The sequence below is a fragment of the Paludisphaera rhizosphaerae genome (assembly GCF_011065895.1).
Lineage (GTDB): Bacteria > Planctomycetota > Planctomycetia > Isosphaerales > Isosphaeraceae > Paludisphaera > Paludisphaera rhizosphaerae.
Genome location: NZ_JAALCR010000008.1, coordinates 57,672 through 115,342, shown reverse-complemented (window position 1 = coordinate 115,342; position 57,671 = coordinate 57,672). Strand labels below are relative to the sequence as shown.

Sequence of the window (57,671 nt, the reverse complement as noted above, 5' to 3'; positions counted from 1 at the left end):
CATGGAGGATGGCCTCGATCTCCCCCGCCGGCAGTCCCGTCTCGCGGACCTCGTCGAACGCCGCGCGGAGGCGGGCGCGAACGTGGTCCTTTCGAGCCAGCCGGCAACGCTCAGTCGCCCCGACGGCGACCTGCAGGCCCGTCCCTCGCACCGGCTCCAACAACCCCTCTCCCTGGAGATCGCGGTACGCCCGCGCCACCGTGTTGGGGTTCACCACTAACTGCTTGGACAGCTCGCGGACTGATGGAGCCAACTCCCCGGGCCGCAAAACCTCTCCCGCTATCGCGAACTTGATCCGATCGGCGATCCGCCCGTAAATCGGCCGGCCGTCCGACTCGTTCAGGTCGATCAGCATTCTCGGCCTCCTAGTGTGTTAGCGAACTAATACAGTATTGGCGGGCGTCGGACGAATGTCAAGGGAGGGTGGAGTTCTTGGCGGCGGGATGCGATGACGAGCCGTTCGTCCCTCGAATGGAGGATCGAGGGCGAAGGATTTCACAGACCCGAGAGGTCAGGTTGAGACATGGGCAATGAGCTTGCGACCATCGCGATCATCGTCGATCGATGGTCGTGCTCATGTTGAGACGAGGGGGGAGTCTCTGGGAAACGGGGCGAATGGATCACCCAACGCGTGAAGACGCGAAAACCCACCTCATGATCGCCGGCCGATGCTCGGCGAGGAGCCAGTGCCGTTCCGTGAGATCGAAACTCGCCAGCTGCGGCTGGTTGTAGGCATAGGCCTTGTGGATGTCATCCATACTGTCGATGACCGTGCAGTCGTGCGTCGCTTCGAGGGCTTTCAGGACGTTGCGCGTCGATTCGATCTGGATGAAGTCGTGGGTTTCGACGAGGAAGTCGTGTTGGCTGAGCGCCTTCGCGAGGTTCGCATCGAGGAGCTGATTCTCGTAGCCCTCGCAATCGGAGATGATGAGAGCGCGCTTGCCGAGATCGAGGCTTTTCAGGACGGCCTGGTCGCAGAAGCCTCCGGTCGTGACTTCGACGCCATTCATGCGGGCCATCTCGACGCACTGCTGAACTGCGGCCGCGTTGGTGTCGTATGCGTAGATTCGCGCTTGCGGCATGCACCGACCGAGGCCGACGGCGTAGTAGCCTTCTGCGCAGCCGATGTCGACGATCGCGTCGTAGTTTCGGCTCATCATCGTTTCGAGGACGCCATGGAGCTCACCCTCGTAACTCCCCAGCAGCTTGGGATAAAGCGCGCTGCCGTGTGAACTCATCGACGGATAAGTCATTCCTCGAAACGGCCCGTTCAAGACCTTCAGATCGGAAAAGACGCTCCGGCACTTGCTGCGGAATCCCTCGACGCGGCCCTGTTCGTCGAGATTCCATCGGCGCACATGCTCAAGCCATGAGAACCAGCGGCCCGCCTTGCCGAGCGAGCTTTGAACGCCGAACCAAACGGCGGGATTCCGCAGTGTTGATGAGACGGCGCACTTGGTGGTCAATTTCAGTGAGTGCATGGCGACGACCTACTTGTTCCCAAGCCGACGATTCGTCGATGCGCGATGTGAGTTCAGGTTGTGATTCTATCAACCAGGAACGAGAGGAGGGAAACGGCATCCTTCCGTCCCGAACATTTTGTGGGGACAGTTCACGTCATGAGTCGGATCGTCGATGTTTGACATCATTTGTGAGATGAACGTTGGTTGGTGCTGTCTGAGATCGACGCGATCGTCGATTCGTCAGGCACGCTGTTCTCGCAACGCCGACCGGAGGATCGCCATCGCGCGGGCGACGGCATGGACGTTGGCGGGCTCGTTGAGCCATCGGCTGACGCCGGAGGGATGCGGGAGGGGGATGTAGAGGACGCCGTCGCGTTCGGTCGCTTCGCCGACCACGGCGGCCAGCGACTTGACCGGGCCCAGGAACGTGCGGACGGCGAGCAGGCCGACCAGGAGGACGATTCGGGGGCGGATGACGTCGATGAGGCCGTTGAGCCAGGGGTGGCAGAGAGCCTGTTCGGAGGGTGATGGAACGCGGTCCCCCTTTGCGCCGGGGAGTCGACCCGGGTAGCAGCGGGTGACGGCCGCGAAGTGGATCCTCCGCCAGAAGTCCTCGCGAGGAATCCCACCGGCCTCGAACCAATCGCGGAGCTTGTTTCCGGCGGCACCCGCGAACGGTCGGTCGGTGATGGTTGCGCGTAGACCCGGCGCCTGGCCAACGAGCAAGATCCGCGGCATGGGGGCGTCTGGCTCGGGATCGCGGGCGATGGGGACCGAATCGGCCTCGTTCAGATACCCCGCCGCGTGGCAGAGCCGACACTCGCGGATCTCCGCGTTCAATGTCACCAGCCGCCGCTTCGCCTTCTCCGAAGCGGCGACTTCGACCCGCGTGCTCATCCCCCGCCCTCCTGAAGCCGCTGGACGAACGCCGCATGCTCCGGCGAGGCAAGCCCCCGATTCAACGCGGCGATCACACGCGGCAGGTCGTCGGCGAGCATCGCCTCAGGGTCGAGCCAGAGGCCGGGGAAAGTCTGACTCTTCAGGAGGCCGTCGGCGTCGGGGACGAGGGGAACATAGCTTCCCTCGCGAAGAATAAACCAATCGAAGGCCCGGTCGCGGACCCGCCAGACCAGATACTCGAGGACCCCATTGCGACGATAAGCATTCAACTTAGACCCTAGGTCGATGCTGACCGTGCTCGAGGAGACCTCGGCGACCAGTTCCGGGGCGCCTTCAATATAGTCGTCTTGAGATAGTTTGGACTGCCCGCCACAGCGAGGGTCAATCGTAAGGGAAGCGTCTGGCTGGGGCTCATTGTCGAGGTCGAGGCGAACGCTTGAATCCGTGAAGAGCCGAACTCCCGAAGTCGCAATTTTGTAATTGAACAGCAGACCGATGAGGTGGGCATGGGGCTCGGCATGACGAGCGGCATGGACCGGCGAGGGCATGTGGACGGCTCCTTCGATCAACTCGGCGCGGACTCCGGCCATGGCCTCATACCGGCGTTCGAACTCGGCGCGAGTCAAACGGTCGCCGTTTTCCAGGGGCGGGATCGTGGACTGGGTCGGCTTGGCGACGGTCGACATGGCGGCGCTCCGGAGGGATCGAAGGGTCGGCCTTCCCAGTGAATTGTAGCGAATCTGCCTGGCCGGAAAATGCGGACGGCCCGCGCCGATCGGAGGATCGGGCGGGCCGTCGGGTTTTGTCGTGGATCGCAGGAAGGATTATTCCTTGCCGGCGCCGGCCGTGGCCGGGGTCTCGTCGCGGTACCGAGCGTAGGGGGAGCCCTTCTCGGCGAGCGCTTCCAGGGCGTCGGGGTGGATGCGGACCTCGGCGTCCAGGTGGGACTTGAAGCCCGTACCCGCCGGGACGAGGTGGCCGAGAATCACGTTCTCCTTCAGACCGACGAGGTAGTCGGACTTGCCGGCGAGCGCGGCCTCGGTGAGGACCTTGGTGGTTTCCTGGAAGCTGGCGGCCGAGATGAAGCTGTCGGACGAGACGGCCGCCTTGGTGATGCCCAGAAGCTGGGTGCTCGCGGCGGCGGGCTTGGTCCGGGTCCACTCGGCCTTCTTGCCGTTGGCGGCCTCGACGCGGAGGTTCTCCTGCTCGAAGGTGTCGCGGGGGACGATGTCGCCGACGCGGAAGTCGGTCTCGCCCGGATCCTTGACCTTCACGCAGCCCATCAGCTCGTTGTTGACCCGGCGGAACTCGAACTTGTCGATGACCGAGCCCGGCAGCAGGCCGGTGTCGCCCAGGCTGTCCACGCGGACCTTGCGAAGCATCTGGGCGATGATGATCTCCAGGTGCTTGTCGTCGATTTCGACGCGCTGGGACCGGTAGACGTTCTGGATCTCGCGGAGGAGGTAACGCTGGACGACCTCTTCGCCGGAGATGCGAAGGATGTCGTGCGGAACGAGCGGGCCTTCAACCAGCGGGTCGCCGGCGCGGACGCGGTCGGAACCGTGAACGCGGAGGAACTTGCCGTGGGGGACCTGGTGCTCGCGCTCGATGCCGCTCTCGTTGCGGACGACGATGGTCCGCTTGCCGCGGCGCTTCTCTTCAAGCAGCTCGACGCGGCCGTCGATCTCGGCGATGACCGCGGGCTCCTTGGGTCGCCGGGCCTCGAACAGCTCGGTGACGCGGGGCAGACCGCCGGTGATGTCCTGGGTGCCGCCCACTTCGCGAGGGGTCTTCGCCAGCAGCGTACCGGCGCTGATAGTCTGACCGTCCTCGACCTCGATGGTGGCACGTTCGGGGATGTACTTGTAGTCGAGCGTCTTGCCTTCGGCGTCGACGATGACGATCTGCGGGTGCAGGTCGCCCTTGTGCTCGATGATCGTACGACGGACGTGGCCTGAGGGGTCGGCCTCGACCTTCATCGTCTCGTTCTCGACGATGTCGTCGAAGCGGACCTTGCCGCCGACCTCGGAGAGGATCGGGATGTTGTGCGGGTCCCACTCGCAGAGCATCTGCCCGCGCTTGATCTCCTGCCCGTCCTCGACCGTCATCACGGCGCCGTCGGGAACGTCGTACTTCTCCAGCTCGCGCCCCTTGGCGTCGAGGACCTGGATTTCGCCGTTGCGCGACAGGGCGATCGCCTTGCCTTCATCGTTGACGACGATGTTCAGGCTCACGAACTTGACCTTACCGTCGCGCTTCGACTTGACGTCCTTGTCCTCGACCGCGCGGGTGGCCACGCCGCCGATGTGGAACGTTCGCATCGTGAGCTGCGTGCCCGGTTCGCCGATCGACTGGGCGGCGATGATGCCGACGGCCATGCCTCCCTCGACGAGCTGGCCGGTCGCCAGGTCCATGCCGTAGCACCGGCGGCAGACGCCCAGGGGCGCCTCGCAGGTCATCGGGCTGCGGACCTGGATCTTCTCGATCTGCATGTCCTCGAGCTTGAGCGCCGCTTTCAGCGTGATCATCTCGTTTTCGCGGACGATCACGTCGTCGGTGATCGGGTCGACGATGTTGACGCGGCTGACCCGGCCCCGGATCGACTGGGCCAGGCTGACCTCAACCTTCTCGCCCTTGTAGACGACGCCCTTGGTGATCCCCTGCGACGTGCCGCAGTCCTCGATCGTGATGACGACGTTCTGGGCGACGTCCGCCAGTTTACGGGTGAGGTAACCCGAGTCGGCCGTCTTGAGGGCCGTGTCGGCCAGGCCCTTACGGGCGCCGTGCGTGGAGGAGAAGTACTCCAGCACGCTCAGACCTTCGCGGAAGTTCGCCTTGATCGGCGTCTCGATGATCTTGCCCGACGGCTTGGCCATCAGGCCTCGCATGCCGGCCAGCTGGCGGATCTGTTCGACGCCGCCGCGGGCGCCGGACTCGGCCATCAGGAAGATCGGGTTGTGGTAGTTCTTCTGGCCCTCGTTTTCACGAGTGTCGTTCTTGAGGGCCTCCATCATCTCGGAGGTGATCCGCTCGCGGGCGTGGGTCCAGGCGTCGAGAACCTTGCCGTACCGCTCCTGGTCCGTGATGATGCCGCGGTTGTACAGCTTGTTATTGCGCTGCACTTCCTTCTCGGCCTCGGCGATGATCGCGTCCTTGCTCGCCGGGGTCCGGAGGTCGTCGGTGGCGAACGAGAGGCCCGACCGGGTCGACTCGCGGAAGCCGACGTCCTTCATCCGGTCCAGCAGCGCGATCGTCTCGCGACGGCCGAGGATCTGGTAGCAGTCGGCGATGATCCCCTGGAGCTGCTTCTGGCCGAGCGCCAGGTTGTAGAACGGCATCTTGGGGTGAAGGATGTCGTTGAAGACCACGCGGCCGGCCGTCGTGGTGACGACCATCCCCGGCGTGAACTCCTTCTCGCCTTCGCCCTTGAGCCGGCGGTGGGCCGGCAGCCGCAGCTTGATCGGCGCGTGCAGGCCGACCTTCCCCTGGCTGTGGGCCAGGAAGACCTCGTTGGGCGCCGAGAAGGTCATGCCGTCGCCCGGCTCGCCGGCCCGGAGGGCGGTGAGGTAGTACGAACCCATGACGATGTCCTGGGTCGGACTGATGATCGGGTTGCCGTTGGCCGGGCTGAAGATGTTGTTGGTCGCCATCATCAGCGTCATGGCCTCGACCTGCGCCTCGATCGAGAGCGGCAGGTGAACGGCCATCTGGTCGCCGTCGAAGTCGGCGTTGAAGCCCTTGCAGACTAGCGGGTGGATCCGGATGGCGTTCCCTTCCACGAGCACCGGCTCGAACGCCTGAATGCCCATTCGGTGGAGGGTCGGAGCGCGGTTGAGGAGCACCGGGTGGTTGCGGATGACCTCCTCAAGGATGTCCCACACCTCCTCGCTGCGCCTTTCGAGCATCTTCTTGGCCGACTTGATCGTGTCGGCGTGGCCCAGCTCCTTGAGCCGGCGGATGATGAACGGCTGGAACAGCTCCAGGGCGATCTTCTTGGGAAGGCCGCACTGGTGAAGCTTGAGGTCGGGGCCGACGACGATGACCGAGCGGGCCGAGTAGTCGACGCGCTTGCCCAGCAGGTTCTCGCGGAAGCGGCCCTGCTTGCCCTTGATCATGTCCGTCAGCGACTTGAGCGGGCGGTTCGAGCTGCCCAGCACTGGCCGCTTGCAGCGGTTGTTGTCGAAGAGGGCGTCGACAGCCTGCTGCAGCATCCGCTTCTCGTTGCGGATGATGACTTCGGGCGCGTTCAGGTCGACGAGCTTCTTGAGCCGGTTGTTCCGGTTGATGATCCGGCGGTAGAGGTCGTTGAGGTCGGACGTCGCGAAGTTGCCCGAATCCAGCAAGACGAGCGGCCGGAGGTCCGGCGGGATGACCGGAATCGCCTCCAGGACCATCCACTCGGGGCGGTTGTCGCTGTCGCGCAGGGCTTCGACGACCTTCAGCCGCTTGGTGAGGTCCTTGATCTTCTGCTTGCTGGTCGTCTCTTGCAGGTTCTCGCGGAGCGTCTTGGAGAGGCTGACCAGGTCGAGCCGCATCAGGAGCTTGCGGACAGCCTCGGCACCCATGTCGGCCTGGAAGGTGTCGCCATAGGCTTCGCGAGCCTTGCGGAAGTCTTCCTCGGTGAGGAGCTGGGTCTCCTTCAGGGGCGTGTCGCCGGGGTCGACGACGACGTAGTCCTGGAAGTAGATGATCCGTTCAAGGCTGGACGTCTTCATGTCCAGAAGCGTGCCCAGGCGGCTGGGCATGGCCTTGAAGAACCAGATGTGAACGACCGGCGCGGCCAACTCGATGTGGCCCATCCGCTTGCGGCGGACGCGGCTGTGGGTCACCTTGACGCCGCAGCGGTCGCAGATCATCCCCTTGTACTTCATGCCGCGGTACTTGCCGCAGGCGCATTCCCAGTCTTTTTCGGGGCCGAAGATCCGCTCGCAGAACAGGCCGTCCTTTTCAGGACGGTAGGTCCGATAGTTGATCGTCTCGGGCTTCTTGACCTCGCCGAACGACCAGCTCCGGATGTCGTAGGGGCTTGCCAGGCCGATCTTCACGGCCCCGTAGTCGTTGATGCGATCGTAGGCACTTTCGCCCATGCTCACGAGACACTCTCCTCCGCGGTTCCGGCGAATCCGAGGGCGGGCGGGTCGGCGGGTGAGGAGCGACGGTCGCCTTCGTCGCGTCCTCAGCCAGGGGCCGGCCCCCTCGGGCGAGATCAAACCAAGCCCATGCTCACGTCAGGGAGTGCGACCGGGAAGCGCCGGGGCGCGCGTCCCGACTCTCGTCGCCCCGAAACAAAAAAAGCCGCGGACGGGCCCCCCGACGGCGTCGGGGCTCCCCGCGGTGCTTATGATAGAGGTCGTCCTGGGACCCGGATCGCCAAGTTCGGCTCCTCCTTGACCGGGATCCGCAGGATCCCGTCGTCGACTCCGCGCAGGATCGATCGGCGCTTCCCCCGAGCGTCGACGATCGCAAGGCGCGGAAGATCGTCCCGCGACGAAGTCGCATCCGTTGATCCTAAGCAAACCCAGGGCCGATTCCAAGCGAAATTCCGAAAAAATCTCAAGGTCCGACCGCGCGCGGTCGGGGCCAAGGCGGCCCCGCTCTCCTGGCGTTGGAGGGCGGGGTCGCCGGCCTGGGGGAAAACCACCGACTCAGATCCGCTTCTTCTCGAGCTGCATGTTGAGCCCGAGGCCGCGGATCTCGTTGGTGAGCACGTCGAAGCTCGCCGGAGTGCCGGCCTCGAGGGTGTTTTCCCCCTTGACCATGCTCTCGTAGATCTTCGTCCGGCCCTCGACGTCGTCCGACTTGACGGTGAGGAGCTCCTGGAGAATGTAGGCTGCGCCGTAGGCTTCCAGGGCCCACACTTCCATTTCGCCGAACCGCTGGCCGCCGAACCGCGCTTTACCGCCCAGCGGCTGCTGGGTGATGAGCGAGTACGGGCCGGTGGCTCGGGCGTGGATCTTGTCGTCGACGAGGTGGTGGAGCTTCAGCATGTAGATGTAGCCCACCGTGGTGTTCTGCTCGAACTTCTGGCCGGTCCGGCCGTCGTAGAGCGACGCCTTGCCGTTCTCGGGGAGGCCGGCGTCCTTGAGGCACTGTCGGATGGTGGCCTCGTCGGCACCGTCGAAGACCGGGCAGACGGCCTGGAACCCGAGCTTGGCCGCGGCCCAGCCCAGGTGGGTCTCCAGAATCTGACCGACGTTCATACGGCTGGGGACGCCCAGGGGGTTCAGCAGGATCTCGACCGAGGTCCCGTCCTCCAGGAACGGCATGTCCTCTTCGGGCAGGATCTTGGAGATGACGCCCTTGTTGCCGTGGCGGCCGGCCATCTTGTCGCCGACGGAGATGACCCGCTTGGTGGCGATGTAGACCTTGACCATCTGGAGAACGCCCGAAGGCAGCTCATCGCCCCGCTTGAGGCTGTTGAGCCGACGTTCCTTCTCATCCTTCAGAGCCTCGATCCGGGGGGCGTACTCGCGGACGACCTCACGGGCCTTGCCGGCGGCCTCCGGGCTGCGGATGTCGAGGGCCTCGAGCTTGAAGCGGTCGGCTTCGTCGACGAGGTCCTTGGCGTCCTTGGCTCGCCCCAGGGGCTTGCCGCTGGTCGGGTCGGCGACGGGGCCGCCGACGGCCTGCTCCAGCGACTTGATCATCTGCTTGTATTCGTCGGCGATCCGGACGTTCTCGCCGGCCTCGGTGTCCTTCAACTCCTTCTCGAAGGCCTTGCGCTCGTCCTCGCTGAGGCTCATCCGGCGGCTGAACCGCTGGGTGTTGATGACGATGCCTTCGACGCCGGAGGGGACTTCCAGCGAGTCGTTCTTCACGTCCTCGCCGGCGCGGCCGAAGATCGCGTGGAGCAGCTTCTCTTCGGGGGTCAGCTCGCTCTTGCTCTTGGGAGCGACCTTGCCGACGAGCACGTCGCCCGGCTTGACGTAGGTGCCGATCCGGACCACGCCGCCGTCGTCCAGATTCCGCAGCGCCTTCTCGGAGACGTTGGGGATGTCCCGGGTGAACTCCTCGCGACCAAGCTTGGTCTCGCGGATTTCGATCTCGAATTCCTCGATGTGAATCGAGGTGTAGACGTCCTCACGCACCAGCTTCTCGCTGATGATGATGGCGTCCTCGAAGTTGTAGCCGTCCCACGCCTGGAAGGCGACGAGGACGTTGCGGCCCAGCGCCAGCTCGCCCTTGAAGGTGGACGCGCCGTCGGCCAGGATGGCACCCCGCTTGACCGCCTGGCCGACCTTCACGATCGGCTTTTGATTCAGGCAGGTCCGTTCGTTCAGGCCGACGTACTTCCGCAGCTTGTAAATGTGGTTGTGGTCGATGATGACCCGGGTCGCGTCGACGTAGGTGACCGTCCCGTCCTGCTGGGCCTTCACCACCATGCCCGAGTTGGTCGCCACGGCCGTCTCGAGGCCGGTGGCCACGATCGGCGGCTCGGCCACCAGCAAGGGCACCGCCTGGCGCTGCATGTTCGAACCCATCAGCGCGCGGTTGGCGTCGTCGTGCTCCAGGAACGGGATCAGACCCGCGGAGACGCCGACCATCTGCTTGGGCGAGATGTCCTGATACTGGATGCTGTCGACGGGAACGGCGACGAAGTCGGTCTGATACCGGGCGATCGTCGTCGGGCCCTTGAGCTTGCCGTGGTCGTCGACCGGGGCGTCTGCCGGCGCGAGGTGGTTTTCGCTCTCCTCGTCGGCCCGCATCCAGACGACCTCTTCGGTCGGCTTGCCGTGCTTGATCTCGCGATAGGGGGTGATGAGGAAGCCGTACTCGTCGACTCCCCCGTAGATCCCCAGCGAGCTGATGAGGCCGATGTTGGTCCCTTCCGGCGTCTCGATCGGGCAGATCCGGCCGTAGTGGGAGATGTGGACGTCGCGGACTTCGAAGCCCGCCCGCTTCCGGTTAAGACCGCCGGGGCCGAGGGCGGAGAGCCGCCGCTCGTGGGTGAGCTGGGCCAGCGGGTTGGTCTGGTCGACGACCTGCGACAGCTCGCCGCGGCCGAAGAAGTACTCGATCGCCGCGCTGATGCTCTTGGGGTTGATGAGCGACCGAGGCGTCATGTCCTCGGCGTCCTTGAGGCTCATCCGCTCCTGGACGGTGCGGCGAAGCTTCAGGAAGCCCTTGCGCAACTCGTCGGCGGCCAGTTCGTCGATGGTCCGGAGACGGCGGTTGCCCAGGTGGTCGATGTCGTCGATGTGAACCCGCGGGTCGGTCCCCTTGCGGAGGGACAGGATGTAGCGGATCGCGTTGACGTAGTCGAGCGGGTCCAGGGTCATCAGGTCGTCGGGGACGTCCTGGTTGAACTTGCGGTTGATCCGGAACCGGCCGACCTTGCCCAGGCGGTAGCGGTTGGTGTCGAAGAACTTCTCGTGGAAGAGTTCGCGGGCCTTCTCAAGCTGCGGCGGGTTGCCGGGCCGGAGCCGCTGGTAGATCCGCAGCAGGGCGCTTTCGTGGTCGGTGGTCGGATCCTCCTGGAGCGACTGGAGGATCAACGGGTCCTTGGCTTCCTTGAGGACGCGGATGGGCCCGAGGCCGCCGGCGTCGGCGAGGATCTGGGCGAGCGTCTTCGAGATGGTCGCGCCGCTGTCGACGAGAACCTCGCCCGTGTTGGGGTCGACCACGTCGCCGCAGGCGATCTTGTTCTCAAGCCGGGCGGCGGCCTTGGGGTCGGACGAGTCGACGTCCTCGGTCTCGTAGAAGGCTTCGAGGATGGCGTCGTCGGACGAGAAGGCGGGGCTCATGGCCCGCAGCAGCGTCATCGACGAGAACTTGCCCGACTGGTCGATGCGGACGCCCAGCGTATCCTTCTTGGTGACCTGCAGCTCGATCCAGCTTCCGCGCTCGGGGATGACGCGGCAGGCGTGCAGCTTCTTGTCGGTCGATTCGATCTCGACGACGAAGTCGACGCCCGGCGAGCGGTGGAGCTGGCTGACGACGACGCGCTCGGCACCGTTGATGATAAACTCGCCGCCGCCGATCATGACCGGCATGTCGCCCAGGTAGACCGACTCTTCGAGGGTGGTCTCGCCCTTGTTCAACCGCAGCCAGACGTGCAGCGGCCGGCCGAACGTGAGCCGAAGCTGGCGGCACTCGTCGGGGTCGTAGCGGGGCTTGCCCAGGTCGTAGCGGAGGTATTCGAGCTTAAGCGTCTTGTCGTAGCTCTCGATCGGGAAGATCTCGCGGAAGACCCCTTCGAGGCCCGAGTCGAGACGGCTCTCCACCGGGTCGTCGGCCTGGAGAAAGCGTTCGTAGCTGCGAGTCTGGATCTGCGTCAGATCGGGGACCGGGAACTCGTCGTGGATCCGTCCGAAATTCCGCCTCTGGGCGGGAACGATCCGCCGTACGGTCGTCGGGTTGGGCATAAGAGGGCGCGCTCCTCGAATTAGGAAAGGGGCACGGGCCGGGGTCGCGTCGGCGGTCGCGATCGCGTCGTCGTCCGTCCGGGCGGGTCGGTCTGGGCGGCGGCCGTCCCAAACGGCAACGGCCCGCGGATGGCCGCGGGCGACTCCTGGGGACGACGTTCAAGGGTCTCGATGCGGTGGAACGGCGACGACGGGGCCGAGGCTGCGGCTTCGCGAACGGGCTCGTCCTGGGAGCCCGTCGGGACGGTTTCGGCCTGTCCTGCGAGTCGGTGGAGCATCATCGTCCGGGCCGGGGGCCGCCGCAGCCGCATGGCGGTCGCGGGCCGAGCAGAGGACAGCAGAGGGAGGTTGCGGGGGCGGATCAGCCTGCGGCGATTACTCGCCGTCGCTTCCACCCCGGATTCAGCCGGCGCTCCCGGACCGCAGGGCGGTCCGGGAGGCGGCGAAAATCACTTGATCTTGACGGTGGCGCCGGCTTCCTCAAGCTCCTTCTTGAGCTTGGCGGCGTCGTCCTTCGAGAGGCCGGTCTTGACGTCCTTCGGGGCGGCCTCGACCAGGTCCTTGGCTTCCTTCAGGCCCAGGGCCGTGGCGGCGCGGACGACCTTGATGACGTTGATCTTGTTGGCCCCGATGGCTTCCAGGACGACGTCGAACTCGGTCTTCTCGGCGGCGGCTTCGGCCGGGGCGGCACCGCCGGTCGGGGCGGCGACGGCGACGGCGGCGGCGGCCGGCTTGATGCCGTGAACGACTTCGAGGTAGTCGCCCAGCGACTTGGCCTCGAGAACGGTCAGCTTGACGATGGAGTCGCCCAGGGTCTTGATGTTGTCGGCGAACGACGGGGCTTCGGCGGTGGCCATGGCGAGAGCGGTCCTTTCTTCACTCGATCGAAAGATCAGGCGGTTCGTTCGGCGTACGTCGTTGGACGTACCCGTGGAGAATCAGAAGTAGGTCTTACAGGCGGGCGGCCGTCGGGCCTCCGCCGGTTGTCTTCGGGGGTCAGGCGCCTTCCGGGGCGGCCTCGCCTTCGGCGGCCGGGGCCCCCTCGGCGATCGACTGAATCTGGCTGGCCAGGGCCGAGACCGGGGCGTTCGCCAGGCTGACGATCCGGGCCGCCGGGGCCAGGGCCAGCGAGACGATGCGACCGATCAATTCCTCGCGGCTGGGGAGCTTGGTGATGTCCTCGACCTGTTCCGGGCCGATGACGACGCCGTCGACGGCGCCCCCCTTGATCGCGGGCTTCTTCAGCTTCTTGACCTGGGCCGACAGCTCCTTGGCCAGCTCGGCCGGACCGTCCCCGCCCCAGACCAGGACCGAAGGCCCTTCCAGGTACTTCGACAGCCCGTCCACGCCGAGGTCCGCCAGGACCCGTCGCGCCAGGGTGTTCTTCAACGTCCGCACCTTGATCGACTTCTTGCGGAGGTCCATCCGGAACTGGTGTTCGCTGACGGCGTCCAGCCCCTTGAAGTCGACGACCAGCATCGACCGGGCGTCGCCCAGGTCGCTGCGGAGCTGGTCCATCATCATTTCTTTGACGTATTTGCTCATCTGTGGGTCCGCGGCTCCGGCCTCGACGTAATGGTTTGGTAGCGTCCCATGGTCACGCCGAGACCCGGACGCCGGGGCTCATGGTGGCGGAGATCGTGATCGTCTGGATGTACGTCCCCTTCGAGGCCGCCGGCTTGAGCGTCCTCAGGTAGTTCAGGAACGCCGTGACGTTCTCGACGATCTGATCCTCGGAGAAGTTGATCTTCCCCACGGGGACCGCCACGTTGCCGCCCTTGTCGTTGCGGAACTCGATCTTGCCCGCCTTGAACTCCTTGACCGCCGACGCAATGTCGGTCGTCACGGTGCCCGAGCGGGGTGACGGCATCAGGCCGCGAGGACCAAGCACGCGGCCCAAGGGACCGACGACGCCCATCATGTCGGGAGTCGCCAGCGCCACGTCGAAGTCCATGACGCCGGACTTGATCTGCTGAGCCAGGTCGTCGGCGCCGACGATGTCGGCCCCGGCCGCGCGGGCCTTCTCGGCGTTTTCGCCCTGGGCGAAGACGGCCACCCGGACGGCCTTGCCGATCCCGTGCGGCAGGGCCACGGACCCGCGGACGTTCTGGTCGCTCTGCCGAGGATCGATCCCCAGGTGGGTCGAGACCTCAACGGTCTGGTTGAACTTGGTGGTGTTGAACCCCTTGAGGATCTTCACCGCCTCGGCCAGCGGCAACGTGGCTTGCGCCTTGTTTTTCGCCGCCAGCGCGCGATAGCGTTTGGAGCGGTAGGCCAAGTGGACTCTCCTTTCGCCCCTTCGGGGGCTGCCGCCTTCGATGCTCGGGTCTCTGCTCCGGTCGACGGCGGGCGGTCGCGCCTGGTCTGACCGGCTTCCGTCCCGGGTTCCGGGACGGCGAAGGGAGGGGCGTCGGCCCGCTCCCCCCGTTACCGACGGTCGCCGCGAGGGGAACGCGCCCCCCGCGGCGGCCTTGACTTCTTATGATTTCTGGGGCCTCAGCCCTTGACCTCGACGCCCATGCTCCGCGCCGTGCCGGCGATCACGCGGCAGGCGTGGTCGAGGTCGCGGGCGTTCAGGTCCTGGAACTTGGTCTCGGCGATCTTGCGGACCTGCTCGGCGGTCACGGTCCCGACCTTGGTCTTGTTCGGCACCGCGGAGCCGGAGGCGATGCCGGCGGCCTGCTTCAGCAGGACGGCGGCCGGCGGGCTCTTGGTGATGAACTCGAACGTCCGGTCCGAGTAGATCGTGATCTCGACGGGGATCGTGGTCCCCCTCATGTCCTTGGTGCGTTCGTTGAACTGCATCACGAACTGGCCGATGTTCACGCCGTGCTGGCCGAGCGCGGGGCCGACCGGGGGCGCGGGGGTCGCCTGACCCCCCGGACACTGCAGCTTGACCTTCGCCGTCATCACCTTGGCCATCGCGGATTCTCGCTCCCCTTGGGGGTCTCTCGCTGTCGCTTCGCTTGTCTCGAATTCGTCTCAGTCCGGCGGACCGGCCCGCGCCCTTGAGGGCTCAGATCCGCTCCAACTGCCAGTATTCGAGGTCGACGGGGGTGGGGCGGTTGAAGATGATGAGCATCACCTTCACCAGGCCGCGGCCCTCGATGACCTCCTCGACGGTCCCCTCGAAGTTCTCGAACGGGCCGTCCTTGATCTTGACTCTGTCGCCCCGCTCGACGTCGATCCGAACGGTGGGAGACTTGGCGGTCGTCTGCTCTTCCTGCTGGTTGAGCATCTGGTTGACCTCGGTGTCGGTCATCTTCGTGGGCGTCCCATGCGCCCCGACGAAGTCCCCCACGCCCGGAGTCTCGCGGACCAGGAACCAGGTCTTCTCGTTCAGCTCCATCTGGACCATGATGTAGCCGGGGTACGTCTTGCGTTCGACGATCCGCTTCTTGTTGTTGCGGATCTCGGTGATCTTCTCGGTCGGGACGACGATCCGCGGCTTCCCCTCGGCGGTGACGCCGAAGAAACGCTCAAGGCCCTGGATCTTGACCCGCCTCTGAAGAGCCTCGGCGATCGTGTCCTCTCGCGAGCTCTGCACCTTCAGGACGTACCAGACCAGGTCCACCGGTGGGTCGGCGTCCTCGTCGACCGGCTCAGGCGCGTCCTCCGGTTCGTCGTCCGGCTCGTCAGCCTGAGGCTCGGGGGCCCGTTGCGGCTGGGCGTGCGCGACGCCGCCGTCCGGAGTTTCCTCCTCGACCTCGAAGTTCGGGGTCTCGGATTCGACCTCGTCGGGGGTCGGTTCGTCGTTCTCGTGGGTCGAGTGGCTCATGGAACGTACTACGGCGCGTCTTGGATTGAGGGAGGCGGGGAAGGTCGAGGCCCTCGGTCGCTGCGCGGGACCGGGCCTGTCCTGTCGCGGGCTGGTTCAGGAGGTCGAGCCGAAGCCGCCTCCGCCGCTGAACTGGAGGACCCCAAGCATCCGCAGCAGGAAGAGCCAGAACCAGTCGACCACGAACAGGTAGAGGGCCAGAAGGAGGACCGTGGCCAATACCACGATGGTCGAGCGGTAAAGGTCGTCCCGGCTCGTCCAGGAGACCTTGTTCATCTCGGCCTCGGTGGCGATCAGGAACTCGGCGAACTGCGGATAGTGGACGACCCGGAAGATGGCCCAGGCGAGGAGACCGGCGACAGCGCCCGGAATCGCGAAGCGGGCGGCGGCCTCAAGATCGAGGGACCGCTCGTAAATCTGCCAGACGGCCCCGGCGGCGATCATCCCCAGGCCGATCGCCGTGTAGAGGCGAGCGTGTCGGCCCTGCATCGGCTTGTAGAGGGTGGTCGAGAAGAAGTTGGCCACGAACTGGGCGAGAGCGCCGACGGATCCCCCGCCCGGCTTCCCCTTGACGGGCTTCGTCGGCTTCTGTCCCGAGACTTCGTCTTTCACTTTGCCCATGTGACCGTTCCATTCGGGAAGGAGAACCGCTGGCTCCGTCGTGAGACCGCCGCCGCTCCCCGGCGGGTGGCCTCCTCGGCGTCTCCGGGGCGGCCGTCGCGCGACTCGCGACGGCCGAAGCACGAGCGGAGGGAATCGAACCCCCAACCGCCGGTTTTGGAAACCGGTGCTCTGCCAATTGAGCTACGCTCGTGTGTGCCGGAGCTGTCGCCGAGGGACGAGACGCTCCGCCGGAGTTCATAGGACCGCCGCCCAGGGCGTTCTCGCGGTCCGCCGCGGGTCACTTCTTGCGGGATTCCTTATGCGGCGTGTGCTTCCGCTCACGGCTGCAGTACTTCTTCAGCTCCAGGCGGTTGGCCCCACGCGTCTCCTTCTGGACGCGGTAGTTCCGGTCGCCGCAGCCGGTGCATTCAAGCCAAACGTATTCACGCATCGTGATGAAACCTCGGACCCGACGGTCGGCCTCGGCCCCGCCGGACTCGTTCTAGCGAACTCTCGCGGCGTGGGGCCGGCCGGTCCAATCGAGACGGGCCGCAAACACCGCTTCTGGGATACGGATATCGGATTCTCTGGGACGTCGCGACGGCCCCCCCGATCCGAAAGCGGCGGAAGCCGCCGGCCGGGAAGGGCCGCCCGGGATTGGGCTCGACCCCGGGGCCTGATTCAACAGGCCCCGCGATCGGCCTGACTCACTCGAGGATCTTGGTGACGACGCCCGCGCCGACGGTCTTGCCGCCTTCGCGGATGGCGAACCGGAGGCTCTCCTCCATGGCGATCGAGGTGTGCAGCTCGACCGTCATCTTGATGTTGTCGCCCGGCATGCACATCTCGGCCTCGGTGCCGTCCTCGGACAGCAGGTTGAGGATCGAGCCCGTGACGTCGGTCGTCCGGATGTAGAACTGCGGGCGGTAGCCCTTGAAGAACGGGGTGTGGCGGCCGCCCTCTTCTTTGCTGAGGACGTACACCTCGGCCTCGAACTTCGTGTGCGGGGTGATCGAGCCCGGCTTGCAGAGGACCTGCCCGCGCTCCAGCTCGTTCTTTTCAACGCCGCGGAGCAGGACGCCGACGTTGTCGCCGGCGAGGCCCTCGTCGAGCGTCTTCTGGAACATTTCGACGCCGGTCACGGTCGTCGGCTTCTTGACGCCGAAACCGATGATCTCGACCGACTCGCCGACCTTGACCCGACCGCGCTCGACGCGTCCGGTGCCCACCGTGCCGCGGCCCTTGATCGAGAACACGTCTTCGATGGGCATCAGGAACGGCTTGTCCACTTCGTGGACCGGATCCGGGATGTAGTCGTCCATCGCCTGGACGAGATCCAGAATCGGCTTGGCGGCCGTTTCGTCACTCGGGTTCTCAAGGGCGGGCCGGCTGCTGCCGCGGACGATCGGGATCTCGTCGCCCGGGAACTTGTAGTGGGAGAGCAACTCGCGAAGCTCCATCTCCACCAGCTCCAGCAACTCCTCGTCGTCGACCAGGTCGATCTTGTTCAGGAAGACGACCAGGGCCGGCACGCCGACCTGGCGGGCCAGGAGGATGTGCTCGCGGGTCTGCGGCATCGGGCCGTCGGCCGCCGAAACCACCAGGATCGCCCCGTCCATCTGGGCGGCGCCGGTGATCATGTTCTTGATATAGTCGGCGTGGCCCGGGCAGTCGATATGAGCGTAGTGCCGCTTGTCGCTCTCGTACTCGACGTGCGAGACGGCGATCGTGACCGTCTTCGTCGCATCGCGGACAGTACCGCCCTTGGCGATGTCGGAATACGACTTGGTCTTCGCCTTGCCGCGCGCGGCCAGCACGGCCAGCAGGGCGGCCGTCAGCGTGGTCTTGCCGTGGTCGATGTGTCCGATCGTGCCCACGTTGACGTGAGGCTTGGTTCTGGTGAAGGTTTCCTTGGCCATGTGCTCAGCGCCTTTTCGGCATTCTCGAAGTCAAGTCTTTCGGCGGGGATCCGTCACCAAGCCCCACCCGCCGGCCTGGTCCGTTTCGGACGGCCTGCCCCGACGACCGGGGCTGGTCGCGGGGCGAACTCCTCAACGCCCGATCACGGGCGACCGACCCGAAAGCTGCCGCTGGGATTTGAACCCAGGACCTCGTCCTTACCAAGGACGCGCTCTACCAACTGAGCCACGGCAGCGTGTTCGCGTTGTACGTCTTCAGAAGCCTGAAGGATCGGTTCGTTTTCGACCGGACGGCCGCCTCGCGGGGCCGGCCCGATCCGCCGGGCCAGAGCGGGTGATGGGAATCGAACCCACACGACCTGCTTGGAAGGCAGGGACTCTACCATTGAGCTACACCCGCGTGCATCCCGCTTTCCCGGCGATTTCCGTCTCGTCCCCCTCCTGGCTGCAGTCCTCCGATTCAGTCACATGGGTGGAGCAGGATTCGAACCTGCGAAGGCAGAGCCACCAGATTTACAGTCTGGCCCCTTTGGCCGCTTGGGTATCCACCCGTCGTTTCACACCTTGGCCGACGGCCGCCGCCCGGGCTGTCAAGTAGAGGGGCGGCAAGTCCGGTAGGTTCGGCCTCGGCGAAGGCTCTTGTTCGGAAGAGCTGGCGGTGAGAGTCGAACTCACAACCTACGGTTTACAAAACCGTTGCTCTGCCGGTTGAGCTACGCCAGCGGCGTTTGGGCCGTGAAATTCCCAAGTATATCGGGCGGCCGACCGGATGCAAGCCTTTTCTCTACCGACCCGGGCGAACCACGATCGGCGCAGTTGGATCAATGTAGCGACTTCCCCTCCCCTTCGGCAAGGGATCCCCGCCGGAAAATCCGATCTTCTTCGTCGAACTGGCTTTGTGGAGTTCATTTTCACGCCTCGTCGCCGGGGTGATTGCCCTGGCCTTCGAGGAGGGTCCGGAGAATCGCCGCCTGTTCGGCGGACTCGGCGATCCAGGCCGTCTCCACGGCGGCGTGCATCGCCTCGACGGGGGTCAGGTGCTGGAAGCCTGCGATCGCGTGGCCCGTCGCCGACTGCGAAGCGCAGAGGGCGGCAGCCTCCAGCGAGTCTTTGATGACGCGACCGCGTCCGGTGGTGATAAGTTCGAACTTCGTCTCTGGCAGCCAGGCGCAGGCGGCTGCGGCTAGGGCTGCATGGAACAGGTGGCCGTTCCGGGCGATGTGGATGTCGAGTCGTCGTTCGGCCGTCGCAACGGCGTCGGCAGCCGATTGTGAGGCTCTGACGAGGTCCTCGTCGGTCGTCAGGCCTGCGAGCCACGCCTCGACGATTCCGACGGCGGCGCGGCTCTCGGCAGTCAGGTGCTCCCAAATCCGCCGGCAGCAGACGGCGGAGAAGGCCCTCAGGATGTGGGCGTCGCCCTGAGGGCCGAGGGACGCGAGCAACGCGTGGACGTCGTCTGCATCGAGCCGGTCGCTCAACGTCGTGCTCCGTTCATTGGCCTGGACGTACAAGGCCCTCGCCTGCGGACGCACCGGGCGAGGGCCTTGGGAATTATCGAGCGGAGCGAGACGGTCGGCTCAGAGCATCGGCAGGTCGAGCTTCTGCTCGCCGGCGATGCGACGGAGCTTGTCGACGCCTCGGGATTCGATTTGGCGGACGCGTTCCTTGGTGATCCCCAGTTCGCGGCCGAGCTGTTCCAGGGTGCGCTCGGCGGTTCCACCCAGGCCGAATCGGCTGGTGATGATGAGCTTCTCGCGATCATCCAGACGGTCGAGCATGCCTCGAATCGCCTCTTGCATGCGCTTTAGGGCGCTTTCGTATTCGTGCTCGTCGATCCGGTTGTCGGCGGCCGCCTCGAACATTTCCTCGTGGCCGGTGACGAACCGGTCGCGGCGGTAGTTCTCTTCGGGGATCGTGCGGGCGTAGTTCTTCATAATCGCCCACGAGGCGTAGGTGCTGAACTTGTTGCCTCGGGCGTAGTCGAACTTCTCGACCGCTCGGATGAGGCTCATATTGCCGTCGGAGACCAACTCGAAGAAGTTGTTCGAGGGGCCGACGTGGCGCTTGGCGATGGAGACGACCAGGCGGAGGTTGGCCCGGATGATCTGGTTCTTGACCGCGAGCGCCTGCTCCTGGAGATTCTCGATCTTGTCGAGCACGGCGGTCTTGGCCTTGGCCGGATCGAGCTGTTCGCGGAGCTTGACGGCCTCGGACTTCAGGAAGTTCATCTGCCGGAACAGGTGGGCTTCCTGGTCGCGGTCGAGCAGCGGGACCTCGTACAGGCTCGCAAGATACGGGGGCAGACCCTTGGGCGCCTTGGGCCGGCGCGGGGCCTTGCCGTCGGCCGGTTCGGGGAGCGGGGCCATGACGACGGTCTTGGCCTTGGGCTCGTCGAACATTTCGTTGGGGATGAATTCGAGCTTGGTTTCGAGGAGACGCTGGGCGCGGACCTCGTTGATGATCCGATAGATGCTCGATCGGGTGCGGCCGAATTCGACGGCCAGGTTGTCGGCCGAGACGCCCATACGGTGCCGCAGGTAAATCTGGGCCTTGGCGTCGTCGTCAAGCGGCGGCGAGGAGGGGCCGAAGATCGCGCGGTCTGGATGTTCGCGGTCGTACGCCTTGAGGGTGAGTCGGACGGTCTCGGTCGAGCGTGCCATTTTCCTAGCGATCCTCCGCGCGACTTCGATCAGGCCGACCTCGCCCGAGCGAAATTGCGACATGCGACGGGCGCGGCGGATGATTTCATCCTTCTCCGCGTCGGTCAGTTGGCTGAATCTCGAACCTCGTTCCACCTGGCCGCGATGCTCGGCCACGAACCGTTGCAGGCTGCTCTCCAGGAAGCCGACCTTGGCGCGGCCGTCGATAATGAACCGACGCGCCACCAGGCCCTGCCGCCGCCACCGTGTCACCGTGCGGGTGGAGACGTTGTATTTCTTGCTCACCTCGTCGACGGTCAGAACCGGCTCGGCCGCCTGTTCGACGGGCTGTCGGACGGTCGCCGAGAGGTCTTCCACGAACTGGCGGAGATCGCGACGCGCCTCGTCCCCCTCGATCATCAGGGCCGACCAGTTGTCAGGTCGGTAGCCGGTGATCCTGAAGCAGAGGTAGTCGTAGGGGTATCGCTTGGTCCGGTCGATCTCGGCGAGCAGTTGCTCGGCCCGTTCGACCTGCTCCAGCCGGCGCTCGCGAGGGGCGTACCGCGTCTGCTGGTCCTTGAGTTGCTTCATCGCCGGGTGGCAGTACGTCTTTCCCATACGACCCTCCCGGTGATTCTCTCGGCCTGGCCGAAATCGACCGCCGATTCTTATCGAATTCTCCGGCCGAATCGCGACGGCGGGTCGATCTGCCCACCCTCTCGGCGGTTTCGGGTCAGTTTCCAGCGCTCCGACCCGACTGGGGGACCTTCTGAGATTCTATACGTTCGTCGAGGTCGCAAGGATCAAGATTTCCATAGAAGTCGGTCCGCTCGATCTTTTGGGAGACTTTGGAGATCCCGCCGACTTCGTCGTTTGCAGCGGCGTCGTCGACTTGGGGTGGATACTTCAGCAAGTTTCGTACCGTTTGGGTTGTTCAACGGCGACTGTGAGGAGCCCGCCGGTTGTCCGTCGACGTTCTGGACGCCGAAATGGGACGTCGAGTTCGCATTTCTTCCTCGGACGGGAGGCGATGTTGCTCCAACAATCCGTATGAACGGTCATGAGCGACGCGTGGATCTCTAGGAAACGGGAAGTCGATTGCAGTCTCGGGAACTCAGGTTGGGGCCGGCTTGCGAGCCGAGGCTTCTTGGCGATCTACGGCGATCTGGTCTGGGAGCGACGCCCGAAATTGACAGCCTGGGGCGTCTTCCCATAATGACCGCGAATTTCGAGGGCCTGCCCCTTCATGTAAATCGTCGATTTTCGGGGCGGACCGTGCGCGGCGTTTTGGAATGCAGGGAGGTGGAGCATGAACCGTTGCGGATGGAAGGCGGCCGGCGCGGGGTGGCTAGCGGTCCTTCTGGCGGCGGCTCCGGCCCTGGCGGCGGATGATCCGATCGCGATGGAGGAGAAGGTCGGCCCGGGGGCGATCACGGCGGCCCGGATCGAGCTGAAGGCCCACGGCCAGTTCCAGCGGTCGCTCCCTCCCGACGCCATGACGGCCGACGCCAAGCTCCCGAAACCGCTTGAGGTCGACGTTCAGACCAGGATCGTCTATCGGGAGCGACTTTTGCCGGGGCCGAAGCGGCGGTCGGTGCGTCTGGTCAAGCAGGCGGCCTCGGCGATCAACGGCGAGATCCGCCCGACCGCCCGCGAGTTGCGGCCCGAATTGTCGCTGCTGGTTGCTGAGCGTCGTGACGCGGACGGCTCGGCGACGGTCTTCAGCCCAGCCGGGTCGTTGACCCGCGGCGAGTTGGAACTGGTCGAGGGCCTGGGCGACACGCTCTGCCTGCTCGACCTGCTGCCGGAAACGCCTGTTGCGAAAGGAAAGCCGTGGGACGTCCGCAAAACGGCATTGTGGGCGATCACGGGCTATGACTCGGTGACGTCCAGCACCATGAAGGGGGAGGTCGAGTCGACGACCGGCGACGAGGTTCGGGTGACGATCCGAGGAGAGGTCAAGGGCCTGGTCCTGGGGGCCGAGGGGGCCATGACCTGCGACGGCTTCCTCACCTTCGACCGCAAGGCGGGAATGATCACGGCGCTGGAGTTGAACCGGACCGAGAGTCGGCGGCCCGGAGAGATCGAGGCGGGCCTGGAGTTGAAAAGCACGCTGACGATCGTTCGTCGAGGAGGTCTGGAGGCTCCCGCGGAGCTGTCCGACGCGGCTGTCGCTGCGCTCTCGCCCGAGGCGACCCCCTCGCGGCTGTTGCTTCAACTCATCGCTCCCGACGGTCGATACAACCTGCTCCACGATCGGTCGTGGCACACCCACTGGGACGACCGCAAATTAGTGGTTCTTAAGAAGTACGCCGAAGGTCGGGTCAAGGCTCAGTGCAACCTCGTCTACGGCCCCGATGCTCCCAAGGGGAAGCACCAGGACGTCCAGGAGTTTGAGCGGGACGTGCGACGGGCACTCAAGGATCGGATCGATCACGTGATCGGCGGCGGCGAGGTTCCCGGCGACGCCGACGGCGGATTCCGCTGGAAGCTCGGCGTCCAGGGGATGCAGGGTGATCTGGGGGTGGTCTGGTACTACTACCTCCTGGCGAGCCCTCGCGGCGAGCAGCTCATGGCGACGTTCACCATGGCGGATTCGGACGCCGGGGCGTTCGGTGGCGAGGATGAGACGATCGTCGGGACGCTTCAGTGGAACGATCCGCCGTTGGCCTCAGGCCGATGACCGGACCTCTCGACCGGAAAAAGCAAGACCCAGGGTTCCCCCAGGCCCCGCCCGAAAGCTATGGTGGACGAAGGGGGTCCTCAAACACGCCGGTTTCTCAACATGAAGGTGCGCCGACATGCGTGAAGCGCCGAACCGAGGGATAGGCCGCCGGATGAAGGCGGCGGCGATCACCTGGATCTGGATGCTCGTGTGCGGAGCGGCCCCGGGAGTCTCGCCCGGTCAGGCCGTCGCGCCGACGCCGGCCGTCGAGCCGGCTCAGGAGCCGGCCGACGTCGACGACTCGAAGGGGGAGACCCAGCCTCTCAGCCTTCGTTATCGCTTCGTCGAACGTTACGCCGAGACCGCCGACCCGGCCCATCCGAACTGGCTCACGCAGTATCAGGTGGGCGTCCGCGAGAAGCTCAAGGAAACGCGTGAGAAGGCCCAGGGGGCCCCCGACAAGTCCGAGACGACCCTCCAGACCATCTATACCGAGCGAGCGCTGAAGACGACGCCCAATCACGTCGTGACGGACGTCGTCCGCCGTTACGACCGCGTTAACCTGACGACCTCGCTCGCCGATCACCGGCCGTTCAAGAATCCCGGCTTCCTGGAGCGGCTCACGCTTTGGTACCGCCTCCGGCCGGGACGGCCGGTGGAGTTGTCCAATTTGTCCAACGGCCGAATCCTGCGCCAGATGGAGTTCGACCGGATCACCCAGAATCCGTTCCTGCCGCAGCTGGCGACTCTGCTTCCGACGACGCCGAGAAGGGTGGGCGACCGCTGGGCCGTCCCCCGAGGGACGATCGCCGTGCTCTTCGGCGAGGTGCCGCTCGACGAGGGCTACGAGGTCGAGGCCGAGTTGACCGACGTTCGAGCCGCCGGCCCAGGCTCCTCCTCAATGACGGCCGTCCTGGCGATCAAGGGGCAACTCGTCATGATGGAAGGCCCCCTGTCGCTGAATGCGGAGATCGAGTTCGCATTCGACGCCCCTCCGGCGGATGCGCCTGCGGCGCCGGCCGCCCCCGGCCAGCCGAAGCCCAGGCCTGGCGTTGTCGAAGCTGAGGGCTGGATCTCCAAGATTCGGATGGCCCAGGTCGTCACTCTCCCCGTCCCCGGCGACGAGACCGGCCGACTGAACCTGACGCGGACTCGTGAGTTGATCGTCGAACGCCGCGCCCGGCCGTCGGAACTCGGGACTGAGGCGGCCATGCCGATTCCGGTCCCCGAGGCTCCTCCAGAGGACGAGGCCCATACCTGGGTGGTCTACGACGATCATCAAGGTCGGTTCCATTTCGCCCATCCTCAGAACCTACGAGTCGTCCACGTCTATCCCGACGGCAGCGTCGATCTGCTCGACCGCCGGCCGGACGGCCAGGACGCGGTCTCCATCAACTTCATTCCCAAGACGGGCGATCCCTCACGCGACCGCGTCGCCGCCGACCCGAATGAACATCGCCGGGACCTGGTTCAGCGATGGCGAGCCCAGGGCCAGGAGGTTCAGATGGGGGATTCCGGCTGGCTCAAGGAGGCTGACTGGTCGCCGCTCCATCGCAAGGTCTACCGTCTGGAGGCCGCTCTCAAGCCCACCGGCGAGCAGGCTACGATCCGGGGCGACCGGCTTTACGCCGACTACTACGTCGTTCAGTTCACTCGAGACCAGAACCTGGTGGTGACCGCTCTGACGGCCCGTGACCTTCACGTCCCCTTCCGGGAACAGGCTGAGGGGGTCATCAAGAGCTTCACTTTCGGACCGTCCGACGCCCCCGTCCAGCCCGGCTCGCTGCCATCGCCGACGGGGACTGCGGCCGAGACCGCCCCGGCCCCCTCTCCATGATCCGCCAGGGTGGACGATCGTTCCGATGATTGATTGTCTGCGTCGAGAAAATTGCGGTCGCGGACTGTGCGGAGGAAGAGCCGGGATACTATCTGATATGGCGATCGACGCGAAACTCCTCCGGGACGCGACGATCGCCGTCCCAAAACCCCGGCCGGCCCGTATGGTAGGAAGGCCCGGGCCGTGTAAGCCCGTCGAACCCGCAGGAAACCGCGATGCGCGTGATCCTGGAAGTCCTCAAAGGCCCCCGGACGGGCCGGACGTTCATCTTCGATCGACAAGACACCTTCGTCGTGGGGCGTTCGCAGTTCGTCCACTGTCCGATCAACGACGCAGCCCTGTCGCGCGACCACTTCCTGATCGAGATCAACCCCCCGCGTTGCGAACTCCGCGACCTCGACAGCACCAACGGGACGTTCGTCAACAATGAGCGGATCGACCGGACCCGGCTGAGCACAGGCGATCTGATCGCCGCAGGACAGAGCCTCTTCCGCATCGTCGTCGAGTCCACGCCCCCGCTGCCGAACCGTTCGCCCTCCTCGAGCATGGCGATCCCCACTCGCGACGCCATCATCTGCGCCGGCTGCGGGAGCCCCGCGCCGATGAACCTGACGGTCAACAACGTCGTCGGGGCCGGCCCTGACGAGCCCGTCGAGTGGTGGTGCTCCGCCTGCCGGGCGGAGGTCGCCGCGCTTCCGCAACCGGTGCCCCACTATACGATGATCCGCGAACTGGGCCGCGGCGCCATGGGGGTCGTTTATCAGGCCCGGCACAACGGCAGCGGCAAGATGGTCGCTCTGAAGCTGATCATGCCGGAGACCGCCACCACCCGCGCGGCCATCGACCGATTCCAGCGCGAGATGTCGGTCATCAGCCAGCTTCGCCACGAGAACATCGTCGAATGGTACGAGCAGGGCGCCTCTCGCGGCCAGTTCTGGTTCGCCATGGAGTACGTCAACGGCCCCAACCTTGAAGCTCTCGCCAACATCGACCCCGGCCGTTACCCCACCGACCAGGGCTGCCGCCTGGCCTGCCAGATCCTCAAGGGCCTGGAGCACGCCCACAAACGAGGCTTCATTCACCGCGACATCAAGCCGGAAAACATCCTGATCGGCCAGACCGATGAGGGCTCGGTCGCCAAGATCTCCGACTTCGGACTCGCCAAGAGCTTCCGCAGCGTCGGACTCTCTGGCCTGACCTTCTCCGGCGAGATGCGCGGCACGATCCCGTTCATGCCCCCTGAGCAGATGACCGACTTCCGGACGGTTCGTCCCCAGGCCGACCTTTACGCCACCGCCGCCACTCTCTATTTCCTGCTCACCGCCAAATTCATCTACGACGACCCCGCCGGCGGCGACGACCTCATCAAGATGCTCCTGGAAGAGCACCCGATCCCCATCCTCGAACGTCGGCCCAACGTTCCCGGCGACCTCGCCGCGGTCATCGGCAAGTGCCTCTCCCGCGATCCCGAGCAGCGCTTCCCCGACGCCACCACCATGCGCCGGGCTCTGAAACCCTTCTGCTGAGACCGTCGCGGCGGCTTCGATTGGGTTCGCTTGTTTCGGCGATCGCGACACAAATCCAATTGTGATCTGGTTTTGCGTCTTTGGCGATTGGGTTCGCTCGCGCACTTTCGTTGCGCTCGGCGACACCCCGTCCGTCCGCGTTTCTTGATCCCGTCGTCTTATCAAGGAGCCGGGATGTGGATGCATCCCTATCTTGATGATACGACAGATTTGCCCGTTCTTTTCGGCTGGTCGGGTTATTTGGCCGAATGTCGGACGATGGTCCCTTCCTGAAGGAAGATGACGGCCTGGGCGATCCCCGTGGCGTGGTCGGCGATCCGTTCCAGGTTACGGGCCGAGTTGAGCAGCAGGAGCCAGCCGTCGAGCTGATCGGCGTGGGCAGCGAGTTGCTCCTTGAGACCACGGCGGACGTTGCGGTAGGCGTCGTCGATCGTCTGATCACCGGCGATCAGCTTGCGCGCGGCCTCGGCGTCGGACTGCTTAAGGGCCGTCTGGGAGGCCTTCACATGCACGAAAACGGCCCGGGCCAGGTCTTTCAGGTCTTCGGGGGCGACGATCTCGGGGTGCTTACGGGCCAGCTTGCGCACCCGTCGGGCGACACGAAGGGCCAGGTCGGCGACCCGCTCCCAGTCGCGATTCACCTTCAACACCGTCGCCAGTCGGCGTAGGTCGGACGCAACCGGCTCGTAGAGGGCCAGGACCCGCAGGCATTCCTGCTCGATCTTCACCTCCTTACGGTCCGATTCCTCCTCCTCCTCCTTCACCTCGGCGATCAGGTCGAGCCGGCCCTCGCAGACAGCCTGCACGCACTTCTCCAGCGAGCCGACCACCGCGTCCCCCAACGCCAGCAATTCGGCCCAGAGCGCATCCTGCTCGCGGAACGTGTGCCGGGGAAAGCCGCCAGACGGGGCGGAACCCTCCGAGGATCGACTCGACGCCATGGTTCGGCCTCCAGGAGAGAGGATGGGGTAGGACGGGACCGAGCCTCGGCGCGGGCGTCTCGACGCGGATTAAGGACGGCCTCCATTCTTCCCCGCCGAGCCCAGCGGATTCAAGCCCGATCGGCCCCTCGGAATTCGCTTGACATCCGTACGAGCGGAATTACTATGAGCCGAAGTACTACGATATGTAGTATGACGAATGTCGCTGAGTGCCGAGAGGACGACGGCCATGGCTCGAGCGTCGATCGACGAGCTGGGAGAGCTTCAGAAGGCCACGATGGAGGCCGTCTGGGATCTGGGCGAGGGGACGGTGCAGCAGGTGCGGGACCGGCTCGACCGGGACCCGCCGCCGGCTTACACGACGATCCTCTCGGTCTTGCAGAAGCTGGAGAAGGCCGGGTGGCTGAGTCACCGGGCCGAGGGGAGGAGTTACGTCTACCTCCCGACGCGGAGCCGGGACGAGGCCGGTTCGTCGACCCTGCGACGGTTCATCGACCGGGCCTTCCGGGGCGACCCGCTCCTGATGTTCCGGCGACTGCTGGAAGACGACGAGCTGAGCGCGGAGGACCTGGCCGAGATCAAGCGGTTGATCGATCAGAAGCGGCGGAAGGAGGGGCGTCATGGATGACCTGCAGTGGCTTCGAGCGGTTGACTCCCTGATCTGGACGGTCGCCTGGCAGGCGACGACGTTCCTCGCCCTGGGCCTGGCGGCGAGCTTCGCGCTCCGTCGACGCCCCGCGCGGGCTCATCAGGCCTTGCTGCTCGCTATGCTCGGGGCCGTGGCCGCCCCGGCCCTGACCGAGGCCGGCCGACGTCTCGGCCTCGGCCTCTGGGCCGAGGACTCTCAATCGCCGGTCCTCGCCGCGTCCGTCGCGGCCGCCCCCGCCTGGTCGAGACCCGATGTCGGGCCGGTCCCTTCCCCCGCAGCGATACCTGAGCCCCCTCGGGCGACGCCGGCTCCTCTCCCTTCTGCGATGGGCGGCGATGCGGTTATTGATGTCGCCGACCAGCAATCACGGCCCTTCCCGTGGCGCACGCTCCTGCTGGCGACGTGGGGGGCGGCATCGGCCATGCTGCTGATTCGACTGGCCGCGTCGTTCGTGGCCGGTCGAGGCCTGGTCCGTCGCGCCGAGGTCGTGGCTGACGGTGCTGTCGATGAGGGGCTCGCCGCCGCGGCGCGAGGGCTCGGCTTGGACGTCACGCCTGGGATTGCCAGGTCGACCGAGGTCCGCTGTCCCGTCATCTGGTGCTGGGGCTCTCGCCCGCTCCTCCTCATGCCGAGCGCGAACCCGAACAAAGCCATGGATCAGGTCGCCGTCTTCCGCCACGAGCTGGCGCACTGGAGGCGTCGCGACCACCTCTCGACGTTGGCCGCCGAACTGCTCGTCGTCCTGCTCCCCTGGCATCCCCTGGCCTGGGCGGCGCGTGCTCGGCTGGGGAGCCTCGCCGAGTCGGCCTGCGACGATTGGGTGCTCGCGGGGGGCACGCCGGCCGCCGATTACGCGGCGGCACTCCTGGGTCTTCTCCCGCAGCCATACTCCCCCGCCCTGGCGGCGGCCTCGGGCCGCAGAGGGCTGCGGCAACGGATCGTCCGAATCCTCTCCGACCACCTGCCGATCCCCACCGCCGGCCCGCGCTGGACCGCCGCCGCCTGCCTGGCGATGCTCCTGGCCGCCTCTCTTGCCGCGCTGGCCCAAGCTCGGCCGGTGTCCCCGACGTTGGAGGAGCCCGAGAAGGCCGGTGCCTCCGCGAAAATCGATACCTCGACGAAGACTATCCGCGGGAAGGTGCTCGGTCCCGACGGCAAACCCCTGGCCGGGGCGACTGTCCTGCAGGTTGGAGCCCAGCCCTCCAAGCTTCCGTTCATTGCTCTACCGCGTGGCACCGGCCGCGAGATCAGGACCATCGGCCGTGCGTTGACCGGTGCGGATGGAACTTTCGCGATGAGCGGACAGTTTCTCGAGGCCGACTACGAGAAACTCGACACCTTCTACATCCATCTCGTCGCCCGACATCCCGGGACGGGCCTGCTGAGCGTGTTCGTGAAGCCCCAGGATCTGGCGGAGGGCCTCACGCTCAACCTCCCGGGCGAACAGGTCGTCCGTGGACGCCTGCTGACTTCCAGCGGCGTACCCGCCGAGGGTGTTCGAGTCGTGCTCCAGGACTTTGGCACTGGCAATTCAACCGAGATGCGCGGCGATAGTACGTCGTGGCTCCAGAAGGACGAGTACTTGCCCGACTACTGGCCTCGGTCCACCCTCACCGACTCGGACGGCCGGTTCGTCATGGAGGGCCTGCCGGCCGCCATGTACGTGACATTGAGCTTCTGGCATACGGACTTCGCCGTCGACGAGGTGACAGTCAATACGAACCCCGATCAGGCCCTTTCCCCAGAGTTCAAGAAGTATGGGATCAAGCCCGTCGAACCGACGTTCGAACACGTCCTGGAGCCAGCCAGACCGGTCGAAGGCCGCGTGACTGACCGAGCTACGGGTGCCCCACTCGCTGACGTTGAAATGCGGGTTTCCAGCATGCGAGAACGAGGGGGGCACTTCTTCCAGATCCGGACTGATGCCAACGGTCGCTACCGTGTCTCGGGTCACATGGCGGACTGGTTCTACTGGGTCCATGCCTATCCGCCGACCGAGTCCGGCTACGTGGCGATGCGCGATTACCGCGATCTCTCGAAGACCGAGACGAAGTCGCTGGAAATCGACATGGCCCTCGACCGGGGAAAGGTCGTCTCCGGCCGCGTGCTCGATGACGACGGCAAGTCGCCGATAGCCGATGCGGCGGTTATCTACCAGGCGGAGCGCATCGGCCGGAAGGAAAAGGGAGAGTACGTGTTGGACAACTCCGTCGTGACCGACGGAGACGGTTGGTTTCAGATCGTCGCCCTTCCGGGCAAAGGCTTCCTGGCCGTCGAAGGGCCAACGGATCAATATGTCCGCACGACGCGACGTCGAGGCATGAACTATCTGGCCGATGTGCATCCCCACGGGGCGCTGGACGTCGACCTTTCGTTGGATCGCGACGCCCCGCCGGTAGAGATCGAGTTGCGTAAGGGCAAGCCTTTGGAGGCCCGCGTGCTCGACCCCGACGGCCGGCCGATGGACGCCTTCGTGGCGATGTACAAGGGGATCGACGCGGCGCTCGTCCATGGCGGGGGGGACGGCCGTCCCTTCACGAATGGCCTGTTCCGCATCCCGAACGCCGATCCGGAGAAGACCTACCGCGTCTACCTCGTCGCCACCGCTCGCCGCCTGGCGGCGGTCGCCGAGTTGAAGCTGGATCCGTCCGGGAAACCGCTGGAGGTCCGCCTCCAGCCGAGCGCGACCATCAAAGGGAAGATCGAGGGGAAGGGGCCTGGGTTCCGGGCCGATCTTCGGATGCTCCATTCCCCGATGCCCAGGGAGTACACGCAAAGAGAACGCGATGACGAGGCAAACTGGGAGTTCTACAGCCACGTTCTGGGCTTCAAGGACTTCAAGTTCTACGAAAACCAACCCCAGCCGGACGGGACCTTCTCCTTCGAGGCGGTAATTCCGGGCGTCGGATACCAGGTTTCTGGGCGTGCAGGTGCTCGTGAGGTTGAGACCATCGTCTGGAACCTTAAGCCGGGCGAAGTTCGCGACATCGGGACTCTGAATCTGAAGGAACGGCGGAAGGAGGAGCGTCATGACTGAGCTGGAGATGCTTCGGGCGGCCGATTCCCTGATCTTGACGGTCGCCTGGCAGGCGACGATGTTCCTCGCCCTGGGGCTGGCGGCGAGCTTCGCTCTTCGGCGACGCCCGGCGCGGGCCCACCAGGCGCTCATGCTGGCGATGTTCGGGGCCGTCGCCGCCCCGCTGCTCACCGAGGCCGGCCGCCGGCTCGGCCTGGGGATGTGGGGCGAGAAGTCTGTGACGTCGGTCATCGCGGCGGCGACTCCTGCTCCATCCATCCCGTCGCACCCGGAACGAAGGCCGGTTCCCTCCACTTCCCCGATGCCGGTCGCTTCTTCGCCCGCGTCGTCTCCCTCTCGCCCCCTGAATGTCGAGAGCCCTCCCCTTTCTCTGCCCCCCCGGCCCTTCCCGTGGCGGTCGGTCTTGCTGGCGGCCTGGGCCGCGGCGTCGGCCGTGATGCTCGTCAGGCTTGCCGCCTCGTTCGCGAGTGGTCGGCGGCTGGTCCGTCGGGCCGAGGTCGTCGTTGATGGCGCCGTTGACGAGGGACTTGCCGCGGCGGCGAAGGGCCTGGGTCTGGGCCTGCACGCCTCCCCTGCCCTGGCGCGATCGGCCGATGTCCGCTGCCCGGTGATCTGGTGCTGGGGAAGCCGGCCGCTCCTGCTGCTGCCGATGGTTGAGGCGGCCGGCGAGGGCGTGGACCGGGTCGCCGTCTTCCGTCACGAGCTGGCGCACTGGCGGCGTCGCGACCACCTTTCGACGCTCGCGGCCGAGTTGCTCGTGGTCCTGCTCCCCTGGCATCTGCTGGCCTGGGCGGTTCGGGCCCAGCTGGGAAGGCTTGCGGAACTGGCCTGCGACGATTGGGTGCTCGCGGGAGGGACGTCGGCCTCGGACTACGCGGCGACGCTCCTGGGACTGATCCCCCAGCCGCACTCCCCTGCTCTCGCAGCGGCCTCGGGCCGCAGCGGCCTGCGGCATCGGATCGTCCGAATCCTCTCCGACAATCTCCCCGATCCGGCCGCCGGCCCGCGCTGGACGGCCGCCGCCTGCCTGGCGATGCTCCTGGCCGCCTCGCTCGCGGCCCTCGCCCAGGCTCGCCCCGCGGCTAAACCGGACGAACCACCGCAGGCCGCCGACCCGCCGAAGGAGGAGGCTCCGATGAAGACCGTGCGCGGGAAGGTTCTGGACCCGGACGGCAAGCCCGTGCCGGGGGCGACGGTCATGTGGATCGGCAGCCGCAAGCCGAGGCTCCCTTACGTGGCCATGCCCCGTGGCGACCGCGCGGCGCATCCAAGGGTTGAGACGATCGCCCGGGGGCAGACCGGCGCAGACGGCGGCTTCACCATCGACGCCCGATATCGCGATGAGGATTACGAGAAATTCAACGGGATCCACATCCAGCTCGTCGTCCGTCATCCGGGGACCGGCATGCTGAGCGTGGCCTTGAAACCCAGGGAGGAGACGGAAGGCGTGACGCTCAACCTCCCGCGCGAGCAGGTCGTCCGCGGCCGATTGCTGACGCCCGGCGGCATGCCGGCCGAGGGCGTGCGGGTCATGCTTCAGGGCTTCCACAACGACAACAACCCCGTGGATCTTCGCGGGGCCTTCGTCGGCAACGTCGAGAAGGACGAGGACCTGCCCGATTACTGGCCGCGATCCGTTCATACCGACGCCGACGGCCGGTTCGAGATGCAGGGGGTCCCGGTCGGCATGTACGTCAACCTGGAATTCCGCCACCCGGAATTCGCCGTGGACGAGGTCACGGTCAACACAATCCCCGAGCGCACCCTCTCCCCCGGCATCAAGGGGTTCGAGATCGAGCCCGTCGAGCCCACGTTCGAACACGTCCTGGAGCCGGCGCGGCCCGTCGAGGGCCGAGTGACCGATCATGACACCGGCGCCCCGCTGGCCGACGTGTACGTCGAGGTCATCCCCATGCGTCGGCATGGCGGCCAGACGTTCTCGACGCGCAGCGACGCCGACGGCCGCTACCGCGTTTCGGGCCACACAACCGACGGAACCTACTTCATCACGGCCTTCCCCTCGGCGAGGTCCGGCTACCTGACGCTCTCCGAGCGCCGAGAGGGGGCGACGGCGCAAGGGAAGTCGCTGAAGGTTGACCTGGCCCTCGACAAAGGGCGACTCGTGGCCGGCCGGGTGGTCGACCACGACGACAAGACGCCCGTCGCCGGCGCGGCGGTTGTCTACCAGCCTGAGCCCAAGAACCCGAACAACAAACGCGACTACGACCTGAGGAGCCCCGTTTCGGTCGACGCCGACGGCCGGTTCCGTATCACCGTGCTCCCTGGCAAGGGCTTCCTGGCTGTCGAGGCGCCGAAGGACGAGTACATCCGGACGAGCCGACGATCCCCGATGCGATCAGTAGACATCCACCCCCATGGTCTTCTCGAAGTCGACATTCCCAAGGAGGGGGACGTCCCTCCGGTTGAAATCGAGCTTCGCAAGGGGAAGACGCTGGAGGCTCGCGTCCTTGACCCAGACGGCCGGCCGGTCGACGTCTTCACGGCGATGTTCAAGGGGATCGACGCCAAACTGATCGACGTCTGGAACCAGGGCCGGCGCTTCTCGGACGGCCTGTTCCGCATCCCCGGAGCCGATCCTGAGAAGACGTATCGCGTCTACCTCATCTCGACGGCCCGCCGCTTGGCGACCGTCGCGGAGTTGAAGCTGGATCCGACGGGCAAGCCGCTGGAGGTTCGACTCCAGCCGACCGCGACCGTCAAGGGGAAGGTGGCCGGCGGCGTGGGGAACGTTCAGGTCTATCCCATGCTGCTCTTCTCGCCCGTGCCGAAGGAGTACAAGCGGGACGAACTCTTCGACGGTTCTGTCGCCAGCCACTATTCGAACATCCTGGGCCAGGAGGATTTCTACTTCCACCGCGACCAACCCCAGCCGGATGGGACGTTCGCCTTCGAGGCGCTCATCCCCGGAGCCGGCGTCGAGATCGCCGGCGGAAGCGGCGATCGAGAGGTCACCATGCTCATCTGGGATCTGAAGCCGGGCGAGGTCCGCGACATCGGAACCCTCACCCTGAAGGAGCGTGAGCGATGACGCGTACGTCCCCTTCCCTCTTCGACGACCCCCGCGCCGCGTGGGAACCGTACAACCCCTCGTCGGCCGAGCCGTGGGATGCGGCGCGGGTCGCCCACCTGCGCCGGCGGGCGGGTTTCGGGGCGACGTGGGGGCAGATCACGCGGGACGCGGCCGAGGGCTTCGAGCCCTCGATCCGCCGCGTGCTCGACGGCGAGGCCCGCACGCCGGACGGTCGCGAGGCGGCGGCCTTCGAGTCGCTCGTGGAAACGATGCGGCAGTCGTTTTTCCGCAGGCCGTCGATGGAGCGGGTATCGCTCCTGTGGACCTATCGACTGGTCTTCTCGCCCCACCCGCTGGCCGAGGTGATGACGCTGGCCTGGCACTCGCACTACGCGAGCAGCCAGGACAAGGTCGGCTCGCCCGAGGCCATGCTGGAGCAGAACCGAGCCCTCCGCCTGCACTGGCGGGCGCGGATGAGCCGGCTGCACTCGGCGATGCTGTCGGATACGGCGATGCTGGCCTGGCTCGACGGGATCGGCAGCACGAAGGCTTCGCCGAACGAAAACCTGGGCCGTGAGTTCCTGGAACTGTTCGCGCTCGGTCCCGGCAACTACACCGAGAAGGACGTTCGCGAGACCGCCCGCGCCTTCACCGGCTGGCGGCGGACGTCTTACCAGCCGCTGAAGGCCCTCCAGGACGGGGAGGACGTCGACCACGCCTCCAAAACCATCCTGGGCGAGACGGGCGACTGGCTCCAGGACGATGTCGTGCGGATCGTTCTGCGCCAGCCCGCCGCGGCCGAGCACGTCGCACGACGGCTTTATCGCACGTTCGTCGTCGACGCCCCGCCGAGCCGCGAGTTGATCGCCCCGCTCGCCGAGGCGATGCGCGTCGACGGCGACGTGGACGTGGCGAAAGGGATCGAGACAATCCTGCGATCGCGGCTGTTCCACTCGGCCGAGTGCCGGGCGCGGATGGTCAAGAGCCCCGCGATGCTGGCCGTCGGGGCCGTGCGGGCCTGCGAGGGATTCCACCCTCCCGTCGACCTGGCGGCGCTGGAACGATGGCTCGGCCGGATGGGCCAGCGGTTGTTCCACCCGCCGGGGGTCGCCGGATGGCCGGCGGGCCCGTCCTGGCTCGACGACGCCACAATCGTCGCCCGCGTCAACTTCGCCGCGTGGTTCACGGGAGCGGAGTCCGGACTTTCCGGCGGTCATTTCCAGGATCTCGCCGACCGCCACGGCTGGAAGACGGCCGAGGAACGGCGTGACGGCTTCTCCACGTTGCTCCTCGCCGCTCCGCTCGGCTCGCTTGCCGAAGACGACGCGGCGCGGATCGTTCGGCTCATGCTTTCATCACCCGAAGGGCAACTCGCCTGAAACCCTGGAGGTCGGCATGCACACTCGTCGCACGTTCCTGAAAGAGACGGCCGCCGCGTGTTCGGTCGGCGCGTCGGCCCCGTTGTTCTGGCGACGCGCTGCGGGAGCGGCGGAAGCTCGCCGGGATGCCACGATTCTCGTCGTCGTCGAACTGACCGGCGGCAACGACGGCCTCAACACGGTCGTCCCTCACGGCGACGACGTGTACGTCAAGAGCCGGCCGACGCTGGCCGTCAAGCCTGACAAGACGCTGAAGCTCGACGACCGCGTCGGCCTGAACGACGCTCTCAAACCACTGCACGCGTTCTGGGAGCGCGGGGACCTGGCCGTGGTGCAGCAGGTCGGTTACCCGGAGCCGAATCGGTCGCACTTCGAGTCGATGGCGATCTGGCAGGGAGGAGCCCCTGGCCAGCCGCTTCCCACCGGCTGGCTGGGCCGCGCAGCCGACCTTCGCCCCGAGCTGAAGGCGCGGCACGTCGGACCGCCCGGTGCGCCGCTGGGCGTTCGCGGCGTTCATGTCGTCCCGCAGTCGATCGCCGATCCGGCCGACTTCCACCTGGCCCCTGGCGCCATGCTGGACGCTTCCTCGATCACGGAGGGCGGCCCGGCGCTCGATGCCGTCAGGGCTCGGTTCCAGGGGGCCCGGGAACTGCTGGCGAAGCTCGACGACCTTCCCCCCGCCTCGACGACGGCCGGCGACGATGATCTGCCGTTCCAGGGCCGCATGGAAACGATCCGCCGGATGATCCTGGCCGACGCCTCGACGCGGGTTTACTACACGTCGCTGGAGGGCTTCGACACCCACTCCGCCCAGCAGTACACGCACCGACGGCTGCTTCAATCGCTGGGCAAGGGGATCGCCGCCCTGCTCGACGGCTTGAAGGAACATCGGCTGGACGAACGGGTCGCGGTCCTGGTCTTCTCCGAGTTCGGCCGCCGATTGAAGGAGAACGGCAACGCCGGCACCGACCACGGCGCTCCCGGCCCCGTCCTGCTCGTCGGCCCTGGAGTGAAGGGAGGTTTGATCGGCCCGCCTCCGGACCTGAGCCGCCTCGACGAGACGGGCGATCCGCTCTTCGCCGTCGATTTCCGCGACGTCTACTCGGGCGTTCTGCGTGACTGGCTGGACGTCGATCCAACGGCCGTCGTCGGTCGGCGCGAGTCCGTCCCGACGTTGTTCGGCTGATTACTCGATGTGCACGACCCGCCAGCCTTGCCGGACCAGGAAGTCGGCGATCGTCCGGCGGTGGCAATCGGCCACGCGCTTCTCCGCGCAGAGCAAACAGAAGGGGCCCGGCAGCTCGACGAGCCGGTCGGTGAGGAGGTCGCCGGCGCGGTCGATCAACTCGGTGTAGCGGGCCGTCCACTCGTCACGGTCGAGGAAGACGTTCCCCAACTCCGGCAGCCATTGGTAAGCGATCCCGGCGTCGGCCAGCAGTTTCTCGATCCCCTTGTCGGCGGTCTTCGCCTTCGTGTAGGCCCCCATGCTGGCTCGATCCGGCCGGGCGCGGACGTCGGCGACGAGCTTCACCCCGTGGGCTCGCAACAGGCCCGTGAACTCTTCCGGGGGGCGGCCGCCGTAGCCGATGGTGAAGAAACCGCGTGAGGCGTCACTCATGGCGGAGGGACTCGCCGAGGTTCAATCGTACCAGTAGTCGCTCAAGACACCCGACACCTTGCCGTCCTTGATGTAGATCCAGCGCCTCCAGAAGCCCAGGGTGGTCTCGGTGAATTCGGTGTATTCCCAGGTCTCGATCCCCCGATTGCCCGACGGGGTTCGGGCGAGGGGCGGGCCGAGGACCTTCTCGACTTCGTCGGCGGGCGCACCGACGGCGATCTGATGGAACCGGTCCTCGTCGAAGCCCGGGGCGTAGACCGTTCCCGAATCGTAAAGCACCCAGCCGACGACCGCGATCACGAGCGCGATCCAGGCGATCATGATGGAGAGGCCGCGCAAGGTCCCCGGGATGATCCGGGGAGGCTCGTCCTCGTCGCGGCGGTGAAACAGGCCGAACTCCCAGAGCGCCGTCCGGATTCCGAGGCCGAGGAGCAGCCCAGGCGTCACGGCGAGGAAGAGTGAGAGCGTAACGCGCGCGGCCGTGGCGTTCTTCTCGACGTAGGGGGGCTCGTAGCCCAGCAAGATCGCCAGCCGGTGGAGCAAGTAGACGCCGCCTCCCAGCGGCGCCCAGCACATCCAGGCGCCGCGGCCCGCATGTCGAGTCCCCAGGACGACGGCCGCCGTCAGGAAGACGTACAAGGGCCAGCCGGCCGGATAATCCACCAGCCCGCTGTGGATGTCGAAGAGCCCCCACGCCAGCGTGAAGGCCGACGCTTCCCAGAACGGCTGGAGCCGGGTCGCCCAGGTCTTCCACGGAGAGGAGGACTTACGCATCGGTCGGCCTCCATCGGGGCGGGGCGATGATCCACGCCGCCGCAACCGCAGCGCCGAAGGCGACGTAGACGACGGTGAAGACCCAGGGCTCAGCCTGGAAGAAGATCAGCCGATGGACCCAGTGGGCGATGAAGTCGCCCTCGAAGGATGTCTGGCCGGCCTGTTCTCGGAAGCGGTGCTCCCAGACGGTCAGCGGGCACGGCACGCCCGCCAGCGACTCGCCGACGACGATCGCGATCATCGCCAGGTGGATCGATCGGAACCATCGATTCCGCACCCAGCGCCAGCCGAAGGCGATCCCCAACAGGATCGCCCCCAGCCCTAGCACCAGGAACATCACCCAGGCGAAGTGGACCAGCGCCACGAGGTTCGCGAGTACGGCCGGACTCATCGAGGGCTCCTCATCGGGGCGTCCGGCCGCACGTCCTCGCCGGCATCGTCAGTCGGCGAGCGACCGACTCGACGCACCTTCGGCGGCGCGACAGATGTGGACGTCAGGTGCGACGCCTTGTCGATCGGCGTAGCCGCGGCGGACGGCTTCCGCGAACTCGTCGGCCTTGTCCGCTTCGACCAGGTTGACGGTGCAGCCCGCCCAGCCGGCGCCCGAGAGCTTGCCTCCGAGGAAGCCGGGCGCGGTTTCGGCGATCTCGACCAGGGCGTCGAGCGCGGGGGAGCTGTTCTCGAAGTCGTCCCGGCTGGAGGCGTGCGAGGCCGAGATGAGCTTGCCGAAGGTCTTGAGTTCGCCGGCGCGCAACGCGGCGACTCCCTGGCGGACGCGCTCGTTCTCGGTCAGGACGTGTCGCGCCCGCTTGCGGCAGACCGGGTCCAGGGCGTCCCACTCGGACTCAAGCTCTTCCAGGGTCACGTCGCGGAGGAGGCTCACCGCGTCGGCGCCCTTCCTGGCCTTGAAGTGGTCGACGACCGTGTTGCACTCGGCGAACCGACGGTTGTACATGCCGTCGGCCAGTTTGCGCGAGGTCTTGGAGTCGCAGACGATGATCGCCGGACCGGGAGAGCCCAGCGGCACCCGGGCGAATTCCAGCGACTGGCAGTCGAGAAACAGGGCGTGGTCCTCGCGGCCGAAGAGGCTGGAGAACTGGTCGAGAAGTCCCGAGGAGACGCCGACGAAGGCGTTCTCGGAGCGGCGGAGGACCATGGCCAGGTCCATCCGAGCGGTGTCTGAGAGGTCGCCGACGTATTGCTCGACCGTCTTGCCGGGCGCGATCCCGGCCTGGAGCAGGAAGAAGGCGACCGAAGCCTGGAGGCTGGCGGACGAGGAAAGCCCTGCGCCCAGGGGGACCTCGCCGGCGACGGCCGCTTCGAAGCCCTGGGTCAGCTCGGCGTCGAGGGCCTCATGCATAGCCCAGACCACGCCTTTGACGTAGTTCGGCCAGGTGCCGACGGGGCCGCGGGTGATCTCCGCGAGCGGGAAACGGGCGGAGCCCTCGAAGTTGGCGGCGTAGACGCGGGCTTCACGGGAAGACGGCGCGACGCGGCCGACCACGGCCGTATAACGGTCGACGGCGGCCGCCATCACGAGTCCGCCGTTGTAGTCGGTGTGGTTGCCCAGCAACTCGACGCGGCCGGGCGCGCGGGCGGCGATTTCCGCGCGAGCCCCGAACTCCGCCTCGAACGCCCTTGCGGCGGCGGCTTCCAGTTCGACGGGGGTCATTTTCAGGCGTCCTGACGTTTGGAGAGAGGCGAGGGGAGGCGGGCGGGGCTGTGACGGCGATCGGGGGACTCCCCCGATCGCCGTCGCGAACCACGGGTCGCGGGGCGGGCGTCAGACGCCGGCGGCGACGGGCTGAAGCTTGGCGGCGGCGTCGCGGAGGGCGTCGGCCTTATCGGTCTTCTCCCAGGAGAACTCGACGTCGGTCCGGCCGAAGTGGCCGCCGCTGGCCGTCTTGCGGTAGATCGGCTTGCGGAGGTCGAGGTGCTTGATGATGCCCGCCGGGGTGAGCGAGAAGGTCTTGCGGACCAGGTCGGCGATCTTCGAGTCCGGGATCGTGCCGGTGCCGAAGGTGTCGACGTGGACGCTGACCGGCTCGGAGACGCCGATGGCGTAGGCGAGCTGGATTTCGCAGCGGTCGGCCAGGCCGGCGGCGACGATGTTCTTGGCGACGTAGCGGGCCATGTAGGCGGCCGAGCGGTCGACCTTTGTGGGATCCTTGCCGCTGAAGGCGCCGCCGCCGTGACGGCCCATGCCGCCGTAGGTGTCGACGATGATCTTACGGCCGGTCACGCCCGAGTCGCCGTGCGGGCCGCCGATGACGAAGTTGCCCGTCGGGTTGATGTGGTACGTGATCTTGCCGGTCTTCAGCTCGGTCGGGATGCAGGGGTCGATGACCTCGGTCTGGATCTTCTTGCAGATCTCAGCGTGGGTCACGCCCGGGTCGTGCTGGGTGGAGACGACGACGGTGTCGACCCGCAGGGGCTTGTAGCCCTCGTACTCGACCGAGACCTGGCTCTTGGCGTCGGGACGCAGCCAGGGGATCGTGCCGTTCTGGCGAACCTCGGTGATCTTGTTGATGATCCGGTGGGCCAGCGCGATCGGCAGCGGCATCAGCTCGGGCGTCTCGTTGCAGGCGAAGCCGAACATCATGCCCTGGTCGCCGGCGCCGACGTCCTTGCCCTTCTCCGCGTCCTCGTTCACGCCCATCGCGATGTCGGGCGATTGCTTGCCGAGCGCCACCATGACCGCGCAGGTGGTGCCGTCGAATCCCTGGTCGCTGGAGGTGTAACCGATGTCACGGACGACCTGGCGCACGACCGACGGGTAGTCGATCATCGCTTTGGTGGTGACCTCCCCCGCCAGAACCACCAGGCCGGTCGTCAGGAGCGACTCGCAGGCGACCCGAGCGTACGGGTCCTGCTCCAGGATCGCGTCGAGGATCCCGTCGGAGATCTGGTCGGCCATCTTGTCGGGATGGCCCATCGACACGGACTCGCTGGTGAACAGATAGCGGTCTTTCTGTGACACGTTCGGTCTTCTCCTGCCGTGTTGCGAATCGGGAGCCGTCGCGGCCGGCTCGAACGCCGGATGGTCCCGAGGGGATCGGTCTCGTAGGGATACGTCGCGGGCGCTTCCCGGACCGGTCGAGCCGTCCCGTCTCCGTTTCGAGGGGCGGCGAGGCGGGCGCCGGCGGGACTCTGGCGCGCGGCCGAAGGCCATGGCCGAGATTCGAGTTTAGCAACGCCGATTGGATTTGGGAAGAAGCCCCGAACGCGTGTCGACGCGTCGCATCATTCGTCGTCCAGCCCCAACTCCTTCAACCTCGCCGCCAACCGCTCCGCTCTCGCGACCGCGTCGGCCCTCTCGCGTTCAGCCTGGGCCCTCTCGTGTTCGGCGTGCAGCCGATCACGTTCGGCCTGGAGCCGTTCTCGTTCGGCCCTGTCGGCGCGTCGGCGCTCGGCTTCGCGGTCCTCGTAGAGTTCCAGGTAGGGTTCGAAGCGGCCTCCGTCGGGCGTATGGACGATCAGGGCCTCCTTGCGGGGGGGAGCCTCGAAGGTCACGCCGAGGCGCGGACTGGTCCAGCCGTTGGGGGAAGGAATTGGCTCCAGTCGGCCTTCGGTTCGAATCCAACCCTGGAAATCGCCGTCGTCGGGGTCGTACATGTAGTACTCCTCGACGCCGTAACGCTCGTAGAAACCCAGCTTCCGTACCATCTCCAGGGGCGTATTCCCCGGCGAGAGGATCTCAAAAACGACGTGCGGCGCCACTCCGTCCTCAACCCACGTCTTGTAGGAGTGCCGATTCCCCTTGGGGCGTCCGAAGGCGACCAACGCGTCCGGGGCTCGCCGAATTTTCGGCTTGCCCTCGACGGGGTACCAGAGCAGGTCGGCGGCGACGAACACGTCCTGCCGGTCGCGGAGGAGGGCGTCGAGCCCCCCTTTGATCGTGGCGATCCAGCGCTCCTGGGTGGTGTTGTCGGCCCTCGGCTTGCCGTCGCTGTCGGGGTACGTCGGGTCGTACTCGTCCAGGTAATGCGACCCCTTCGTCGCGGCCTGGACCTGGGGCGGCTTGGGCTTGCGGGCGGTGCTCATGGCGGAGCCCTCCGTCGTCGCGTCGGCGCAAATGTACACTGGTTTCTAGCACAAGGACCGTGAGCCGTCCAGTCGAACGACGTCAGAGCGGCTCTGAGTCCGGATCCTCGTCGGTGTGAAGGAGGCGCTCATTCGAAGCCTGGCGATCGCGGCGGTACCAACTCCAGAGGAGTTGGATGGTGGCGTAGTCGAGGAGGGCCTGGGAGGAGGGGAAGTTGGACTCGCCGGGGTCTTGAGAGGCAATCAGAGAGCGTGTCGAGTCGGACAGGTAGGCTGATTTCGCCCGGTTGCAGAGGTCAGCCAGGAAGAGGGGGAAGTTCTCCGCGGCCGAGGGGCGGAGGCGATCGCCGAGATAAGCGTAGTTCATCTGGTTCTCGACGAACCGGAAGGCGATGAGCGGATCCTTGCGGACGACGAGAACCTCGGAGACGGGTTCGCGAGCGGTCTGGGCCTGGCGGACGTTCAGCGGTTTGGGTTTGCGGAGGGCCAGCGCCCGGACGCCGGAGACGACGGCCGAGGGCCATTTTGGTTGCGGAGAGCCGCCGACCTCCTCCCAGCCGATCCGGCCGGCGCAGATCATCTCGATCCGGTCCCAGGGGACCCAGTGAGTCGGCTCGCCGCGAAGTCCCTCAATGCGCAGACCTTCGTCCAGGCAGGCGGCGCGATGGATGGTTCGTGGAGGACTCAGGTCGGGGACCTGATCGGCGAGTCGGGCCTCGGCGGCGACGCCGAAGTCATACAGACCGTCAAGCAGGGTTCGGGCGGTCGGCTCGTCGATCGGCCAGGGCCAGAGGCCGGGCGTCCGCGCCAGCCACTGGACGGCGTCGGTCGGGTGGGCGCCGGTGGCCTTGCAGATGAGTTCGCGCAGTTCCTTGGGGTCCTCGATCGCGTCGAAGATGACAAGGCGGTATTGCGGCGGGGCTTTGGACATGGATGGTCGGTCTCCGCGGCGACGAGGGGCCCGGGGCGATCTCGATCCTAACGCGCCCAACGTGGGGCCGCCAACGGGGGGCGGGGGCTGGGACGCCGAAGGCCGGCGCGAGATAATACCCCACCCAGGACGCGGCGCCGGCCGCTTCGGGCCCGACGACGGAGGACGCGCCCGTGCGCTTGATCGGCGAGATCCCCAGCAACCTCGATCCCCGCATCCTGGAAGACCACCTGCTCGGCCAGGGGATGAAGTCCCGGATCGACCGTCGGCCCGACGGTTGGGCCGTCTGGATCATCAACGAGGATCATGTCGCGGCCGCCAGCAAGGAGTTGCAAGACTTCGTCGCTGATCCGGACGATCCTCGGTTCCGCGCCAACGCCTCGAAGGCGCGTGAGGTGCGCAAGGAGACCGCGAAAAAGGAACGGGAGTTCCGCAAGAACAACCGCGACTCCGGCGACATCTGGGGGGCTCCTACGTTTCGCCGTCGGCCGGTGACGGTCGTCGTGGTCATCATCGCCGCCGTTGTCTTCACGCTTCAGCACTCGTCCTACGGAAGACAGACCACCGCATGGCTGGGGTACTACGACTGGCGCGGGTCGCCGGCGATCCTCCGCCCCCACAAGGGACTGGCCGACATCATGGGCGGCCAGGTTTGGCGGGCGGTCACCCCGATCTTCCTCCACTTCGGCCCGTGGCACATCTTGTTCAACGGCCTGTGGATGATGGCGTTGGGCACGGCCATCGAGGTGAGACGCGGCTCCTGGAAGTTGCTGACGTTGATCGTCGTCTCGGCGATCCTGTCGAACTTCGCTGAGTACGCATACATTGAGAACTGGCAGGAGGGCATGCTGGGCCTGCGTGCGAGCCCACCCTGGGGCGGCCTTTCCGGCGTCGTCTACGCCCTCTTCGGCTATATCTGGATGATGGGCGAGAACCACCCAGAAGAGGGGTTGAACATCGACTCCCGGAACGTGGTGATCATGCTGGCCTGGTTGGTCATCTGCTTCACCGGCTTCCTCGGTCCCATCGCCAACGCTGCCCACCTGGGCGGTCTGGCCGTCGGCATGGTCATGGGTTTGATGAGGTTCTGACGACGGATCGGTTTCGGGCCGGTAGGCCGTCATTCCTCAACGAGCAGCCCCTTGGAGTCCGATAACCCTTTTGGTCGGTGAAGGACGCCTCGCAAGGAGTCGCAAGGCGATTCGCCCCGATGCGGAGGGTTTCAGGCCTCATGGGTACGCGCTCGGGAGGCAGAAGGAAGTTGAGGCCAGCCGTTGAGCGGCTGGAAGTCCGCGACGTCCCCTACGCGTCGTCGTTGCTCACCGGTTCGGCCTCCCTGGCCAACCTGCTGGCGAGCACGCGGTCGTCGACCTCGGCAGTTCCCACCGCCGACACGACGGACGTCGGCCAGCCGACGGCCCGTGAACTGGCCCGCCAGGCGTTCTCCGCCAAGTTTTCAGGCAGTTACGTCGCCGGTCCTGGTCGGTACACCAACCAGAAAGCCCAGTTCTTCATCGCCGGCGGAGGCATGTCGACGTCGTTCCTGAAGGGAGACGTCCAGATCGGCCTGTTCACGCCCGTCGACTCTTCGCAGCCCACGACGGGGATCGCCGCCCTGATCGACAAGAACGCCTCGAACAGCGGCAACATCCTGGTCCTCAACCTTCAGGGCGACACCAGTACGCTCGACTCCGCGGGCCGCCCCACCCATTTCAACTGGACGGTGGACGGATCCAGCGGCGGCACCTTCTCCGGCGCTACCGGCTCAGGGACGCTCGACATCCGCTACTGGGCGGGAGGCAAACGGCTCGCCAACGCCCCTCGTTCGGGCAAGGCCGGGGTCATGTTCAAGGGACTCGTCGACACCAACGGCGTCACCAACATCCTGCGGGTGTTCTGAAACGAGGGCGGCTTCGAAGGTCGTCCCTGGTGATTCGAGACTCGCCGCGCGGTAGTCTGGACCGGTCGACCCGTGGTTCGTCGGTCTCGTCGAGGCGCCCGATCATGCAACTGGGATTCGTGTCCGCCATCCTGCCGGATTATTCGCTCGAGCAGGTGCTGAGCTTCGCGAGCGAAGCGGGATTCGCCAGCGTCGAATTGATGGCCTGGCCGCCGGGCAAGGCTGAGCGTCGCTACGCCGGCGTCACCCACCTGGACGCCTCCGACCTTTCGGCCGGCGCGATCAAGGCGACCCACGACCTGCTGAAGAAGTACGGCGTCGAGATCTCCGGCGTCGGCTACTATCCCAACGCCCTCTCCCCCGTCAAGGAAGAGGCGGATACGGCCCAGGCGCACATCCTGAAGGTCATCGACCTGGCGGCGGCCCTCGGCGTTGGGCGGATGAACACGTTCATCGGCCGGGACTGGACCAAGTCGGTCGACGACAACTGGCCGCGGTTTCTCGAGGTCTGGCGGCCGATCATCGACCACGCCGACGCCAAGAAGGTGAAGGTCGGCATCGAGAACTGCCCGATGTCGTTCGGCAAGGACGAGTGGCCGGGCGGCAAGAACCTGGCGCACTCGCCGGCGATCTGGCGACGGATGTTCGCCGACATCCCCAGCCCGAACTTCGGCCTGAATTACGACCCCTCGCACCTGGTCCTCCAGCAGATGGACTACATCGCCCCGCTGGCCGAGTTCAAGGACCGCATCCACCACGCCCACGCCAAGGACCTGCGGATCGATCGGGCCAAGCTGAATCAGGTCGGCGTCTTCGCCCATCCCAACTCCTGGCACTCGCCCAAGCTCCCCGGTCAGGGGGACGTCAACTGGGGCGCGTTCCTTGGGGCGCTGGCCGACGCCGGCTACAAGGGACACCTCGCCATCGAGGTCGAGGACCGGGCCTACGAGGGAACGATCGAGGACCGGAAGGACTCGCTCATCATCAGCCGTCGCTACCTGGAGCAGTTCATCATCGGCAAGCGTGGGGGCGTCGGCGCCGGATCATGACGACGATCTCGCAGCAAAAGGCGACCGCGCCCGTCGAGCCCGGCGCGGTCGACCTCTCGGTCCTGATCCCGGTCTTCAACGAGGTCGACAACGTCGGCCCGTTGCATGAGGAACTGGACGCCGTGCTCCGGCCGTCGCGCTGGCGGTACGAGTTGATCTTCGTGGACGACGGCTCGACCGACGGCACGACGGCGAAGCTCGAAGCGATCCAGGCTCGCGACCCCGAGCACGTCCGCGCGGCGTTCCTCTGGCGGAACTGCGGCCAGACCGCCGCGCTCTCGGCGGCGCTCGACCTGGCCCGGGGAGATGTCCTCGTCCCCATGGACGGCGACCGTCAGAACGACCCGGCCGACATCCCCAAGCTGCTGGCGACGCTCGACCAGGGCTTCGACGTCGTCTCCGGCTGGCGCAAGAACCGCCAGGACGCGCTCCTCAGCCGAAAGATCCCTTCGAGGATCGCCAACCGCCTGGTGGCGAAGCTCTCTGGGATCCCGCTCCACGACTACGGCTGCACGCTCAAGGCGTACCGTCGCCGGGTTTTGGCCGGGGTGCGGCTCTACGGCGAGATGCACCGGTTCATCCCCATCTTCGCCGCCTGGCAAGGGGCGAAGGTCACGGAGCAGGTCGTCAACCATCGCGCCCGGACCGCCGGCAAGACCAAGTACGGGCTGGGCCGGACGTTCAACGTCGTGCTCGACCTGATCCTGATCCGGTTCCTCCAGAAGTACTCCCAGCGGCCGATCCACTTCTACGGCCGGTTCGGGCTCTGGGCGTTCGGGGGCGGGTTCCTCTGCTTCGCGGCCATGCTCTACCTGAAGTACATCTTTCCCTGGCCGGCGAGGCTCTGGTCGGTGCTCCTCTGGTCGAACGACCTCCATTCCAAGACGTTCATCGAAACCCCCCTGCCCTCGGTGGCCGTGATGCTGTTCCTGGCTGGCGGGATGAGCATCCTGCTGGGGATTCAGGCCGAACTCATCATGCGGACCTACTACGAGTCGCAGGACAAGACCACGTACCTGCTGCGCGAGGTCAAGCAAGGCCCGACGGCCGACTCGACGGATCGGTAGAGTCCGGGGTGTCTCGCAAGCGATGGACGTGCGATGATGGCTTGACGACGCGATTCCCACGGGGCCGCCATGAACGTCGAAGTACACAAGCCGGTGGACGATCCGCGCGTCTACCTGGCCGCCGAACGGACCTACCTGGCCTGGGTGCGGACGTCGCTGGGGCTGATGGGCTTCGGCTTCCTGGTCGCCCGTTTCGGCTTCATCATCCGGGGCTTGGAAGCCGGCGAAGGAGAGTTCGGGAGAGCTCGTTCGCCGTTCGCCTCGCTCCTGGGCTGCGCGATCGTCGTCTTTGGTGTTTACGTCTGCGTGGTCGCAGCCTTGCGCCACCGGGAGTACGTCGCGTCGCTGCAGGCCGGCGTCTCGAACCCGAATCTTCCCATGCAGACGTCTCTCGTTGTGGCGACGGTCCTGGCGAGCGCCGGCCTGGCGATGGCGCTGATGATTCTGACATCCTGATCGATCGATCCTGACATAAGAACCGACGAGCCGAACCATGCCTACCAACGCCGCCGATCTGTGGAAGCGCTTCCAGTCATCCCTCTGCGAGGTCCCCACTCTCGACGTTTCGCTTGATGTCAGCCGGATGGGTTTCGAGTCGACCTTCCTCGACCGCATGAAGCCGGCGATCGACGCGGCCTTCACCGCGATGGACGCCCTGGAAAAGGGGGCGATCGCCAATCCGGACGAGGACCGGATGGTCGGCCACTACTGGCTCCGCGCACCGAGGCTCGCCCCGACGGCCGAGATCACCAAGGAGATTGAGGACGCCCTCGCCGAGGCCGTCGACTTTGCCGCCAAGGTGCATTCCGGCGCGGTGAAGCCCCAGCGCAAGCCGAGGTTCACGCGGGTCCTCTCCATCGGCATCGGCGGCTCGGCGCTCGGGCCGGAGTTCGTCGCCGACGCCCTGGGCGAGCCGAAGGCCGACAAGCTCCAGCCGCATTTCGTCGACAACACCGACCCCGACGGCATCGCCCGCGAGTTGGAGCGGATCGGCGACAAGCTGGACGAAACGCTCGTCGTCGTCATGAGCAAGTCGGGCGGCACGCCGGAGACCCGCAACGGCATGCTGGTCGTCGCCGAGGCCTACAAGAAGGCGGGGCTCGACTTCGCCAAGCATGCCGCGGCCGTCACCGGAGCGGGCTCGAAGCTCGATCAGACTGTGACGAAAGAGGGCTGGCTGGCTCGGTTCCCGATGTGGGATTGGGTCGGCGGCCGCACGAGCGAGACCTCGGCCGTTGGTCTGGTCCCGGGGCTCCTTCAGGGGCTCGACATGAAGGCCATGCTCGACGGCGCCGCCGCGATGGACGTCGCGACTCGCGTCCACGATGCGAAGACGAACCCCGCCGCCCTGCTGGCCCTGGCCTGGTATCTGGCGACCGACGGCAAGGGGGCCAAGGACATGGTCGTCCTCCCCTACAAGGATCGGCTGCTGTTGTTCAGCCGATATCTCCAGCAGTTGGTGATGGAGTCGCTGGGCAAGCGGCTCGATCTGGAGGGGAACCGCGTCGATCAGGGGATCAGCGTTTACGGCAACAAGGGGTCGACCGACCAGCACGCCTATGTTCAGCAACTCCGCGACGGCGTCGACAACTTCTTCGTCACGTTCATCCGCGTGCTGGAGGACGGCGGCTCCGGCATGGAGGTCGAGCCCGGCGTGACCTCGGGCGACTACCTGCACGGGTTCCTGCTGGGGACGCGCGAGGCCCTCTTCGCCAATGACCGGACCTCGGCCACGATCACCGTCCCGCGGGTCGATGCGAAGATCGTCGGCGCGTTGATCGCGCTCTTCGAACGGGCCGTCGGACTCTACGCCACGCTCGTCAATATCAACGCCTACCACCAGCCAGGCGTTGAGGCCGGCAAGAAGGCCGCGGCGAGTGTCCTCTCGCTCCAGGACAAGGCCCGCGCCGCGCTCTCCGCCGGGCCGCAGACGGCCGACCAGATCGCCGCGGCCGTCGGCGAGCCCGACGCGGCCGAGACCGTCTATCTCGTCCTCGAACACCTCGCCGCCAACGGCCGCGCCAGGATGACTCGTGGTGAGAACCCGGGGCTGACGACGTTCCAGACCGTGTGAGGCTCCGAATCCGGTCCATATCGGCCTTCCTCCCTCGCGGGGGAAGGTGGCCCGAAGGGCCGGATGAGGGGGCGATCGGCAACGCCTCGTCAACTTCTTCATCCGACATCACGTCACATCCTCTGAGCACCTTACATGAGTTCGATCGTCGCGCTTCTGGAGAAGGCTCGTGAGGTCCTCGAAGGCCGGGAGGCCGCCGAGATCGACCGCGCGCTGGAGGCCTTTCAGACGCTCCGGGGTCAGGTCGGCGCCAAGTCGAAGCCGATCCCGGCCGATCTGCTCGCGTCGCACGTGATGACGGTCGTCCCCGTTGAGGAGTGGCCTGTCCGCGTCGATGCGCTCGACGCAGTCCTGCGGCGGTTGGACTCCGCGCGGAAGGAGGATCTGAGGATCAAGAGCCGACCCGAGGGAGGGAAGATCCTCGGCCTCTATGCGACGGCTCGAAAGGGGGCGAACGTCCGTCCCTATCAGACGATGCTCCTGGGCGTCGATCCGATTGTCGGCCGTTGCGATTGCCCCGACTACCTCAAGAACTCACTGGGGCTTTGCAAGCACGTCCTGGCCGTCTTGCTGCATGTCTACGCCAGGCCGAGGCATCTGGAGAAGGCTCGCAAGGAGCAGGCTGAGCGGGCCGCTTCCGAGGGGCTGACCTGGGATGCGATCCGCCCGCTCGTCGGGTCGGGAGATCGTCTCGACGGCATCGGCTTTGAGAACGGCGGCAAACTCCCCCGTCACTCCCAGGGAAAGGGAGACGTTCGATATCTGTTCAAGGAGGACGGCGATAAGAAGGCCGTCCTGAGGAATACGCATCACGACGCACCCGAGAAAAGGCTCGAACTGGTCGAGGCTCTGTTGAAGGCCGTTCCGGCGAAGCCCGACGCCTCACGCTTCGACCCGGCGCTGCTGGCCGTTCTCACGCGCGAGAAGTCGAGGCTCCGGCGCGTCGTCGACGCCGGGGTCTGGCCGTCCGAATTGAAGACGGCTTTCAACATCCTGCCGCGGACGCTCTACCCCTATCAAAAGGAAGGGGTCACGCGGTTCCTCCAGACGACCCGGATGCTCCTGGCCGACGACATGGGCCTGGGCAAGACGGCGCAGGCGATTTCCTGCTGCACGATTCTGAAGAAGCTGGGCCGGATCAAGAAGGGCCTTCTGATCGTTCCGGCCGCCCTCAAACCCCAGTGGGCCCGCGAGTGGCACAACTTCTCCGGCCTGCCGATCCGGATCGTCGACGGCTCGCCGACTGAACGCAAGGCGATGTACGACGAGACCCGCGAAGGGTTTCTCATCATTAACTATGAACAACTCCTCCGCGATCTCGACCTGGCGAGAGGCTGGGCGCCCGATCTGGTGGTGCTCGACGAGGCGCAGCGGATCAAGAACTGGCAGACGAAGACCGCGCTCTCGGTGAAGGGGCTCGACCCCAAGTATCGACTGGTGCTTACGGGCACGCCGATGGAGAACCGCGTCGAGGAGCTGGCGTCGGTCGTTGAGTGGGTCGACGACGACGCTCTGGAGCCGAAGTGGCGGCTCTCCTCGGTCCACGCGGTCCGGGCCGACGGCAAACGCGAGGTCGTCGGCGTCCGCAACCTGGAGACGCTTCGCCAGCGACTATCCCCCTGCATGATCCGGCGCGTTCGGCAAGAGGTGCTCGACCAACTTCCGCCCCGGACCGACGTCCGCGTGCCGGTCGAAATGTCTCCGCCTCAACTGGAAGAGCATGACGCGCTCAACCAGCCCATCCTTCAGATTCTTGCGATCGCTCGCAGACGGCCGTTGACACAGCAGGAATTCATGCGGCTGATGAGCCTGATGACGGCTCAGCGGATCATCTCGAACGGCCTCGCTCAGAAGGATTTCGATGAGGTCTGGCCGACCCTCAAGGGGAGGAAGCCGGACGATCCCCTGCTGCAGAGCCTGGCTTCGCCCAAGCTGTTGGAGCTGCGTCAGCTTGTCCGACAGCTTGTCGTCGATCAGGGGCGGAAGGTCGTCGTCTTCAGTCAGTGGCGGCGAATGCTTCACCTGGCGCACTGGGCCGTGGGCGACATCCTGGCCGAGGTCGGCGGCCGCGCGGGTTACTTCACCGGCGCGGAGAAGGCGTCGAGGCGGACTCAGAACATCGTCGAGTTCCACGACGATCCGGCATTCCGCATCCTGTTCGCTACCGACGCCGGCGGCGTGGGGCTGAACCTCCAGCGTGCGGCCAACAGCGTCATCAACCTGGAGCTCCCCTGGAATCCGGCCGTGCTGGAGCAGCGGATCGGCCGGATCTACCGGCTCGGCCAGGAGTCGCCCATCGACGTGTACAACCTCGTCGCCGAGGAGGGGATCGAATCGCGGATCGCCGACCTCGTCGGCTCGAAGCAGGCGTTCTTCAAGGGCCTGTTCGACGGCGAGAGCGACGCCGTTCACTTCGATCAGGCGGGGTCGTTCCTCAGTCGGGCTCAGAAGCTCTACGAGGAGAACGCCGCCGCGGCTTTGGGCGGCGACGGCGCGATCGACGGCTTCGATCCGTCCGACCTGGAAGTCGTCGACGAGGCGCCCGATCCGTTCGAGGAACTGGTCGAGGCCGGCGACGACGCCCCTGCCGACGAAGCTCCCGAGCCGGTCGTGACCGCGCCGACGCCCGTCGCGCCGACCGTCGAATCGGCCCGGACCGCCGTCCCGTCCCTATCTGACGGCGAGGTGCGACGATTGTTCTCGCAGTTGAGCGTGCGTCGGAGCGACTCGGGGGGCGTCGTCATCGAGGCACCCGCCGAAGCGGCCTCGACGTTGGGCGCCCTGTTCGAGGGGATGGCGGCCATGCTTCGCGAGTCGGCGGCCGCCAAGCCTCCCGAGTGATCCGACTCAGGGCTGCAGGCGAGGCTCCCGACCGCCTCGAAGTCGCGAGGTGCTCGCAAGGGGCTCGGCGACGTCGCTTGCCGGCTTTTTCGCAACCGTCGCCCCCGGGTTGAGGCGGGACTCAGCGTCGATCAGGAAAGCGCCGGCCGCTGCGACTCGTTCGCCAGACGCGAGGCCGGCGAGAACGGGGTAATCCCCCCCGGAGAGCGGGCCGAGATCGACCGACCTCCCCTCGAAGACCCCTGGAGCGGATTCGACGTAGACGATCTTGTGCGATCCTGTGTCGACGACCGCCGACTCGGGCACGCTGAGGACGACGTCCTCCGAAGAGGTGCCGGGCCTGGGGAGATAAGCCGCGGGATTGGATTTCAACTTCGCGATGCAGCCTTCGCAGCAGAGCCGGATCGTCCGCCCGTCCACTTCGGTTTCCACCGGATTTCCCATCGAACCGAGCCGAAGGCCCGTGACCGGACAAGTCGTCGGCTCCTTGGCCTCCCGAGACTCCGGCGCGAGATTCAACGTGACGGTCGCGTACATCCCGGGCCGGAGACGATGTCCGGGGTTGTCGATCTCGAAGCGGACCGCGGCCGTACGCGTGGTCGGGTCGAGCGTGGGGGCGATCAACGCGACGCGTCCCGTGAAGACCTCGCCGGGGAAAGTCGGGATGGTCGCTTCGATCCGACGGCCCACCTCGACGCGACCGAGTTGGTCCTCGAAGACCTGGGCGACGAACCAGACCCGGCTCAGGTCGACGATCTCGAAGAGGAACTGCCCCTCCGAGACGTATTGACCTTCCTGGATGGACTTGCGAACGATGTGGCCGCTGATCGGGGCGAGGATGGGAAGGAGTTCCGAGGAGAGACTCCCCGCGGCGATCGCTTCGATCTGGTTCTGGCGCACCCCAAGCACCTTCAGCCCCTGGATGGCGAGGTCGACTCGTTCCTTGGGGTCTCCGAGCGGGGTCGCCGGCAGGTTGTCCGCGGGGGCGGCCTCGCGCGCGACGACGGCGTCGCGGTAGACTCGGATCGCCTGGGCCATGTCGTAGCCATACAGGTCGGCGAGCCGTTGGCCCGCCTGAACGGTCACGCCCTCGGACGATGCGTAGACGCGATCGAGACAGAGGCTGCCGCGGGCGTTCGACGCAACCTGGAATCGGCGGCTCTCGTCGAAGCTGATCGACCCAACCGTCGTCATCCGCTCGTCTCGTCGTCTGAAGCCCACGGCGACCGTTTTGACGCCCGCCTGCGCGACCTGCCCGGGCGTCATGCGGACCAGCGAAAGGACGCCCTCAGGCAGAGCAACGGCGTCGCCGAGCGCCCGTTTCGCCAGCGGCATGCCGCAGATAGGGCATGAGGCCGACGTCGCGAGGACGACGGAGGGATGCATCGGGCAGTAATACTCCAGGCCGCCCACGACCTTCGCCGCTCCTCGCGTCGGCCGACTCCATTTCTCGAAATGATTGGCGAGCGTGTCCCAGTAGCCGAAGACCAGCCCCGTGCCCACCATCAAGACGACGAACCGAAGTCGCATCTCGACGACCTTCAGGATCGTCCAGCCGGCTCGCGAAGCTCCGTCCGCAGCGCGCACCGCCGACGAGTCGGCGCTTGGACGACCGTTTCGTTCGTTCGAGACGAGCGACGTCACGTGGACCGCCTTCCCCAGTTCCGACTACTTGACTGCGATGCCGTGCGGCCGGGCCGGGCCGCTCGGGAACGCCGTGTTGAAATCGAGCTCGAATCGCGGGTTCCGCGTCAGGCTGTTCCGCTGCACATCGATCACTTGGACCTTGTGGTCCCCCTCGAGCTCGACCTTCCCAGGGCTCGCGAACGGGAACATGTCCTCGACGAGGAAGTAGTCGGTGACGATCAACCGGTTGTCGTCGGTCAGCACCATGTTGTGCGGTCCGGCCCCAAGCCCCAGGTTGACAACGGCGACCTGTACCGGGAACGACCGGCTCGTCGTGTCGAGCATCACCACCTGGCCCGCCTGGAAGAGGCCCGTCAGCAAGCGTGTGCCGTCACTCGACACCTGGAGGATCTGCGGCATGGGCCCCATCGGGACGTCCATGTGGGGCTTCACGTTCTCGAAATCGTACACCCGCGACGCCAGGCCGATCGTCGGATCGATGAGGTAGAGCCCCCCGTCGAACATCCCCGCGCTGTAGGCTCGGCCGCGACCATCGCCCGGGATGAGGCGCACGTCCATCATCCCGACTCCGCCGGGCGCCTCGATGGTTTTGACGATTCGGCGTCTCCCAAGATCCCAGACCCGAATCGTGCTCCGGAGGACCGGCGGCCCCGGGACGACGCCGAGCGTCGAGGCGGGAAGGATGAAGTCGCTGGTTAGCATCAGGTTCAGGTCGGGGCGGACCGCGATCCCGTGCGGGTTGAAGCCGTCGACGGGAGGCGACGTCGGCCATGAGCCGACCCGGCGCAGCAGAGCGTCGAATTCGACGACGCGGCCGGGCGATCCGCCGTCGGCCGAGCCCATCTGCGTGACCAGGAAGCCGCCGCTGGGGAGTGGAAAGAAGTCGTCGGTAATGCTCGAGTTCGGGTCGGCCGACGAGAACAGGAACCGCGGGCTCCGCGGGTTGGTGACATCGAAGAAGAAGATCCCGGGCTGACCGCTGAGGACGCTCAGGAGGCCCCCGCAGGCCAGGATTTTCTTGTCGGCCGAAAGGTTGATGTGGTGGGGTTCGTTGAAGGTCGAGCCATGGCCGGGGAGGGGCACCGTGTTGAGAACCTTGCCGTAACCCGGCGAGGTCGCGTCGAAATCGATCACGGCGAAGAAGTCGGGGCTCGAATGATCGACGTGGCCGGCCCAGATGTAGAGATACTTCGCAGCGCCCAGAGCCGACGGAGACGACCCAAGCAAGAGGCCCAGGACGGCCAGGATGATCCAGAGCCTCGGATCGGTCACGAACACGGGCCGACGTCGACTCATCTCGGGGGCTTCCTCTCTATCGCGACGATCTCGACGAATAGCGGCTCAAAACTCTCCTCGACGCCTGGACGGAAGCGAGTCGATCGATCGCGATGGACGGAAGAGTTTCGAGGCGATCGGCGCCGAAAGGAGACTTCATTTCATAAGAGTCGATTCAACGTATCACGAGAACGTACGCCGTCTCAAGCGTATAGAACGGTTCCCGACGGAGGCGATTGAAAATCGTTGTAACGAAGCAACGGGGGCGAACGGTGCATGGGTATGATTCGCCGCGGAAGAGGCTCTCACAGCCCTCGGATCGGCGGCGATGTCCGCCGGATGCTTGCGGCGGGTCGAACCGCGCGGCATCTTGAGGGTCGACAGCCTACCGGCCTCGGTTGGAGGCCGCCCCTTCCCCCCGCGTTTCCGAGGAGTCGTGCCCGCCATGAAGCGACGTGATTTCCTGACCCAGTCCGCCCTCGTCGGGGCGTCCGGCAGCTTCCTCAAGGGCGCCCCGGCGATCGCGAGGGCTTCCGAGGAGTCGCCGAATTCCAAGGTCCGTTTCGCCTGCATCGGCGTCGGCGGCAAAGGCGACAGCGACAGCAACGACGCCGGCAAGTTCGGCGAGATCGTCGCCCTCTGCGACATCGACGAGAAGACGCTCGACAAGAAGGCCGAGAAGTTCCCCAACGCCAAGAAATACTACGACTACCGCAAGATGCTGGAGGAGATGGGCGACAAGATCGACGCCGTCACCGTCAGCACCCCCGACCACACCCACGCCGTCGCCGCCGTGCAGGCGATGCGGATGGGCAAGCACGCCTTCGTTCAGAAGCCGCTGACCTGGTCGATCGAGGAAGCCCGGCTGCTCCGGAACCTCGCCGCCGAGAAGAAGCTGTGCACGCAGATGGGCAACCAGGGCACCGCCGCCAATGGTCTCCGCGAGGGAGCCGAACTGCTCCGCGCCGGCGCCATCGGCCCGGTCAAGGAGATCCACGTCTGGACCAATCGGCCGATCTGGCCGCAAGGCATCGCCGGCTTCAAGGACTTCCCGGGCATCCCCAACAACGTCCACTGGTATGAGTGGCTGGGACCCGCCCATGACCGCCCTTATCACGCCGGCTACCATACGTTCGGCTGGCGCGGCTGGCTCGACTTCGGCACCGGCGCCCTGGGCGACATGGCCTGCCACACCATCAACGTCGCCGCCAAGGGCCTCGACCTGTTCGACCCGGTCGCCGCCGAGGTCATCGACACCTCCGGCATCGTCGACAACCAGACCTACCCCGCCTGGTCGATCATCAAGACTTACTTCGGCGAGCGCGACGGCCGTCCCCCGCTGACCCTCACCTGGTACGACGGCGGCAAGAATCTCCCCGAGGATAAGCGAGTCTTCAAGGAACTGCTCCACGGCGAAAAGCCGGCCGGCAGCGGCCTGCTCATCGTGGGCGAGAAGGGATCGTTCTACTCGGTGAACGACTACGGCGCCGAGTACACCCTGCTGCCCAAGGACAAGTACCAGGATTTCAAGAAGCCCGAGCCCACCCTGCCCCGCTCGCCCGGCCACTTCCAGGAGTTCGTGGAAGCGATCAAGACCAACAACCCGTCGAACGCGCAGTCGAATTTCGACTACGCCGGCCGCCTGACCGAGACCGTCCTGATGGGCGTGCTCGCGTTGAAGGTGGGCTCCAAGATCGAGTGGGACGCCCAGAACATGAAGGTCAAGGGCCGCCCCGACGCCGACCAATTCATCCGCCGCGACTATCGTAAGGGCTTCTCGATCCACGTCTGAGAAACGGATTCGAGCCAGCCGACGTCTTCCCTTCACGACCGCCCACGCCTTCCGCGTGGGCGGTCGTCTTTTCATTTCGGGTCGTCGTGGCGGTGGTAGAAGGCCGTCGCCTCCTCGACGGAGTCGAAGACGTCCCAGTAGTCGTCCATGTGCATTTCCTCGACCATGCGGCGGATAGCCGGGCTGGGGCGGGCGAGGACGACGTCGCCGCGCTCCTTGCGGACGGCCCGGGTGATCGTCATCAACAGGCCGAGGAATGCGGCGCCCGTCTCGTGGACGCCGTTCATCTCCATGATGAAGTTCCGCTCGCCCTGGTCGAGCCGGTCCTGAACGTCCCGCGCCGCGTCGACGTGCCGGGGGTCGTTCATGAGCCGGCCGAAGTTGCTGAGGATCGTCACGTCGTCTTCGACGCGGATGTTGAGAGACATGGGCGGGCCTCCGCCGAGCCGGGGACGCTTGAAATCACCGTCGATGCTTGAAGACGTAGCCGTAGGGGATCGGCCAGGGCGCCTCCCGGCCGGATTCCTGCAACGCCTTCACAACCCAGTATGGCTCGCGCAGCAACTCGCGTCCAAGGAGGACGAGATCGGCGTCGCCGTCGTCGATGATCTTCTCGGCCTGCGCTGGATCGCGGATCAGGCCGACGGCCGCCGTCGCGATCCCCGCCTCCTCGCGGATCCGACGCGCGAACGGGACCTGGTAGCCAGGAGCGACGGGGATCTTCGCGTGCGGGACGAGCGCTCCCGACGAGCAGTCGATCATGTCGACGCCCAGATCCTTCAGCCGGCGAGCCAACTCGACGGACTGCTCGACGTCCCATCCTCCGTCGACCCAGTCGGTGCAGGAGATTCGGACGAAGAGCGGCATTGAATCGGGCATCAATCCGCGAAGCCGCTCGGCCACCCGCGAGACGAATCGAATGCGATT

General features: G+C 66.2%; 44 protein-coding genes and 5 tRNA genes (2 of these 49 cut by a window edge). 16 read left to right on the top strand and 33 right to left on the bottom strand.

Annotated elements, in window-relative coordinates; genetic code table 11:
- The 21 genes from G5C50_RS12210 to G5C50_RS12110 all read right to left on the bottom strand — a co-directional run.
- Positions 1-355 carry the 5' portion of a GntR family transcriptional regulator gene (locus G5C50_RS12210; protein WP_165069531.1) on the bottom strand. 53 nt of this gene lie to the left of the window's left edge, so 355 of the gene's 408 nt are visible here — the first part of the coding sequence; its start codon is at positions 353-355; its stop codon lies beyond the left edge, outside the window.
- A gap of 265 nt (positions 356-620) precedes the next feature.
- Positions 621-1,481, bottom strand: a complete 861-nt coding sequence (locus G5C50_RS12205; RefSeq protein WP_165069529.1) for a methyltransferase — start codon at positions 1,479-1,481, stop codon at positions 621-623.
- A gap of 222 nt (positions 1,482-1,703) precedes the next feature.
- Positions 1,704-2,360, bottom strand: coding sequence for a uracil-DNA glycosylase family protein (locus G5C50_RS12200; RefSeq protein WP_165069526.1), 657 nt, complete (start codon positions 2,358-2,360; stop codon positions 1,704-1,706).
- Positions 2,357-3,049, bottom strand: a complete 693-nt coding sequence (locus G5C50_RS12195) for a Uma2 family endonuclease (protein ID WP_165069523.1) — start codon at positions 3,047-3,049, stop codon at positions 2,357-2,359. Before G5C50_RS12195 ends, G5C50_RS12200 begins: the two co-directional genes overlap by 4 nt.
- Positions 3,050-3,187: 138 nt before the next feature.
- A complete protein-coding gene (rpoC, locus tag G5C50_RS12190; RefSeq protein WP_165069521.1) occupies positions 3,188-7,456 on the bottom strand; it encodes a DNA-directed RNA polymerase subunit beta' in 4,269 nt (1,422 codons plus the stop codon).
- Positions 7,457-8,008: 552 nt separating this feature from the next.
- Positions 8,009-11,728: a DNA-directed RNA polymerase subunit beta gene (rpoB, locus tag G5C50_RS12185; protein ID WP_165069518.1), complete on the bottom strand. Its 3,720-nt coding sequence runs from the start codon at positions 11,726-11,728 to the stop codon at positions 8,009-8,011.
- Between the two features lie 449 nt (positions 11,729-12,177).
- Positions 12,178-12,585 (bottom strand): 50S ribosomal protein L7/L12, encoded by a 408-nt coding sequence (gene rplL / locus G5C50_RS12180; RefSeq protein WP_165069515.1) that lies wholly within the window; start codon positions 12,583-12,585, stop codon positions 12,178-12,180.
- 139 nt (positions 12,586-12,724) lie between these two features.
- Positions 12,725-13,273 (bottom strand): 50S ribosomal protein L10, encoded by a 549-nt coding sequence (rplJ, locus tag G5C50_RS12175; RefSeq protein ID WP_165069512.1) that lies wholly within the window; start codon positions 13,271-13,273, stop codon positions 12,725-12,727.
- Positions 13,274-13,325: 52 nt separating this feature from the next.
- Complete coding sequence (gene rplA / locus G5C50_RS12170) at positions 13,326-14,006, bottom strand: 50S ribosomal protein L1 (RefSeq protein ID WP_165069510.1); 681 nt, start codon at positions 14,004-14,006, stop codon at positions 13,326-13,328.
- A gap of 218 nt (positions 14,007-14,224) precedes the next feature.
- The gene (gene rplK / locus G5C50_RS12165) at positions 14,225-14,650 is read right to left on the bottom strand and encodes a 50S ribosomal protein L11 (protein ID WP_165069508.1); all 426 of its coding nucleotides are present in this window, start codon (positions 14,648-14,650) and stop codon (positions 14,225-14,227) included.
- A gap of 94 nt (positions 14,651-14,744) precedes the next feature.
- Positions 14,745-15,506, bottom strand: coding sequence for a transcription termination/antitermination protein NusG (gene nusG / locus G5C50_RS12160; RefSeq protein ID WP_165069506.1), 762 nt, complete (start codon positions 15,504-15,506; stop codon positions 14,745-14,747).
- 96 nt (positions 15,507-15,602) lie between these two features.
- Positions 15,603-16,127, bottom strand: a complete 525-nt coding sequence (secE, locus tag G5C50_RS12155) for a preprotein translocase subunit SecE (protein ID WP_165069504.1) — start codon at positions 16,125-16,127, stop codon at positions 15,603-15,605.
- A 120-nt stretch (positions 16,128-16,247) separates the two neighbouring features.
- Positions 16,248-16,320 (bottom strand) — tRNA-Trp (locus G5C50_RS12150).
- A gap of 87 nt (positions 16,321-16,407) precedes the next feature.
- Positions 16,408-16,560, bottom strand: a complete 153-nt coding sequence (rpmG, locus tag G5C50_RS12145; protein WP_165069502.1) for a 50S ribosomal protein L33 — start codon at positions 16,558-16,560, stop codon at positions 16,408-16,410.
- Between the two features lie 256 nt (positions 16,561-16,816).
- Entirely contained in the window at positions 16,817-18,028 is a 1,212-nt protein-coding gene (gene tuf / locus G5C50_RS12140; RefSeq protein ID WP_165069500.1) for an elongation factor Tu, read from the bottom strand.
- 163 nt (positions 18,029-18,191) lie between these two features.
- A tRNA-Thr gene (locus tag G5C50_RS12135) sits at positions 18,192-18,264 on the bottom strand.
- Between the two features lie 93 nt (positions 18,265-18,357).
- Positions 18,358-18,428, bottom strand: a tRNA-Gly gene (locus G5C50_RS12130).
- A 69-nt stretch (positions 18,429-18,497) separates the two neighbouring features.
- Positions 18,498-18,579: transfer RNA gene (locus G5C50_RS12125), tRNA-Tyr, on the bottom strand.
- A 99-nt stretch (positions 18,580-18,678) separates the two neighbouring features.
- A tRNA-Thr gene (locus G5C50_RS12120) sits at positions 18,679-18,751 on the bottom strand.
- A 188-nt stretch (positions 18,752-18,939) separates the two neighbouring features.
- On the bottom strand, positions 18,940-19,506 hold the full coding sequence (locus G5C50_RS12115) for a hypothetical protein (protein ID WP_165069497.1): 567 nt from the start codon (positions 19,504-19,506) through the stop codon (positions 18,940-18,942).
- A gap of 99 nt (positions 19,507-19,605) precedes the next feature.
- Complete coding sequence (locus G5C50_RS12110; RefSeq protein ID WP_165069495.1) at positions 19,606-21,285, bottom strand: sigma-70 family RNA polymerase sigma factor; 1,680 nt, start codon at positions 21,283-21,285, stop codon at positions 19,606-19,608.
- A gap of 691 nt (positions 21,286-21,976) precedes the next feature.
- On the opposite strand from G5C50_RS12110, the gene G5C50_RS12105 reads away from it, so the two are divergent.
- From G5C50_RS12105 to G5C50_RS12095, 3 genes are all read left to right on the top strand, one after another.
- On the top strand, positions 21,977-23,350 hold the full coding sequence (locus G5C50_RS12105; RefSeq protein ID WP_165069493.1) for a hypothetical protein: 1,374 nt from the start codon (positions 21,977-21,979) through the stop codon (positions 23,348-23,350).
- 118 nt (positions 23,351-23,468) lie between these two features.
- The gene (locus G5C50_RS12100; RefSeq protein WP_165069490.1) at positions 23,469-25,169 is read left to right on the top strand and encodes a hypothetical protein; all 1,701 of its coding nucleotides are present in this window, start codon (positions 23,469-23,471) and stop codon (positions 25,167-25,169) included.
- 215 nt (positions 25,170-25,384) lie between these two features.
- Positions 25,385-26,695 (top strand): FHA domain-containing serine/threonine-protein kinase, encoded by a 1,311-nt coding sequence (locus tag G5C50_RS12095; RefSeq protein WP_165069488.1) that lies wholly within the window; start codon positions 25,385-25,387, stop codon positions 26,693-26,695.
- A gap of 236 nt (positions 26,696-26,931) precedes the next feature.
- Here the strand turns inward: G5C50_RS12095 and phoU are convergent, their stop codons facing one another.
- On the bottom strand, positions 26,932-27,636 hold the full coding sequence (phoU, locus tag G5C50_RS12090) for a phosphate signaling complex protein PhoU (RefSeq protein WP_165069485.1): 705 nt from the start codon (positions 27,634-27,636) through the stop codon (positions 26,932-26,934).
- A 229-nt stretch (positions 27,637-27,865) separates the two neighbouring features.
- Between phoU and G5C50_RS12085 the strand changes: the two genes are divergently transcribed.
- From G5C50_RS12085 to G5C50_RS12065, 5 genes are read left to right on the top strand one after another with little or no spacing between them, the layout of a single operon-like run.
- Entirely contained in the window at positions 27,866-28,264 is a 399-nt protein-coding gene (locus G5C50_RS12085) for a BlaI/MecI/CopY family transcriptional regulator (RefSeq protein WP_165069483.1), read from the top strand.
- Positions 28,257-31,322 carry a M56 family metallopeptidase gene (locus G5C50_RS12080; protein WP_165069480.1) on the top strand — a complete coding sequence of 1,022 codons (3,066 nt, stop codon included), beginning with the start codon at positions 28,257-28,259 and terminating at the stop codon, positions 31,320-31,322. Before G5C50_RS12085 ends, G5C50_RS12080 begins: the two co-directional genes overlap by 8 nt.
- Positions 31,315-34,371 (top strand): M56 family metallopeptidase, encoded by a 3,057-nt coding sequence (locus G5C50_RS12075; RefSeq protein WP_165069478.1) that lies wholly within the window; start codon positions 31,315-31,317, stop codon positions 34,369-34,371. The genes G5C50_RS12080 and G5C50_RS12075 overlap by 8 nt, the downstream gene beginning before the upstream one ends.
- Positions 34,368-35,732, top strand: coding sequence for a DUF1800 domain-containing protein (locus tag G5C50_RS12070; RefSeq protein WP_165069475.1), 1,365 nt, complete (start codon positions 34,368-34,370; stop codon positions 35,730-35,732). The genes G5C50_RS12075 and G5C50_RS12070 overlap by 4 nt, the downstream gene beginning before the upstream one ends.
- 16 nt (positions 35,733-35,748) lie before the next feature.
- Entirely contained in the window at positions 35,749-36,918 is a 1,170-nt protein-coding gene (locus G5C50_RS12065; protein WP_165069473.1) for a DUF1501 domain-containing protein, read from the top strand.
- Here the strand turns inward: G5C50_RS12065 and G5C50_RS12060 are convergent, their stop codons facing one another.
- From G5C50_RS12060 to G5C50_RS12030, 7 genes are all read right to left on the bottom strand, one after another.
- Positions 36,919-37,350 carry a DUF488 domain-containing protein gene (locus tag G5C50_RS12060; RefSeq protein ID WP_165069470.1) on the bottom strand — a complete coding sequence of 144 codons (432 nt, stop codon included), beginning with the start codon at positions 37,348-37,350 and terminating at the stop codon, positions 36,919-36,921. It lies immediately after the preceding gene.
- A gap of 21 nt (positions 37,351-37,371) precedes the next feature.
- Entirely contained in the window at positions 37,372-38,124 is a 753-nt protein-coding gene (locus G5C50_RS12055) for a hypothetical protein (protein ID WP_165069468.1), read from the bottom strand.
- Positions 38,117-38,515 carry a DUF2784 domain-containing protein gene (locus G5C50_RS12050; protein ID WP_165069466.1) on the bottom strand — a complete coding sequence of 133 codons (399 nt, stop codon included), beginning with the start codon at positions 38,513-38,515 and terminating at the stop codon, positions 38,117-38,119. The genes G5C50_RS12055 and G5C50_RS12050 overlap by 8 nt, the downstream gene beginning before the upstream one ends.
- A gap of 48 nt (positions 38,516-38,563) precedes the next feature.
- On the bottom strand, positions 38,564-39,796 hold the full coding sequence (gene galK, locus G5C50_RS12045; protein WP_165069463.1) for a galactokinase: 1,233 nt from the start codon (positions 39,794-39,796) through the stop codon (positions 38,564-38,566).
- A gap of 111 nt (positions 39,797-39,907) precedes the next feature.
- The gene (gene metK / locus G5C50_RS12040) at positions 39,908-41,104 is read right to left on the bottom strand and encodes a methionine adenosyltransferase (RefSeq protein ID WP_255487494.1); all 1,197 of its coding nucleotides are present in this window, start codon (positions 41,102-41,104) and stop codon (positions 39,908-39,910) included.
- Between the two features lie 263 nt (positions 41,105-41,367).
- Positions 41,368-42,168 carry a Uma2 family endonuclease gene (locus G5C50_RS12035; RefSeq protein ID WP_165069457.1) on the bottom strand — a complete coding sequence of 267 codons (801 nt, stop codon included), beginning with the start codon at positions 42,166-42,168 and terminating at the stop codon, positions 41,368-41,370.
- 82 nt (positions 42,169-42,250) lie between these two features.
- On the bottom strand, positions 42,251-43,099 hold the full coding sequence (locus G5C50_RS12030; protein ID WP_165069452.1) for a hypothetical protein: 849 nt from the start codon (positions 43,097-43,099) through the stop codon (positions 42,251-42,253).
- Positions 43,100-43,272: 173 nt separating this feature from the next.
- Between G5C50_RS12030 and G5C50_RS12025 the strand changes: the two genes are divergently transcribed.
- From G5C50_RS12025 to G5C50_RS11995, 7 genes are all read left to right on the top strand, one after another.
- Positions 43,273-44,190, top strand: a complete 918-nt coding sequence (locus G5C50_RS12025) for a rhomboid family intramembrane serine protease (RefSeq protein ID WP_165069450.1) — start codon at positions 43,273-43,275, stop codon at positions 44,188-44,190.
- Between the two features lie 170 nt (positions 44,191-44,360).
- Positions 44,361-44,999 carry a hypothetical protein gene (locus tag G5C50_RS12020; protein WP_165069447.1) on the top strand — a complete coding sequence of 213 codons (639 nt, stop codon included), beginning with the start codon at positions 44,361-44,363 and terminating at the stop codon, positions 44,997-44,999.
- Between the two features lie 104 nt (positions 45,000-45,103).
- Positions 45,104-46,048, top strand: a complete 945-nt coding sequence (locus tag G5C50_RS12015) for a sugar phosphate isomerase/epimerase family protein (protein WP_165069446.1) — start codon at positions 45,104-45,106, stop codon at positions 46,046-46,048.
- Complete coding sequence (locus G5C50_RS12010) at positions 46,045-47,115, top strand: glycosyltransferase family 2 protein (RefSeq protein WP_165069443.1); 1,071 nt, start codon at positions 46,045-46,047, stop codon at positions 47,113-47,115. The genes G5C50_RS12015 and G5C50_RS12010 overlap by 4 nt, the downstream gene beginning before the upstream one ends.
- A 69-nt stretch (positions 47,116-47,184) precedes the next feature.
- Positions 47,185-47,571 carry a YidH family protein gene (locus G5C50_RS12005; RefSeq protein WP_165069441.1) on the top strand — a complete coding sequence of 129 codons (387 nt, stop codon included), beginning with the start codon at positions 47,185-47,187 and terminating at the stop codon, positions 47,569-47,571.
- Between the two features lie 37 nt (positions 47,572-47,608).
- The gene (locus tag G5C50_RS12000; protein WP_165069438.1) at positions 47,609-49,189 is read left to right on the top strand and encodes a glucose-6-phosphate isomerase; all 1,581 of its coding nucleotides are present in this window, start codon (positions 47,609-47,611) and stop codon (positions 49,187-49,189) included.
- A 135-nt stretch (positions 49,190-49,324) separates the two neighbouring features.
- Positions 49,325-52,030, top strand: coding sequence for a DEAD/DEAH box helicase (locus G5C50_RS11995; protein WP_165069435.1), 2,706 nt, complete (start codon positions 49,325-49,327; stop codon positions 52,028-52,030).
- Between the two features lie 6 nt (positions 52,031-52,036).
- On the opposite strand, the gene G5C50_RS11990 is transcribed toward G5C50_RS11995, so the two are convergent.
- Together G5C50_RS11990 and G5C50_RS11985 are read right to left on the bottom strand one after the other, a co-directional pair.
- The gene (locus tag G5C50_RS11990; protein WP_165069433.1) at positions 52,037-53,617 is read right to left on the bottom strand and encodes an efflux RND transporter periplasmic adaptor subunit; all 1,581 of its coding nucleotides are present in this window, start codon (positions 53,615-53,617) and stop codon (positions 52,037-52,039) included.
- An 81-nt stretch (positions 53,618-53,698) separates the two neighbouring features.
- Positions 53,699-54,973 (bottom strand): selenium-binding protein SBP56-related protein, encoded by a 1,275-nt coding sequence (locus G5C50_RS11985; protein WP_165069430.1) that lies wholly within the window; start codon positions 54,971-54,973, stop codon positions 53,699-53,701.
- 424 nt (positions 54,974-55,397) lie between these two features.
- Here G5C50_RS11985 and G5C50_RS11980 point away from each other — a divergent pair, with 424 nt between their 5' ends.
- Positions 55,398-56,744 carry a Gfo/Idh/MocA family protein gene (locus G5C50_RS11980; protein WP_165069427.1) on the top strand — a complete coding sequence of 449 codons (1,347 nt, stop codon included), beginning with the start codon at positions 55,398-55,400 and terminating at the stop codon, positions 56,742-56,744.
- 71 nt (positions 56,745-56,815) lie between these two features.
- On the opposite strand, the gene G5C50_RS11975 is transcribed toward G5C50_RS11980, so the two are convergent.
- Together G5C50_RS11975 and G5C50_RS11970 are read right to left on the bottom strand one after the other, a co-directional pair.
- Entirely contained in the window at positions 56,816-57,172 is a 357-nt protein-coding gene (locus G5C50_RS11975) for an STAS domain-containing protein (RefSeq protein WP_165069425.1), read from the bottom strand.
- A 34-nt stretch (positions 57,173-57,206) separates the two neighbouring features.
- Positions 57,207-57,671 carry the 3' end of an NADH:flavin oxidoreductase/NADH oxidase gene (locus tag G5C50_RS11970; RefSeq protein WP_206107665.1) on the bottom strand. It continues 639 nt past the right edge of the window, so only the last 465 of its 1,104 coding nucleotides appear in the window; its start codon lies beyond the right edge, outside the window; it ends in the stop codon at positions 57,207-57,209.

What these genes read in the sequence shown, in the direction of transcription:
- G5C50_RS12200 (WP_165069526.1), bottom strand. Translation starts at nt 2,360, where the DNA reads ATGAGCACGCGGGTCGAAGTCGCCGCTTCGGAGAAGGCGAAGCGGCGG.
- G5C50_RS12000 (WP_165069438.1), top strand. Translation starts at nt 47,609, where the DNA reads ATGCCTACCAACGCCGCCGATCTGTGGAAGCGCTTCCAGTCATCCCTC.
- G5C50_RS11980 (WP_165069427.1), top strand. Translation starts at nt 55,398, where the DNA reads ATGAAGCGACGTGATTTCCTGACCCAGTCCGCCCTCGTCGGGGCGTCC.
- G5C50_RS12010 (WP_165069443.1), top strand. Translation starts at nt 46,045, where the DNA reads ATGACGACGATCTCGCAGCAAAAGGCGACCGCGCCCGTCGAGCCCGGC.
- rpmG (WP_165069502.1), bottom strand. Translation starts at nt 16,560, where the DNA reads ATGCGTGAATACGTTTGGCTTGAATGCACCGGCTGCGGCGACCGGAAC.
- tuf (WP_165069500.1), bottom strand. Translation starts at nt 18,028, where the DNA reads ATGGCCAAGGAAACCTTCACCAGAACCAAGCCTCACGTCAACGTGGGC.
- rplJ (WP_165069512.1), bottom strand. Translation starts at nt 13,273, where the DNA reads ATGAGCAAATACGTCAAAGAAATGATGATGGACCAGCTCCGCAGCGAC.
- G5C50_RS12055 (WP_165069468.1), bottom strand. Translation starts at nt 38,124, where the DNA reads ATGCGTAAGTCCTCCTCTCCGTGGAAGACCTGGGCGACCCGGCTCCAG.
- G5C50_RS12095 (WP_165069488.1), top strand. Translation starts at nt 25,385, where the DNA reads ATGCGCGTGATCCTGGAAGTCCTCAAAGGCCCCCGGACGGGCCGGACG.
- phoU (WP_165069485.1), bottom strand. Translation starts at nt 27,636, where the DNA reads ATGGCGTCGAGTCGATCCTCGGAGGGTTCCGCCCCGTCTGGCGGCTTT.
- G5C50_RS12075 (WP_165069478.1), top strand. Translation starts at nt 31,315, where the DNA reads ATGACTGAGCTGGAGATGCTTCGGGCGGCCGATTCCCTGATCTTGACG.
- G5C50_RS12005 (WP_165069441.1), top strand. Translation starts at nt 47,185, where the DNA reads ATGAACGTCGAAGTACACAAGCCGGTGGACGATCCGCGCGTCTACCTG.
- rplL (WP_165069515.1), bottom strand. Translation starts at nt 12,585, where the DNA reads ATGGCCACCGCCGAAGCCCCGTCGTTCGCCGACAACATCAAGACCCTG.
- G5C50_RS12030 (WP_165069452.1), bottom strand. Translation starts at nt 43,099, where the DNA reads ATGTCCAAAGCCCCGCCGCAATACCGCCTTGTCATCTTCGACGCGATC.
- G5C50_RS11995 (WP_165069435.1), top strand. Translation starts at nt 49,325, where the DNA reads ATGAGTTCGATCGTCGCGCTTCTGGAGAAGGCTCGTGAGGTCCTCGAA.
- G5C50_RS12110 (WP_165069495.1), bottom strand. Translation starts at nt 21,285, where the DNA reads ATGGGAAAGACGTACTGCCACCCGGCGATGAAGCAACTCAAGGACCAG.
- galK (WP_165069463.1), bottom strand. Translation starts at nt 39,796, where the DNA reads ATGACCCCCGTCGAACTGGAAGCCGCCGCCGCAAGGGCGTTCGAGGCG.
- nusG (WP_165069506.1), bottom strand. Translation starts at nt 15,506, where the DNA reads ATGAGCCACTCGACCCACGAGAACGACGAACCGACCCCCGACGAGGTC.
- G5C50_RS12105 (WP_165069493.1), top strand. Translation starts at nt 21,977, where the DNA reads ATGAACCGTTGCGGATGGAAGGCGGCCGGCGCGGGGTGGCTAGCGGTC.
- G5C50_RS12080 (WP_165069480.1), top strand. Translation starts at nt 28,257, where the DNA reads ATGGATGACCTGCAGTGGCTTCGAGCGGTTGACTCCCTGATCTGGACG.
- rplK (WP_165069508.1), bottom strand. Translation starts at nt 14,650, where the DNA reads ATGGCCAAGGTGATGACGGCGAAGGTCAAGCTGCAGTGTCCGGGGGGT.
- secE (WP_165069504.1), bottom strand. Translation starts at nt 16,127, where the DNA reads ATGGGCAAAGTGAAAGACGAAGTCTCGGGACAGAAGCCGACGAAGCCC.
- G5C50_RS11975 (WP_165069425.1), bottom strand. Translation starts at nt 57,172, where the DNA reads ATGTCTCTCAACATCCGCGTCGAAGACGACGTGACGATCCTCAGCAAC.
- G5C50_RS12060 (WP_165069470.1), bottom strand. Translation starts at nt 37,350, where the DNA reads ATGAGTGACGCCTCACGCGGTTTCTTCACCATCGGCTACGGCGGCCGC.
- G5C50_RS12050 (WP_165069466.1), bottom strand. Translation starts at nt 38,515, where the DNA reads ATGAGTCCGGCCGTACTCGCGAACCTCGTGGCGCTGGTCCACTTCGCC.
- G5C50_RS12070 (WP_165069475.1), top strand. Translation starts at nt 34,368, where the DNA reads ATGACGCGTACGTCCCCTTCCCTCTTCGACGACCCCCGCGCCGCGTGG.
- G5C50_RS12085 (WP_165069483.1), top strand. Translation starts at nt 27,866, where the DNA reads ATGGCTCGAGCGTCGATCGACGAGCTGGGAGAGCTTCAGAAGGCCACG.
- G5C50_RS12015 (WP_165069446.1), top strand. Translation starts at nt 45,104, where the DNA reads ATGCAACTGGGATTCGTGTCCGCCATCCTGCCGGATTATTCGCTCGAG.
- rpoB (WP_165069518.1), bottom strand. Translation starts at nt 11,728, where the DNA reads ATGCCCAACCCGACGACCGTACGGCGGATCGTTCCCGCCCAGAGGCGG.
- G5C50_RS12100 (WP_165069490.1), top strand. Translation starts at nt 23,469, where the DNA reads ATGCGTGAAGCGCCGAACCGAGGGATAGGCCGCCGGATGAAGGCGGCG.
- G5C50_RS12035 (WP_165069457.1), bottom strand. Translation starts at nt 42,168, where the DNA reads ATGAGCACCGCCCGCAAGCCCAAGCCGCCCCAGGTCCAGGCCGCGACG.
- G5C50_RS11985 (WP_165069430.1), bottom strand. Translation starts at nt 54,973, where the DNA reads ATGAGTCGACGTCGGCCCGTGTTCGTGACCGATCCGAGGCTCTGGATC.
- G5C50_RS12205 (WP_165069529.1), bottom strand. Translation starts at nt 1,481, where the DNA reads ATGCACTCACTGAAATTGACCACCAAGTGCGCCGTCTCATCAACACTG.
- G5C50_RS12195 (WP_165069523.1), bottom strand. Translation starts at nt 3,049, where the DNA reads ATGTCGACCGTCGCCAAGCCGACCCAGTCCACGATCCCGCCCCTGGAA.
- G5C50_RS12065 (WP_165069473.1), top strand. Translation starts at nt 35,749, where the DNA reads ATGCACACTCGTCGCACGTTCCTGAAAGAGACGGCCGCCGCGTGTTCG.